The sequence below is a fragment of the Rhizobium sp. BK176 genome, from assembly GCF_024808055.1.
Window position 1 is genome coordinate 336,087 of the sequence record NZ_JANUBV010000004.1, and the last position, 47,008, is coordinate 383,094.

Below are 47,008 nucleotides of genomic sequence, written 5' to 3' on the forward strand. Positions count from 1 at the left end.
TGCAATCGAGGCTCGTCTGCTTTCGCAGAGGGTGACGAGCCTCTGACCATCATCATGATGGCTGCCGATGTTCTATTGAGGGACGTGCCTGAATGGCAATGAACTTCACCACGATCCCAACAGCTGGCGTCGCCGAGGGTTAAATAAAAATAAACTATTGGCCTGTTCCGGCACAGGCTATCGATAATGATGGGCCGGCGACCGCCGGCTGCTGTTGCTCAATTGACCTTCAGCTTGGCTTCTTCTGCCGCCGCTACAAATTCCGCGCGCGCCTCTTCGACCGTCTTACGACCATCGAGGGCTGCCCTGCATGTGCTTCTTGCCTTCAGGTAGCGTAGTCCGCGGGCGTTCGGCCACAGGTCCGCCAAGCACTTCAGCGCGTCCAAGGGCCCGAGGATCGTGCGCGCGCCGGTGCTTTCGAACCCCACGTGGATAGGGTCATTCCATTTCTCTACGGCCATCGGCGTCTTTCCTCCATGCTTAGGCCAAAACGTGCGAATCGGCCTCCGCGTTCCTCTAGAAGGCCTCATGCAGAAGGTATTTTAGCGATATTTTCGACGTCCGCAAACGGGAAAACCGCTGCCCGGGTCTCCCCTCATTCTCCGGCCGCCTATCCGATCTTTTTGCGTCGCGAAGCGTTATTTTCTCGTTGGCGATAGCGGATCTGTTGCTTGCACTTTTAACTGGCTGAATCCGGCACTTTGTGCAACCATCAAAAGCTCAACGTCAGTCGCCCCTTGTCAGCGTTGGAGATCGGTAATGCAGGACCTCAAAAACGTGCTGAATGCGGAATGCCAGAAGTATGTTTCCATGGTGGTATCCATGCGGCGTGGCAAGCAGCGATGGCTCGAAGTCGACGAGGCAACGGGCAGCAACGTGGACGTCACCGACGCCAAGCTTGCGACATTCGAGGAGACGGTCCGAACCCTTAGGCAGATGATCCAGGACCTCGATGCGTCCGATTATCTGTCATCCCGCCCCACGAAGGATTGGCATTTCGACGCCTGATCCTGTCGTCAAATCAGTTTGGATGTTAGGCCAACGACTTTGCGGTGCCTTCAACTCCGAATGGAAGTTGTAGACGGAATCCGGATCGTAGACGCAGGTGTAGTCGAGTAGGCATTGCTTTCCGCTGGCATCTCGCAGGCCGGTCGTGTCGCGCTTTCGGCCGGGCCGGCAGGCTTGTTGATTACGGGATAAATGTCGCCTTGTAGACCGCCACCGCGCCTCCGATCGCGACCACGACCGCAAGTGCCATGGCCACAACAATAATTGCTTTCCCTACCCATCCGGTGTTTGATGGCTGATCGTCGTTGTCATTGCTCATAGGGTCGACTTTCAGTCAGCTTCTTGTCTACACGGGCATGGGATCGCTACGCAGCCTGTGATCAGGTGTCAGTCGCTTTCGAAGCTCCCAATGCCCCTACCGCAGCCCGTCAAGTGTTGATGTCGGCCGCGTGAGGTCGAGTACCATCTCAGAACGCATGACGGCAAGCGTCTGCGGTCGCTGGACGAGAGCTATACGACGTGATCTTCAGGTTCGTGAGTGCTGTTTTGTCGATTTCGCGGGAGAAAACTGGTGCTGCCGAGTGGGATTGAACCACCGACCTCACCCTTACCAAGGGTGTGCTCTACCACTGAGCTACGGCAGCAAGGACCAGACGCGCAACCGAAGCGGCTGCATTGCGTGAACGGGGGGGCTATTGCCACAGCTTCATGATAAGCGCAAGCCGCAATTTCCATCTTTGTGTAGATTGAGGTCGGGCCACTTTTGGATTGGCGCAAATTCGGGTAAGGCTGCGGCATGACCGAGAACACCGAAAAAGGCCAGAAGAGCCGGAAGGCGGCGATCGAACGCCAGGCGGAGTTGCGCCGCGAGCGTGCTGCCGAAAAACTTCGCGAAAATCTGTCCCGCCGCAAACAGCAGACCCGCGCCCGCCGTTCGGGGCAGGCAGATGAGACGGATGGCCTGCCTGCCGCAAAAATGGACGAATCGTAATGTTCCGTTCACGGCGAATTGAAGCCCCCGCTAATTTCGTCTAAACACCCGCATCTTTTTTCAGACAGCCTTTCAGAAAGGCGGGCACCGCCCGTAAGCGCCCATGGATCGTATTAGAATTGTCGGCGGTAATGAGCTTAACGGCATCATTCCGATTTCCGGCGCCAAGAATGCCGCCCTGCCGCTGATGATCGCCTCGCTGCTCACCAGCGATACACTGACGCTCGAAAACGTGCCGCATCTGGCCGATGTCGAGCTTCTGATGCGTATCCTCGGCAATCACGGCGTCGACGTCGCCGTCAACGGCCGCCGCGAACGCCAGGAAGACGCCTACTCGCGCACCATCCACTTCACCTGCCGCACCATCGTCGACACCACCGCTCCCTATGAGCTGGTGTCCAAGATGCGCGCCTCTTTCTGGGTCATCGGCCCGCTGCTGGCGCGCGAAGGCCAGTGCCGCGTCTCGCTGCCGGGCGGATGCGCAATCGGCACGCGTCCCGTCGACCTGTTCCTTGATGGCCTGACGGCGCTCGGTGCGAACCTCGAGATCGACGGCGGCTATATCAATGCGACGGCCCCGCAAGGCGGCCTGATTGGCGCCCGCTATACCTTCCCGAAGGTATCGGTCGGTGCGACCCACGTGATGATGATGGCTGCAACCCTTGCCCGCGGCACGACCGTGATCGGCAACGCCGCCCGGGAGCCCGAAGTCGTCGACCTCGCCAATTGCCTGATCGCCATGGGTGCAAAAATTTCGGGTGCCGGCACGAGCACGATCACCATCGAAGGTGTCACCTCGCTCTCCGGCGCGCGCCACCGCGTGCTGCCAGATCGCATCGAGACCGGCACCTACGCCATGGCCGTCGCCATGGCCGGGGGGGACGTGGTTCTCGAAAACACCGATGTCGCTCTGCTCGACACGGCGCTTGAAACGCTTCGCCGCGCCGGCGCGGAAATTTCGCCGACCAACAACGGCATGCGCATCCGCCGCAATGGCGCCGGCATCAAGCCGGTCGATATCGTCACTGATCCGTTCCCGGGCTTCCCGACCGATCTGCAGGCGCAGTTCATGGCGCTGATGACGCGTTCGACCGGCATCTCGCATGTCACCGAGACGATCTTCGAAAACCGCTTCATGCACGTGCAGGAACTGGCGCGCCTCGGCGCCAAGATCTCGCTGTCGGGCCAGACCGCGAAGATCGAAGGTGTTCCGCGGCTGAAGGGTGCGCCCGTCATGGCAACCGACCTGCGCGCGTCTGTTTCGCTCGTCATTGCCGGCCTTGCCGCCGAAGGCGAGACGATGGTATCCCGCGTTTATCACCTCGATCGCGGCTTCGAACGGCTGGAAGAAAAGCTCACCCGCTGCGGCGCCATTGTCGAGCGCGTCAGCGAGTAACCAAAAGGGCGTCAAATTCGCCCTTAAGCCCGGTTGCGCATCGCGTTGCCGCGCCTTATGTCCGTTGTCTGACGCATCGCCATTCCGGCGATGCATTGGCGATGGGGTAATGCCTGCATGACTGATCTGAGGCTGGTTGCGCTCGATAGCGAAGATCTTGCCGTTGTCTCCACGCATTTGCAGGATAGCGTCTTCAAGGTCGCCGATATCGCCTGGTCGCCGCGCGAGGGGCAGTTCTCGGTCGCGGTCAATCGCTTCGCGTGGGAGGAAGCCGGCAAGAAGCGCAAGGGTTTCGAGCGCCGCCGCGCCGCTGTTGTCTTCAAACGCGTGCTTGCGGTGCGCTCCACCGGCATCGATCGCCAGAACCGCGACGACGTCTTGTCGTTGCTGGCCGTCCGCTTCGAGCAGAAGGGCGAGGGGCCTGACGGCACCGTTGAACTGGCGCTCTCCGGCACGGCGACCATTGCGCTGGATGTCGAATGCATCGAGGTTCAGCTTGCGGATATCGGCGGGGCGTGGGAAACCGCTTCGAAGCCCCGTCATCCTGGCGCTTGAGATCTGGTTAGTCTGTTATCAAGAGGAATATCGCATTGGCAATCTGGCTGGATCAGGCATCGGAAGGCTTCGAGCAACGGTTTGCCGCCTTCCTGACGACCAAGCGCGAAGTTTCCGAGGATGTGAACACGGCGGTCCGCGCCATCATCGATGACGTCAGGGCGCGCGGTGACGAGGCGCTTGCCGAGTATTCGAAGAAATTCGACGGCATCGATTTTGCCGTGACGCCGATGCGCGTGAGCGAGGCGGAGATTGACGCCGCCATCGAAGCGGTTCCGGCGGAAGTCCTCGGCGCGCTGAAGGTTGCGCAGGTGCGCATTGAATCGCACCACCGTCGCCAGCTGCCGAAGGACGATATCTACGAAGACGACATGGGCGTAGGCCTCGGTTCCCGCTGGACCGCGATCGAGGCAGTCGGCCTTTATGTGCCGGGCGGCACTGCGAGCTATCCGAGTTCGGTGCTGATGAATGCGGTGCCGGCGAAGGTCGCAGGCGTCGATCGCATCGTCATTGCCGTTCCCGCAACAGGCGGCGCCGTCAATCCTGCGGTGCTTGCCGCGGCCAAGCTCGCGGGCGTCAGCGAAATTTACCGCGTCGGCGGCGCACAGGCGATTGCCGCGCTGGCTTACGGGACGGCGACCATCGCGCCCGTCGCCAAGATTACCGGTCCCGGCAATGCCTATGTCGCCGCCGCCAAGCGGCATGTCTTCGGCACCGTCGGTATCGACATGATCGCCGGTCCCTCGGAAGTGCTCGTCATCGCCGACAAGGACAACAATCCGGACTGGATCGCCGCCGATCTGCTGGCGCAGGCCGAGCATGATGCGAGCGCGCAGGCAATCTTGGCAACGGATGATGCCGAATTCGCCAGGTCGGTGGAAGCAGCCGTCGAGCGGCAGCTGAAGACGCTGAATCGCGCCGAAACCGCTGCCACCAGCTGGCGCGACTATGGGGCGATCATTCTGGTGAAGTCTCTGCAGGACGCCATTCCGTTGGCAAACCGCATCGCGCCTGAACACCTGGAGCTTGCCGTTGCCGATCCGGACGCGCTGCTGCCGCGTATCCGCAATGCCGGCGCGATCTTCGTTGGCGCCCATACGCCCGAAGTGATCGGCGACTATGTCGGTGGTTCGAACCACGTTCTGCCGACGGCCCGCTCGGCGCGGTTCTCTTCAGGGCTTTCCGTGCTCGATTTCGTCAAGCGCACCTCGATCCTGCGCCTTGGTCCCGAGCAGCTGCGCACGCTGGGCCCGGCCGCCATCGCGCTCGCCGTGTCCGAAGGACTGGACGGGCATGCGCGATCGGTTGCGATCCGCCTCAATCTGGAAGGGTGACAGATGGCGGCGGGCGACTTTCGGCTTTGCGACGTCGTCCTTGACGACACCATCGGCCGAGCGACGCCCGACGTCGAGCACGAGCGCGCCGTCGCCATTTTCGACCTTGTGGAAGAAAACAGCTTCACGCCCGTCGGTCATTCCGGCGGCCCCTATCGCCTGAACATATCCCTGGTCGATTCAAAGCTGGTGTTCGCGATCACGACAGAGAATGGCGGTGCCGTCGCAACCCACATTCTGTCGCTGACGCCGTTTCGCCGCATCGTCAAAGACTATTTCCTGATCTGCGAAAGTTACTATGAGGCAATCCGGTCGGCTTCGCCGAGCCGCATCGAGGCGATCGATATGGGTCGGCGCGGTATTCACAATGAGGGCTCGCAGACGCTGAGGGACCGTCTGAACGGCAAGATCGAGATCGATTTCGATACGGCACGCCGGCTGTTCACGCTGGTCTGCGTGCTCTACTGGCGCGGCTGACGCCAATGGAAACGCCGGTCGGGGCAGGCGAAGGGAAGAGGCCGGGTGCCATCCTGTTCATGTGCGGCATGAACTGTATCCGCTCCCCGATGGCCGAAGTGATTGCCCGCAGCATGCTGCCGGCCAATGTCTACATCAGGTCGGCGGGCGTCCGTGCCGGAGAGCGTGATCCTTTCGTTGACGTTGCGTTGGACGAGATCGGCCTTTCGCTCGGCCGGCATCATCCACACACGCTGGAAGAACTGGAAGATGACTATTTCGACCTCATCATCACGCTCTCGCCGCAGGCGCACCATGCTGCGCTGGAACTGACCCGGTCAAACGCCATCGAAGTGATGTATTGGCCGACCCTGGATCCGACCGTTGTTCAAGGCACGCGGGAGCAGATTCTGGACAGTTACCGCGAAGTCCGCGACCACCTGATGGAACTGATTGAGAGCCGGCTGGTGAGACGAAACTCCACCGCCGCGCAATCGGCGTGAAACAAATGACAGAAACACGATCAATTAGGTTCACAAACCCCCATTGATTGTGTAGTTTCCGCGCAAATTTTTGGGCGGCTGTGGCTGCCATCTCAACCGACAGGAAGAAAACCAATATATGCCTAAAGAAGAAGTCCTCGAATTTCCGGGTATTGTAACTGAGCTTCTGCCGAACGCGACGTTCCGCGTAAAGCTCGAAAACGAACACGAGATCATCGCCCACACGGCCGGCCGCATGCGCAAGAACCGCATTCGCGTTCTGGCAGGCGACAAGGTTCTCGTCGAAATGACCCCCTACGACCTGACCAAGGGCCGCATCACCTACCGCTTCAAGTAGGCCTGGTCTCGAAAGGCCGTTGTCTCCGTCTCCCGGTGGTCGAGGTTCCATGGCGCTGAAATACAAGCTCATTCTGGCTTCCGGCTCGCCCCGCCGCGTCGATCTGCTGAACCAGGCAGGGATCGAGCCCTCGCGTCTGATGCCGATGGACATCGACGAGACGCCGAAGAAGTCGGAGCACCCGCGATCGCTTGCGCGGCGCCTGTCGACGGAAAAAGCCGAGGCGGCCCTTGCTGCCATCAAGGGCGACATGACGTGGAAGGGCAGCTATATCCTCTCTGCCGATACCGTAGTTGCCGTCGGTCGCCGCATCTTGGGGAAGGCTGAGTTCGCGGATGAGGCATCGGCCTCGCTCTATCTCCTGTCTGGCCGCAGCCACTGGGTTTACACCGGCGTCTGCCTGGTCACGCCAGACCGCAAGGTCAGGCAGAAGATCGTTGAGACCAAGGTGCGCTTCAAGCGCCTTTCCGGTTTCGAGATCGAGAACTACCTTGCCTCCGGGCAATGGCGCGGCAAGGCCGGCGCTTATGGCATCCAGGGGCTGGCCGGCACATTCGTGCAGAAGATGGTCGGTTCCTACACCAATGTCGTTGGTCTGCCACTTTATGAAACCATCCTTCTGCTGACCGGCGAAGGCTTTGACGTGCACAGCCGGTGGCCCGAGGGCTGATCCTCGAAGGGACGCTGATGTCTGACGAAAACAAGACCGCCAAAGTCGAGCCGCTGCGTAAGACACGGCCCTGCCCGGAATGCGGCAAGCCGTCGAGCCGCGAACACTATCCGTTTTGCTCGAACCGCTGCCGTGAGCTCGATCTTTCACGCTGGCTCTCCGGCTCCTACGCCATCCCCGTTGCCGACGACGAAGCAAAAGCGAAGCATGAGGACAACGAATAGGCTCGTTTTCCACGGGCGAAGCCATTAAATTCGTTGATGAATCCGGAAAAATCCAAGGCGTCTCAAAAAACTGTCATTTTGACGCTTGCCATGTCCGGACAAGATGCTATAACCCCGCTCGCTTCCGGGGCGAACCAAGGTCCCCGGTTCTTTCTCAGGAAAGAATCTGCATGAAGCGGGTTAGCCCAGATAGCTCAGTTGGTAGAGCAGCGGATTGAAAATCCGCGTGTCGCTGGTTCGATTCCGGCTCTGGGCACCATAAATTTCAAGAACTTAGGCGATTTTCAACGACAATTGTGTTGCGTCTTTGTTGCAATTCGTTTCCTTTGATTTCCAACGGTTTCCACGCACGCTCGGCAAGTCCACGCGACACAAACGCAACACGCGAGGTCGCTCTTTGTGGCGGCTTCAGGGACGGAATCGGCTGGTCCTCATCTGCTGTTCCTAGTGTTCATCGTTGGTCGCCGCAATTTTCGAGCGACGGTCGGTTACAAGCTGATGGTAGCATTGGATGTACCTGATATGCGCCGTATCGTAGACTAGCTGGATATCGAACCTCTGATGGCCTGCAAAAAGTGCTCAGTGATGCCAAAGCCCGGAAGCTGAAACCGAACGACAAGCCTTTGTTAGATGGGACGATCGTCGGCCTCTATCTCGTTCCCGGTAACAAGGCCGGCAGCGGGAAATGGATCTTGCGCTTCGTTTCGCCGACAAGCGGAAAGCGTCGGGAGATGGGGCTGGGCACTTATCCGACCACCACGATCCGAGACGCCAGAACCAAAGCGTTTGCTGCCAGAGGTTTGATCGATAACGGAAGAGATCCACTTGACGCTCGCAGGGAGCGGGAACAAGAGTCTGCCCGGCTGGAGGCAGTCCCGACTTTCCAGAAAGCCGCGCGACTGCATCACGCTGACAAGGCTGAGGGCTTCCGCAACCGGAAGCATATCAATCAGTGGATCAACACGCTGGAGCAATATGTCTTCCCCACAATCGGAAGCAAACTGGTGAACGCACTCGTTGCCGCCGACTTTGCGGCGTGCCTAATACCAATCTGGCTTTTGAAGCCCGAGACTTCCTCACGCATTAAACAGCGCTGCGATGCCGTGATGAACTGGGCTGCTGCCAGCGGATATATCGGTGCAAGTCCCGTGGGCCTTGTCGATAAGCTCCTGCCAAAGCAGCCAGGCAAACGAGAACGTGTCGCGTATCAACCTGCGCTTCCATGGCGGGACCTGCCCGACTTCGTCTCCGAATTCCTTCATGCGGGAATGCCGAACACGACTCGCCACATGCTGGAGCTTCTGATCTTGACCGCCTGCCGGTCAGGCGAACTCCGTCTGATGCGATGGGATGAGATTGATTTTTCAAACGCGTTATGGACCGTACCTGCTGCACGCATGAAAGGGAAAGTCATTCATCGCGTGCCACTTACACCGAGGGGCGTCGAGATCCTTGTGAACCAGTTAGAGAAATCGGAGACCGGCGAAGGGTTAGTGTTCCCCTCACGAAATGGCACCCCGATCAGCGACATGACGCTCACCAAGTTTCTGCGGGACAACGAGGTTATGAGTGATACGCCCGGACGCATTGCCACCGCCCATGGCTTCCGCTCAAGCTTCAGGGACTGGGCATCTGAGAACGGATACCCCCGCGATATTGCGGAGCGTGCGCTCGGCCATATTGTCAAGAATTCGGTCGAGGGTGCCTACCATCGTACCGACCTTGTTGATCAACGGCGGGCCGTGATGTTGGCGTGGGAGGCCTTCTGCCTGAGGAGACTTTGAACCGTGTGGGCGCTTCGTTGGCAGGCATATTGACAGAATCAATGGGCCATCGCCTAGTCCCTGTTAAGTAGAGGGATGAACGTGTTGCAATCAAGAATCTTAGTCCTGGCATTGCGCTGGTGTCGATAGCGAATGAAGCTGCCAGCGCTGGATCAGCCGTGACGGCCGACGTGAAAAAGCCAGACAACATGTGCAGTATTGTAAATCACGCATACGTTCGCACAAGGAATACCGAGCTCTATCGAGAGGTCATGAGTATCGTCACTGCTAGAGGGACTTTTGGAATCGACGAGCTCCGCGTCACAGCGTCCGGCACATACCGAAAGCCATGGAACTCGACAACTTGGAGCGCATATTCAGGAGGCGCAGTGGTGGTAGACTATCCAAGATACACCTCCTGCACCTACGTCGATGGCATTGGCGGACCACACTTCCGTGCCCATTGGCACAACCGCGATCCGTCTCAGAGTGCGATTGCGGATGTTTGGTTAACATTAGATCTTCAACGATTGCATAGGGTGGTACGCCGTTTCCCGGACGACGATCCCTTGAGACCCTCACAGACGCTTATGTCAGTGATGGACTATGACGCCTCGCGAGCGGTGGCTCCCGCAAAAAAAGACGTCTCACCCTATACATCGAACTGACGTAGAAATTCTCAGCCGTGTTGATTGCACGGCTGATCCTTGCGCCTGCCGTCTTCCAGCTCCGGGCATTTTTACATCCGGTCAAACAAGGGAGGTGACTGTTACCGAGGAGGCCGCTACCAGGAACGCGCAGGCAAGCCCGACAAAGGCGGTTATCGCGACAGCGATTGTGTTTGTCTCTAAGAGCCGAACATGGGGACGCGTCGGCCCTCTGCTCGTCTCTACACGCCTCCCAATTGGCTGCCTTCTAGTACCGCCGGCTCAAGATCTTCGATTTGATTTCCTGGAACTCGGCGTCCGATATGACACCTGAGGCAAGCAGGGATTTCGCGCTATTGATCTCGTTTGCGATCATGTCTGTCGGAGATACCTCGGGCGAGCCACCAGCCGATTGGAACATACCGCCCAGATTGATCGCGCCCGCGAACGATCGATTTTCTTCAATGCCACGGATACGGCGCTTCTCTTCCCATGCTTGCTCTTGGGATTGCGCGTACTTGTAGATCTTCGCGGCGTTCTCGGGGTCACCGCCGCCAATTCGGAGGTTGCTTCCTGCGTGCTCCAGGAATGAGAAAGAAAGCGACGTTCCGAAGATCGCGGGAAAGATATTCTCATCCATTTGAGCGTTGCTGAGGTCTTTCCACTGCTTGTCCAGCATGCCGTAGCCGCCCAGGATTTTCCGCCGAACCAGAATCATTCGGCTGGTGGTCACCACAATGGATACACGGCGCCTAAAAAGTGCCATCGCACGGTATTCGATGATGTCGGCCACGACGCTTTCATCGGGCATCAACATTGCCTCGATCTTCGTCTTGACCTTGGCTTCACGCTTCGCCGCACCCATAAAGACCAAGATAAAATAGAGTGGAATGAGGAGGCCCGTGACGAACGAGCTGAAGGCCAGGATGGCCAAGACAAAGAGCATAAGGAATAACAGAAAGATATTCAGAAGACCGCGCATTTCTACTCTCAAAATTTCGAATCAAATCGCACAATCAATTGCGACGGTCCCTTATAGAGCGTAATCCGGCTGCGCTGCCACCAGCGATCTGCTGAACGGTTCAGACAAAACGGAATCTTCCGCTTAGACCTAAGTCCGTTCAACCGTTCGACTTTCGAAAGACGGCGAAGCGCCTGGCGACCTCTTCAAGCAGAGGCGCTATGCGCATGGCCTACCAGCCCGAATACAAATGGCGCCGAACGAAGATCGATAACAACGACGTGCCGACCGGTTCCGACTGGTCTGGGTATGACGGGGAGATCGTGATCGGGAGAATCCAGCTTCAACCTCACGGCCTGAAGAAAGATTTCTGGCTCTGGTCCGGGCATGGCCCTAACGTGGCCAAGCGCCTTCTTCCGCATCAGGGCTACGAAGCCGAAGGCCGGGAGGCTATGCGGAAAGTCGAGGAGTATTATGATCGGCTCCTCGAGAACAATGGAATCACGAAATACCCTGGGCATAGACGACAAGACAATGACAGCTGACAGAACTCCCCAGAATTGACAGAATCATCGAATTGTTGCTCACATCCTTCCAGTGGAGGGATGGGGAATGGTACAACCGAAGATTTTCCTGAGAAAAGTCGGAACTCATGCTGCATTGTTTATGGCCGTACTGCTCACGCCTGTAAGCTACAGTCAGGCCGCGGACACCCCATCAATTTACACCCATTTGATCTCGGTAGCCGGTTCAAGGAAACCGCCAAACTGGCCCGAGTTGATCGATAGTGGCCAAGCGCAGGTCATTGCTTTTTTTATGATCGACGGCTCAGGTAACCTTATACATGGGCCAAGGACTGTCTCCAGTGGACGACCCGACGCGTTACGCAAAGCCCTTGAGACGGCGGTCCGCAAGGATGTCATCAAGGCAGCGCCGTTTACGGGCGCCCCAAACAAGCGGTACTCCGGTCAAGTGCTTACATTTCGCGCCACTACCTGTCGGTTCGGGCAAGAACCCGGATGTTTACTGACCATAAGTGATCGTCCGCCCGCCGATGTCAGTGCATGGGACCGGCGGTCAAAGATACGGCAAGCAAATTGATCGCGACGTTATGTGCATCTCTAACCGCCTTCGTGGGTGCGGCCTTTTTCGCTGCGGTTCTTTTTGCGCAGACAACAATCAGCTTCGCCGCTGATGCACGTCGGCCGGAGGAACCTGAACGGTTGGACCGTAGCTGTCTCACCGTCAATGAAGCAGACGTGAATACACGGAAGGGCTACAATTACCGGGAATTGGTCCACCAAGCGTTTGTAGGCGGGAAAACGAGAGAATACATCGAGATCATTTACACGGCTTCGAACTCGTTCGAGAGATTTTCGGGTAGATCGGCTTGGCAGAAATTCAGCCTTCACGAGGTCGATCCGTATGATCAAAGATTCACATCATGTACGGCGGCCGGCATCGAAAATAACAGCTTTCACTACTATGCCAATTGGAACAAGCCTGGGTACCGTGCCTCGGCCGAAATCTGGCTGACGCCCGATAGAAAGAAGCTCTTGAAGGTCATACGTCGGTATCCGCCCGACAAAAAAGAGTTCCCATTCTCAACCGTCATTTCCACCTTTGACTATAATGCTCAGGCAGCGAAGCGTCCCAACGATGCATCAATCGTCACGCGGGGTGTACGGACAAATGATCCCACATGCGATGCCGTGAACACAGCGTACGTAAAGACCCGCCGAAGCAGGGAATACAGCGAGGTCATTTATGAGGTAGATGAGGACGGCTCTCTGGACGCGCTCCGAGAGATTAGGATTACCAAGACAAAACAGTTTGAAAAACATCCACTCGCAAGCTCGTGGTCAACCTACGACCCTGATAATTGGACTATCGTTGATCGCGATGGACCGAAGTTTTCCGATTGCAGCTTCGGCGAGGAAGCTAAGCTCGGATCGGAGCAAGCAACTCACTACACAGCAAGATGGCATAAATTCCCGTACGTCGCCGACATCGATATTTGGGTCTCCGGCAAAGACGGGCGAACGATGAAGACCCTCCGTCGGTATGATGACCCCAACTGGGAGTTCCGAACTCAAGCGGTGATTGAACTCTACAACTATGATCCAGCGAGCGCGATTACGCCTTCGGATGTCAATGGAGGCTAAATTTTTTGGCGCTTTACCCGTTGAAGGCCAGTGGATTGATCCGGTTGCGCGAAGGCGTTCGGATACAGGTCGTGAACCGCTAAGGACTCGGTGACTGCCCCTGCCCCCGCTTGCTCTTTGCAGCCCGCCTTTCCGGCCGCTGCTGAATATGCTCCTCCTTGACCATCAGCATCTCAGCGGCAATGGCTGCAGCTACGAATGCCGCTCTGGCTTTCTCAGGGTCAAGCGTGCCTTCCATGGCCTCTAGGCACATGGTCTGGGCAACCACCCACTCCTTGCCTCGATGATCCTCCGGCCAGCGGTAAAGCAGGCTATAGGCGAGATCGGCAAGGTTCGAGTGCCGGCGCATGTAGATGCCGTTGCGCTTCTCGCCGCACACCAAGCAGTCTCTAATGGGGAAAGTTTCACCTACGTATTGGGACATGCGTCACCTCCGGCCGAATCAGGTGAGGATTGGAACCGGAGAGTCAAGACTCGCTTTATGAGAAAGTACTAATTTGTATGCTGGATGACAGGAGCAAACGGCCTGCGCAATCAGTTTTGCGCGCAGAAGAGGGAACGCACACTCCCTCTTTCCTTTCCTCGTCACCACCTGCCCCGCCTATCAAGCGGGGCTCTTTTTCATCTCGACCGCCAAAAAATACGACATTTTACGGATATCATTTCGGACCCGCAGAAGTCATCGTGGCTGGGCGTCGAGAACGGGTTGGTTAACCGCGGCGCAGGGTCGAAGGATCCTCGGCCAAGGGCTGCGTTGAATCGGCCCTTGGCCAAATCACACGATTGGTCCAGGGGCGGATGGAGCAGCCAAAGTGGAAGAGGCAAAGAAAGATGCCGGTGGCGGTCAGCCTACCTGAAATAGCGCCTCTCAGGGGGCCACGTCTTGTCATGGAAAGAAACCGGAAGAGAGTAAAGTAATCATATAAATTATACTGCAGATCAGAAGAAGTAGATGAGGTTTCAGCATGCCAACTCCCGAGTTGCTTTAGCAAATTGCTACAGGGGGATTGTGCGCGGCGCAAGTAGTGCATTCATCCGGTGGAAAAAGCGACTGGAACAGCCAATCGCTCAGACCTAAGTCCCATTAATCGTTCGACTTCCGAAAAACGGCGAAGGACCAGCGATGGTGTAGCCTTCAGACGTGCTCATAACCCAGAGGACATAGTGCAGCCCGGATATTGCGGCGGACCCCTCCGCAGTATCCGGGACTTGCTCGTTAGTGAATGAGCGAGCACTGGCGAGGAACAGGAATGAACTGCTTCGACATTCCGGGCATCATCTTGGCCCTGCTTCTTGTCCTCACCGCGATTGCGTTCGTTGGGAGAGGCTTTTGGTTGACCTCGCCTTGGATGTTTGGGGGATGATGGCCGCCAGGCTGATCCAGATAATCGAAGCGCTGGAAAGGTTGAAAGAGACACAGGCGACTGGCTGGGCGATGTCGTCCACTAGAGGCCTATGCTCCGGGCATCACGGACAAGCGAAAGTCCGGCGGGGGATACAGCGATGGTCAATTGACAGAGGCATCAGTATCCAGAATGATTTCCCTCAGAGGTCGAGGGATGCTTTATAATGCAACTACGTTCTATTGCTATTTTTTTAATATTTTCTATCGCGTCTTTGACGGCGGAAAGAGGAATTGCTCACGACATCGACCATGAGAGCAGAGACCGGCCAAGACTGATTGATAACACCTGTGCCGATCTGAATTCGGCATATAGGGCTATGCGCGAACAGTCGCGATATCGAGAAACAATCTACGAGTTGAAACCGGATGGGAAGCTGGTCGAGTACTCAACGGTGATCATATACGACCTGTACGGTTATCAACGATATACCGGCGAAACGGATTGGGACCGGTTTAACAACGAGTCTCCATACTGGCAGAGGTTTACCTCCTGCACGCGTAAGGACATGAAGGATGGCCGCCGCTTTTATGCCACCTATCACCATCAAGGCCATGTTGCCGGAAGTGAAGTTTGGGTGGATTCGGACGAGATGAAAGTGAAAAAGGTAATACGTCGCTTTCCACAAGGGGACGAGCTTTTTCCGTTCGCAACGGCGGTTTCGCTGTTTGACTACGGGCGGAAAGCAGTCCGACCGCCTACAAAATATACGTGTGGGGGAAACCCCTGTAAGCTGTAGGCCGCTCACAGGCCCAACTTCGGCGACCGATGCGGGTGAACCATCTATTGTTCGCCGGTCTAAAGTTTTGGACCGACAGCCACTTTCCGCTCGGACCAAAGTCTTTTCAATCGTACGACCTTCGGGGATGCAAGACCACGAAACCCGGCGTAGGCTTTAGGCTTCCTCATTCGTACGGGATACGATGCACCCGGATACGGAAGGGTTTGCGCGAGAATGGCGGTAGATCTGCATGCCGGCCGCCGCGCGCGGTTTCAAGCGAGAGCAGGACGCACTGAAGGTGCCATGAATTGACAGAATCGCCGACCTATAGATTATCTCCCTCAGGTAGAGGGAAGAGGCATGTTTCAATTTAAAATTATTACTTCAGCGGCGGTATTGTTTTCAGCTTTGAATGCACCTGCAAACGCGGGATCAAAGCTCGCGGGGGAAGTACGCAAGCCTGACCAGGGCTGCGGAATAGTCAATCAAGCCTACAAAAATACCCGACACGCAAATACTTACAGCGAAGTCGTCAACGTGGTGCAGAAGGACAAGCTGCAGCTGCTTCAGGAACGCCGGGTGACCACGTCAGGAGCATTTGAAAGGGTTGCACCGAATCTTAAATGGACAAAATTGGACAAGGCGCCACCCGCTGACACCGAGTACCTGAGGTTCTCTTATTGTACCTACGTCGACGCCAAAGGTGGTCCGCATCTCCGCGCCTATTGGAATAGACCTCCCCAGTATGCAAACTCAGAGGTGTGGCTGACTAGGGACTTTCAGAATTTGCGCAAGGTGCGCCGGGAATTTCCATTCTATGACGAAGAGTTCCCTTCCAAGACGCTCCTTACAACCTTTGATTACGACATCAGGCGTGTGAAGCCGCCCGCGCCCGAAGAGGTTTTGCCATGAGTGCAGAATCGCGCCGTCGGTTTGCTCTGTACTGGGCATTGGGAATGCTCGCGGCCAATCCCTCACATGCCGATTCCGAAATCTCGCTAGACTCGAGAAAACCGGACAACATGTGCCGTATTGTTAACCAAGCATCAATCAATACTCGAAGAACGGCAATCTACAGCGAAGTAGTAAGCTTCGTTGAGCCAAATGGGGTCAGAACAATTGACGAAGCTCGAATAACAACGAACGGATTCTTTAGGAAAGCTGTCGGGCAAAGGACGTGGGTCCGGCACTCGGACCCGATACCCGCAGTAACTGACTACCCTCGTTTTACCTCATGCATTTATGTGGACAGCAATGAAGGACTGCACTTCCGCGCGCACTGGCATAACAGAGATCCATATCAGTCTGCGCTTGCAGATGTTTGGTTATCCTCCGACTTGAATCGGATGATGAGGGTGGTCCGTCGCTTCCCCAAGGACGACTACCGGTTTCCTTCAAAGACTATCCTTTCCATCTTGGACTATGATGTGACGCGTGCGGTGGCGCCCCCGTCTGAAGATATTTTGCCGTGACCGTTCCAAGGCTCAAAAGTCATGCGCAAAAAACGTAAACGAAATATTGGCCTGCCTGACCAGTCAAAGATCCGTCCGGCTATGGTCGGCGCGGCTTTCTTCATTCCTTTGCCGCTCTCTTTGTTTGTCAGCGGTTTGGTGAAACTGCCCCCCGCTATCGGTCCCGTGCCAGTGGTGCTCTGTGCGATTGGGTTGGCTTTGTGCGTCTCGGCGATGTTTTGGGAAAAGGCACGTCGGCTTCGCTTCGCGTTTGGTTTCTATCTTGCAATGACCTTCTGCATTCCGCTGACGTTGTTTCTATATTGGCCGCGAGCGTGGTTCGTGACCGGCGTGTTGGGCGGACAGGTGCTGGGTGGGGTCATTTGGTTCTGCTGCCTGATGCTGTCGTTGGGGAAACTAGATCCATTCGGTAACGTTCGGAATGTTGGCGACGCTGAGCTTCGAAATGCGATATTGAGTATCGCCGCACACTTTCTTCTCTGGAATGTGCTCGTAACGCTTTTCGGTGGCACGCCCTGTACCAGCGGCGGCAGATGCCGGACCGGCGAGGCACTCTTCGGTACTCAAGAAGCTCTGTTTTCCTCGTACTGGATCTGCTGCATCTTGTGTACCGTTTGTGTCGCGGTACTTCCTCGATTGGCGTTTGAGCATGTTTCACGCCTAGCACGTCACCACGGGCGCAAATGAGCAAGTTGAACATCTGTCGAGCGTGTCTGCTCGCAGTACATGCGAGCGTGTCATATACACGGCCGATAGCCGGCATTGTCATTGAATGGTGGATGTGCGGCGCTGGTGGGCCTTTGGGCAATGGGATCAGAACTACCAACAACCAAGGGCCCAATCGCCAATTCTCGTGGGGGCTACCGGCTGCATGCATAGTCCCTAGATGGCTGATCGTTCGCGTGTAGTTTTCCTTGGTTGCTCAACGACGTGTTTCACCATGCTCGCAGCTAGGGGCTGCTATTTCTCACGCCTTTGCTTATATGGCCGTCTTGGGCGCCAGTTAGACCAAGACGGCAAAGCCAAATGTCTGCCGTAAAGGCGGGTTGATTTGAACAGAGAGCAAAGACCGGCGTCCTATACGATCCGGCACCGGAGTGAGATGCGGGTTCTACATTTTTTCAAGACCTATTGGCCCGATACTTTTGGCGGAGTTGAGCGGACAATTCATGCGATCGCTAAAGGGACGACCAAATCCGGGATTCAATCTGACGTACTTTCGTTGAGCAAGGCTCCGGAACGGGAAAGTCGGGAGTTTGACGGTCACATCGCTCACAAGGCCAAGCTCGATTTTGAGCTCGCTTCGACGGGCTTTTCGCGCGAGGTTTTTGCACGGTTTCGCGAGCTCAGCGAAAGGGCAGACATCATACACTATCACTTCCCATGGCCGGTAATGGACATCGTTCACCTGACCTCACGGCTAAAAAAGCCGACAATCGTCACCTACCATTCGGATATCGTGAAGCAGCGAGTTCTCTTGCAGCTTTATAAGCCGGTCATGCATCGATTTTTAGCGAGTGTTGACAGGATTGTGGCTACGTCACCGAACTACGTTGCAACGAGCGAAGTATTGCAGCACTACAGAGCCAAGACGACAGTCATCCCGCTTGGCCTAGATGAGCAGGATTATCCGCGCGCATCCGAGGTTGTGAAGGCATGCTGGCGAGCTAGATATCCCAAGCCGTTTTTTCTCTTTGTTGGTGTTCTGCGTTACTACAAAGGGGTTCATATCCTCTTGGAGGCCGCCAGGCAGACTGAGCTAGATATCTTGCTGGTCGGGGAAGGGCCAATGGAGGCCTCACTAAAGGCTTATGCGAATGACCACCGCCTCGGAAACGTCCATTTTCTTGGCGCACTGTCGGATGCCGATAAGTCGGCTCTCCTCGAACTGAGCACTGGCTTCGTATTTCCATCGCACCTACGCTCCGAGGCGTTTGGCCTTTCACTTGTAGAGGCGGCAATGTTCGGGAAGCCGATGATCTCCTGCGAAATCGGAACCGGGACATCCTTCGTGAATGTCGAGGGCGAGACGGGGTTCGTCGTCCGCCCCGACAACTCGATAGAGTTGGCAGCCGCGATGACACGGCTTTCGCACAGCGACGATCTAGTTCGTTCGATGGGCACTGCCGCGCGGGCGAGGTATCAAAGCTTGCTTACTGCAGAGAGGATGGCAACGTCGTACGCAGATCTCTATGGGACTCTGGCTGGCACTGACGGACCCAATGTCTCCTCCTGAGATAGCGCGTCATACCATGTGCGCGCGCTGTGGCGTCGGACTCCGATTAGCTAACTAGTTTCGGCCACCGAGGGTCTCTTCAAAAACCCGTGACAACGCCAAGGCACTCGTTCGCCAATCGAACCTTCCTGCGTTAGCCCTAGCTGCAGAGCTGAGTTTCGAATACAGAGATACGTCGGTGGCAAGGCGTTCGAGCCCATCTGCTATCGATTGAACGCTCGATGGCTCCACCAGCAGCGCGGCTTCTCCCCCAACTTCTGGCATCGACGAAGTATTGGACGTCAGCGCTGGAATACCCGCCGCGTTTGCCTCGATTATGGGTAGGCCGAATCCCTCGTAGTGAGATGGCATCGCAAGAAACTTGGCGGTCTGATAAAGTGCTCCGAGCTCGGCATCGGAGACAAACCCTGTCAAGCGGACATTTGCGCTCAATTCTAGTCTCGTGATTTCCGCCTCGAGGTCGCCAAGCGCCCAACCTTGCCCTCCGGCAATAACAAGGAGGAGTCCAGCTCGAACGGATTCCGGCAGCGCGGCAAAGGCTTCCAGTAGTCCGATCAAATTTTTCCGCGGTTCAAGAGTTCCAACGAAAAGCACGAATGGACGGTCGATATTTTGACTGTCGAGTATTTCGGCCGACATTCCACTTTTGAGGGGTGTACATCCCGGATAGACAACGTCGATCTTATCCTCTGCCCAAGGGTATAAGGCAGCAACAGCCGACCTTGTTGCGTAGGACACCGATACAATGCGATCCGCTCTTCGTATGGACCGTCCCATGAAAACTCGTTCACCGAGCCAACCGCGAAATCGCATTGTACCCGAGGCATGGTACCAAACGAGGTCATGTATCGTGAGCACTTGAGGTACCGCAATACTGCCCAAAATCGGCAGGCGATGCGCGGGTCCCCAAAGAATGTCTAGCTGATCTTGTCGTGCCAGCTTCGGCAACCGCGTGTTGCCCCATAAAATCCGCGGCAAAGCACCGTTGAACTGTGAAACATTCTGAACGACGCCAGGCGGGATGGATTCTGCATCGGAAGGCGGCTCAGGAAGATACAATAAGACGTCGTGCCCGAGTTCAGCCAGATGCCGGCTTGTCTCGATCACATAACGTCCAATGCCCGACAGCTTTGGAACTAGATTTCGGGCATCGATACCAATTCTCATCTTAGTGATCACTTGACCCGGCGAGCAGGGGCACCCACGTACACCCCTGGTTCATCAATGCTAGTCGTTACCACTGCACCCGCACCGATCACCACATCATCGCATACGGAGACTGAGTCAATTACAACAGCGCCAGCCCCGACAAAAACGCTTCGTCCGATCTTGGCGCGGCCCGCGACCACGGCATTTACAGAAACGTGGGTGTAGTCCCCGATCACTGCTTCGTGTTCAATAATAGATTGAGTGTTCAAGATAACGCCCCTTCCTACAACGGCTCCAGGTCCGATATGCGCGCCGTGGCCTACAAAAGTCGCTTGTCCAACATTGGCCTCCAGGCCAAGCCGTGCGCTGGGTGAGATCAAAGTTGCCCATTTTGCTGACGGACGCTCGATCTGAGCGCGTCGCCGAATATTGTCGCCCGCTGCGGGAAAGAATCGCCAAGTAGGCTCTGGATATGGAAGCTCCCGAACTGTCCGGTAGCTTGAAAAGCGCTCGCCATCTTTGACGTTTGGATCAATGAATACGATGCTGTTCCAGCCCACCGACACAGCTATATCAGCTACGCTGCGTGCGTGTCCCCCAAATCCCAAAATATAAAGACCACCCGGAAGCTTCTGAGCCGAGAGGGAGTCAATTGTCGACACCATTTTGCCCTTTACGTTTCAGATATCGGAGCACCATGCGCCACAGTTCGAGAATGCTATTAATTTCAACATGTCACATTCGATTTGAAAACAAGCTTATGATTTCCCGACCAGCTTCTTGATGGCTTTCGCCATCCGCATGATCTTGGAGTTTTCAAGAGCTTTGATCACCCTCACTAATTCAGCCTCTCGCGCTATGAGCCAATCTCTCTCTCTTCCCAAGGCCTCATACTGGGTTACCAACAGCTGATGGTCCTTTCCCAACGCCTCATACTGTGCCTTCGGAATAGTGTCTTCATGCACGAGGGCGGCGCGCCTAAAAGCAAAAAGCGAAAGCATGTCAGCACGGATAAAGTAGGCATTTGCCCACGAGTGAATGTCGTAGTGATATCCAAGCGAGGCCATTGCAGAGACCAGCACGGTAAGGTCGATATGGCCGAACTCAACGCACATCACGCTGGGGAGTATTGATGTGCCTTTCATCCCTTCGAGGACAGATAGCTCATGGCCCTCCACATCAAGAACGAACAGATCGACATGCCGAATGTTTTCGCGCGCTACAAAATCGCGCCAGGTTAGAGTCTCAACAGTGAACTCTTCGAATGTGCAGTTCCGGTCAATTAGCTCCTGTATATGGGACTCCGAGTGGCTGATAGAGCCATTGCCGAAGTCTTGCCCAAGGCTGGGATGCACCGCATGCCGGAAAGTGGTGCTGCCGCTTTCGCCTGACAACGCAATCTGTAGGTTCTTGCTGTTGGGTCTATTGGCAACGAGTTTCTGAAAGAGATACGGCACCGCCTCGATGTTGTAACCGCTCCAGCCAGCCGCTTCTTCGAAAAATCGACAAGAGCTGTCGATCGCACCATCAAATGCCCCGCATTCCACAAATACGCCTTTGATGTTCACATCAGGGAAATATCGTTCGAACAAGAACCGATCCACCGGGGGATCAAACTGACCATAGAACTTCATCGATCGTCCGTTTCTCAGCCCATTCGCAGGCCCAATTGCAAGCGAATGCGGTCGCATAACCCAATACCGATCTGCACGTTCTGGCAAGAGGCCTGTAGCCAACAAACGGACCAAGCTTCCAACACCCGAATACCTAGGCGTGACTGGTGATCGCAACGGATCGGCCAATTCGAAGAATATGTCGCACAGAGCGGCAGGGACGAGCAGAGAGCCAACCGCACAAGACGAGTAACATCGCGGCATCTTGGTTAACGGCGGTCAGGACCAACGCTCGCCGAAGCAGGCCCTGCCTAATCACGCCTTATGGATCAGATCAGACGTCGAGCATTCTCGCCAATGTGCTTTGACGTGATCAATCATCTCAAAGCGAAGCTAAGATAGCTTTGGCTAGTCCTCATCTCGAGTTGCCATCGCTACCGCCTTCATCGACCACCTCCGTGTTTTACAGCAGATCTGTTCAATGCCCCTATGTATTCGCTGACAACCTCGCGCCATGAGCGGGATGCTAGATGCCGATCGTAGAAACCTCGTTGCACGGCATAAAGGTCATCGATATCCTCCAGAGCGCGCCGGATAGCCCTAGCGATGTCCTTGTAATCGAACCCATCAAAAAATGTGCGGTCCGCGACCGCTTGGTCCACTATGATCTCTCTGGATACCGGGATGTCCGACATTAGGGCAGGGGTCCCGACGGAAACGCTTTCAGTAAAGGTGAAAGGCATGCCGCCTTCAGCGAGAGAGGGGTTGACCGCCAGTGTCGCCAGTCTGTAACAAGCAGCAAGTTCCTTTTCGCTCAGACCGCGAACAAACAGCACATCATCGTGCAGCCGGTTCTCGTTCATGAAGTGCGCGACATCCGAAGATTCCCGCCAATCGCCTGTCATCAGAAGCTTGTAGGGCAGGTTCTGCGTTCGACGCAGGTAGTGGTACGCCCGAAGAAGGCTCATCACGTTCTTGTTGGGCCTTATTTGACTGGCATAAAAAAGGAAGCCAAGGTCTTTCGACGCGTACCATCTCGCGTTCGCATTATTTATTGTCTTAGCCAGGGCACCCCATAGATGCTGTGCGCTCAGTGTATCGGTCGCCTCATCGTCATTGACGAAGCCGGTAATATTAACCAGATGGTCCAAGCGGTTAGCGCCATGAGGAATAACCTCGACACGGGCCGGATCGATATGGAACCGATCGGCCAGAGTTCCGTCGCGGATCTCCTTGCTGTACGTGATGAAGCGGTCCCCGCCTTCAATCGCCGCCTCGATCCGTCTGAAGTCATGCATCCGGCGATCGCCATTGGGCTCTTCTGTAGCAAAGGCGACGGAGTAGTGCACAGGGACAACATCAGGGACGCATAACAATCGAGGGCGATGAATCTTGTTGAACTCTGGCCAAAAGGCGGTCGGAGAATACCAAGCTACTACGTCGCGAAGTCCGTTCGCCACATCCGCCACCGCAGTTGCCTCTGCATCGCACATAAGTCGATACGCGTTGTGACTGATCCTGGTAAGGCGACCGCCGCTATTCAAACGCCGTTTTGCTCGCGTGAGGCGCGACCCAATTCGCAGCTTCGCTGTCGTTCTGACTACCAATGCGACGACAGGGCTCAGAGCAGCGCCTAGCAAGACCAATGGTGCAAAGATAAACGCCACTAGCAAGGCCGCAATGGCGACCAATGGACTTCTCGATCTAGCGATTGAGAAGGTCAGAAACCGAAACTTAGCGTAGAGAAATTGCTTGGCCTTCCGCAGACGCCCCTTTCCCAGCTTTCGGCGAACCTGTTTCTTCCGTTCCGAAATTGCTGTCGCGGCTCCATACAGCAAGCTCAGCAGCGACGGTCTCTTTGGAGAGAAAATTTCAAAATCGTAAACATCTAGATCGAAGTTTTCCAACAGCTCCCGTAGAGGTGCGTCGAGCCACCGTGGTGCGGCGATAACAAATTTCGCGTCATCGAAATTCCTCGTGGCCTTGAGGAACTCGGCCAGGTGGCGACCCAAACCTTCGGTCCGCAAATCTACACGAGGCCCATAGGCTAGATAAATTCCGTACTTCGTCACAGGCATTCCATTACCACTTCAAAGAGTGAAGCCCCCTTAGAGCTTTCATCGATAACATGCATGATTGTCGGGTCTACCCCTTCCATCGACGCAATGTGGGATCGAGTCGCTTCGCTGCGGATAACCACAGCATCCGCGCGAGGCACCAACCCCATCCTCGCAAGGTGGACATCATTCTTTTTGGGCTTCGAGTAGCTTGTCACGTCTTCAGTGATAAAAGCCAGAATTGGCTTGAGCGGCAGCACTGGTTTGTCCATGCGCCCGCCCACGATCAGCCACAAATCACAATCTTGGAAAAAATTGATTTGATCGTCCGGCACCATCATGGCCCCGCCATCCAAGGCGGCCTCGGCCCCGGCGTATGCTAATGACCGTTCGGCCTGCGCTAGCGAAATCTCCCTCCAATTGAAAATCCGTACTGCCAGATCTTCAATCTCATCCACGGTCTGCTCCAGTTCGGCAGGCTTAACCTTCTTGGTGACTTTCCCCTTTTTTCCGCGCAGAACCTTCGGTTTCTCAACCCCCAAGACAACCCTCAAAGGTTCGTTCGCTTCCTTAGATTGCCGATCGATATCGCGTGCGGTTTGCAGACCTTGATCCAGATTTTCGTAACTGGTGAGAACGGCAACGCGGCGCTGTCTCGTTGTCTCAGTCGTCTGTCTCTTGGCAGCAAAATCCCTCACAGTATGAAGGCCGACCTCCCAATGATGGATAAGGTTCTTCTCCTTCATCTCTTCGAGAAGTATCCTCTGCGTGCGACGAACATCCTGGATGAATTTTTCATCGCCATCCAGCAGCCGCTTTACTTTGCTGCGAGCCTCCTCCCAAGTCCGCGCACGACCGGGCAGCGAAGTTCCACCCATCCTGTCGAGCATTCCACCCGCCATAAAAATCAGGGGCATCCCCATCCGAACTGCCTCGAACGGGTGGTAGTGGATGTGGCGCGGCTCCCGACTATGATAGAACATGAGCTGCAGATGCCTCATGTTCTTTTGATGCTCTTCAAAGGGCAAGTAGCCGAGGACATTTGGATCATCGACAACGATCGATTGGGTTCCCCCAATGGCATAGGGGAAGCCTTTGAATTGCTTTTTGAATTCGTTGTAAATCTCAGCGTATGGCGGGTTAAAACCAATATCTGGACACACGAAGAATATTCTCTTGTCGCCTCCAGACCATACGGTAGGATCGGCGACATCCTCGGCCCCTGACATTCCCAGCGGAAGGTAAACGGTCTTCGATTGGAGCCACGGCTCTTCCACCTCGTGAAGATTCGAATAGCCTTCAGCGAACCAAAATCTTGACCCGAGTTTCTTGAATGCGGCTTTGGCACTGATGAAAGTTGGATGCGAAGTCAGGACTCGGCTGTATGTATTATCGCCGGCGAGGCCATAGGTTCTCCACAGCAACTCTCCGCTGAATCGACGGCACATCTTTTCGATGCCACGAACATTGAAGAGTATAAAGAACGCCATGTCGAAGTAGGCATTCGCTACTTCCCATGCCTTGCGATCAGGGCCCTCGTACCAGTCTGCTTTATTGAGGATTTCCAGAGCCTCGGGCGGAATGGTGAGATTGGCGTCCTCCCGATAATCTACAGAAGCGCTACGGAAATTGGCGTCATTGGGATAAATCTTAGGCGTGAACACCTCATAGCCAAGTTTTCTCAGCATCGGCACCTCAAACTTCCTGGCGGACGAGTGGTTCAACAGCCACATCACGCGTGGCGTGTTATCAACCCGGGCACTAATTTTCCGATGCATGCAACTCTCTTTGGCAGGTGACCGTTTGTGCGAACATCAACTAGTTGCACGGTGGCCTGTAGGTCAAGGAGATTCCAGCCGTTGACAGTTCCTCGCGCTGGATTGAATCTTCATTCAAACACTCCATCTGGATTCAATCCTCTGTACCAGCCGCGCATTTTGCCTGTTTCTGACAACCTCATCGTGATCACTCGGAACGTCGGGCCGGAAACGAGCCAAACAATCAGTATGGCCGGCAATAGGTTCGCTGGCGACAAGGGCGAACACAAGCTTTTCACATCGAATTGGCTTACTGAAATCCAACGATGTCAGACATGGTTCACTTTTTTGTAATGCGTGACCGCCTCTTCAATTGGGCCGTCGAAGACAATCTGACCATGATGGAACACCAGTCCGCGCTTGCAAATAGATTGCAGGGTTTGAAAATCATGTGAAGCCAACAAAAGTATCTCGGCCTTCTCCACAAGGTCTCCAATACGCTTGCGTGCCTTGATCATGAAGTTTGCGTCACCAGCTCCAATAACTTCATCCAGCAGCAGGATATCTCCACCGACCGCGGTTGAGATCGCAAAGGCAAGGCGCACTTGCATGCCAGCCGAATAGGTCTTGATTGGGTAATCGATGAACTCGCCTATATCAGCGAACTCAACGATCTCTCTTTCGAGCGATCGCATGAATTTTGGAGTGAGCCCCAGAAGCAGCCCACGGTAGAGGATGTTTTCCCGGCCAGTGGCATCGGGTTCGAACCCGAGGCTTATGTCGAAGAGAGATCTGACCGTACCCTCAACGGTCCTTTTACCCGACGAAATGGGATACAGCCCCGCTACCATCTTGAGGAACGTGCTTTTTCCAGCACCGTTATGCCCAAGCAGCCCCACTCGCTCCCCCGGAACAATGCTCAAGCTTACATCCTTTAATGCATGGATGTCCGCGATTGTCTTCCGCGCTCCAGGGCCCTTTACCATGGATGCGAGCATTGTCTTCAGGGAGCGTTCTTTGAAAGCGACGGAGGCATAGTGAAGATTCACGTCGCTCAATACGATCTTGTTTGTCATAGGTAAAAGATCACCCGCTTTTCTGCACGTCTGCCAACAACGATTGCGACGCCCGCCAAAATGAATGCAGCACCGAGGCACCACAAATAGTTGGCGGCGGTCGGCCATTCGCCGTGAAGTAAGGGAGCGCGAACGATTTGGAGCAAATGATAGATTGGATTGTAGTCGAGCAGCACGTGAAGGTTGCCGTTGCGAAATACTGAGGGCTCGAAATAAACCGGCGATACAAACCAGATCGCTTGAAGAATGAGGCCAAGCGCGTGCGGCAGGTCGCGAAACCTGGCCGAAAAGTAGGCCATGATTGTCGCCCACGGCCATACGACCATTCCGATAAGCGGGAAAACGGAAAGTGCAGCAAGCCAACACCATCCGAAGTTTTGCGGCATGACCACTAGCACCCAGCCGATTAGACTTACACCCGCGAGGGCGAGAATTATCATTCCGGACAGGACGTTTCGCAGCGTGTAGATCGCCAGCGGATGCCGAGTCTGCTTTATGTACGCGTCCGCTTGGACAAACGCCAAAGCACCGCCTGTCACGTTGAAAACGATATATTCCCAGATAATTACGCCGGAGAGAATGTATGGCGCGTACTCTGCGATCGAGGATTTGAAAATTCGGCTGAAAACGATCGAGATCAGGATGGTCAAACCGAGCGGCTGTAGCATCGACCAGAATATGCCAAAGAACGACCTTCTCCAACGTGCTCGAAGATCAGACATCATTAGATGGACCCAGAAATACCGGGCCATCCAAATTCCCTTTGCGTAATCAAGCAACGATTTGCTCCGCCCGTTCAAGCTGCGGTATGATCAAAGAACTCGCATACCGATCCACAGATGTGATCAAGTTGCTCGTCAGTGAGACCCGGGTAACTAGGCAAGTTTATGCCCCGAGCGCTCAGGTTCTCACCGATCGGCAGCACTTGATCTGTCTGGCAATGCGGCATGCCGTGCGCCATAGGGAAGAATGGTCGGGTCTCGATGTTCCGTTCACTTAAGTGGGAACGCAACGAATCTCTCACCTCAGCTTGATCCACGATGAGCGAACACATCCAGTAAGAATGCGTGACATCGCCGACGGGAACATGAGTACGTGCGGGCAAGCCGCTAAACCGCAACGCGTAGTACTGAGCGATCTTGGATTTTCGCTGCAGAAAATCCTCCGCGAGTTCGAGCTGGGCCAAGCCGATCGCCGCTTGTATGTTCGTCATGCGATAGTTGAATGCCAGCATATCGTGCCAGTACTCGCGCGTGGGTGAAACACCCTGGCTCTTTAGTCGCCGGCACTTCTCCATGACGCCGTGATCGCGAGCCAAGACCATGCCGCCTTCACCAGTCGTTATTGTCTTGTTTCCGAAGAAGCTGAACGTTGCGGCATCACCGAAGGTGCCGACATGCTGTCCCTTCCATCGCGTGCCGAAGGCTTCGGCACAATCTTCGACCAGTAGAAGACCGCGGCGATGACATATTTCAACGATGGCATCCATATCACAGGGATGGCCATACAGATGGACAACCATTATCGCTTTGGTTCGCGGGGTAATTGCGGCTTCGACCAAGACCGGATCGACTTGAAGCGTGGCATCGAGCGAATCCACAAAAACAGGCCTCGCGCCCGTCTGAAGTATTGTGTTGACTGAAGCAATGTACGTGAAGCTGGGAACGATGACTTCGTCTCCCGGCCCTATGCCCAGCGCCTCGAGAGCGAGGTGAATAGCGACAGTGCCATTTGACACTGTTGTCGCAGCTTCCGCACCGACATAGCGCGCGAATGCGTCTTCAAATTTCGAAATGAACTGGCCCCGGGACGAGATCCAACCCGTCGAGAGACATTCGTTCACGTAGGCGGATACGTTTCCGCCGAGTTGGGGCTCATATACGGGAATACGGGACATAACTACTCTTTGCGAAGAAACGATTCGTAGCCACTCTCGGCCAGGAACTTTTCGCGCTGCGCGCTCTTCAGGTCCTCGGCAGCCATTTCCTTAACAAGCTCGATAAAGCTTGTCTTGGGAGACCATCCGAGCTTCTCTTTTGCCTTGGACGGATCGCCCAGCAAAGTCTCCACCTCTGCAGGCCTGAAATAGCGGGGATCGACAGCAACGATGCAGGCGCCTGTCTCTGCGTCGTAGCCTTTCTCCTCGACTCCTTCACCCTCCCAGCGGATAGAAAGACCGACTTCCTGGCCGGCGAGTTCTACGAACTCCCGCACTGAATGCTGTTCGCCGGTGGCAATGACATAATCCTCGGCTGTCTGCTGTTGAAGCATGAGCCACTGCATCTCGACATAGTCCCTTGCATGTCCCCAATCGCGGAGCGCATCGAGATTTCCAAGGAATAGCGTCTTCTGGGATCCGAGTTTAATGCGGGCGAGAGCGCGCGTAATTTTGCGCGTCACGAACGTTTCGCCGCGATTAGGAGACTCATGGTTAAAGAGAATCCCGTTGCAGGCATAAATTCCGTAAGCTTCCCGGTAGTTCACCGTAATCCAATACGCATAGAGCTTCGCAACCGCGTAAGGCGATCTCGGATAGAAGGGGGTTGTCTCTTTCTGAGGAACTTCCTGCACCAAGCCGTAAAGCTCTGATGTAGACGCCTGGTAGAAGCGAGTCTTCTTTTCCAAACCGAGAATCCTGATCGCTTCGAGGATTCTCAGGGCGCCAATGGCGTCCGAATTGGCCGTGTATTCAGGCTCTTCAAAGGAAACAGCAACGTGGCTCTGCGCAGCAAGATTGTAAATCTCGTCTGGCTGAACGAGCTGAATGATCCGCGTGAGGCTCGATGAATCCGTCAAGTCGCCATGATGCAGCGTCAGATCGACCCCGACATCATGTGGGTCGTGGTAAAGGTGGTCGATTCGATCTGTATTAAACAAGGACGTTCGGCGCCGAATGCCGTGAACCGAGTATCCTTTGTTAAGCAGGAACTCCGCAAGATAAGCTCCATCCTGCCCGGTAATGCCGGTGATGAGGGCGACCTTCTTTGTCATTTCTTCTCCGCAGTAGGGGGCGATTTGGATTCGACGCTCCCTTTGCTAAGAAAGCAGGACAGCCATCGCCAGCCGCAATTCGGGTGCTCTATAGCGGCTGATACCGGTAAAGTCGAATCTGAATTGGCCGACGGCAGGGCTGGGAACCTTATTGGTGTTGTGAACGCGGTGGATAAAGGCTTGTTCAAACATAAGCCATAGTGGGGCCGCTGTCCCTTCTTAAGGGCCTAAGGCATCAATGCGTCGATATTGGTCGTTGTCCGCCCTGCCGCGATATGCCTCGAGCGTTTGAGTCAACCAATCGGCAGACCGGGTCTAGGTACCGCTTACTCTTCACATCATGCGGGGGTTCGATGACGAGCCGCCATGATGGGAGTAGCTCGCGCAATTTGCGCGCAGAGATCGAATCGGTTCTGTCTATTGTGTCGAATGCGGGAAGTTTCTTGTGGTCAGGACGTGGACTTTGGATCTTCGGCCGGATCGCGCGTGACGATCTTATCTTGGACCGCGCACGCAAACATCAGGCACAGACACACCAAAAGAACAAGGACGAAGCCGATCAAGCCGATCATGATACCCGTGGCGATCAACCGCATTTCGGCATCCCGCTTAACCGCGAGCATAAATCGCGCGAGTGCTTGCATATTGGTGGCCACCACCCTGTTTGTCGGTGCATCCTCGATATCGATAAAGCGAGTCGAAGTAAACGACCACAACCAATCCACATAGTTTGCCCGAGTTGCCTGGCAAACGACGCTCGGCCAACGAGGTTAATTGGATGCGTCGTGGTTTCGGAAAGCGTGTGTGGAAGCGCTCCGAATGATTGAGTTGGGTTTGAGAGCAGGGCAGGGCGGGGTGCGCCTCGCATCGGAAGAGCCGCGACTGACCTTTAGCGCTAGCAAGTGAACGGGCGCAAAACCAAATCGAATTGAGAGTCTTCGCTTTTTAGGAATCTATGCAGACGAGCCCAGTGGCGGGGCGGCGACCACCGAACTATCGCGCATTCTACTCCAGTGCCTGTCTATGGTCCCGCAATTCAAAGCAGATGGAGAGGCTTAGATTTCGCCTACCAAGCTTTTATGCACCGGCCTGCGCCGCCATTGGCCAGTGCAATGGCGGCGCACCGCGCCTATTCCCGCCCGAACTCGTCGGAAACACGGATGATATCGTCCTCGCCGAGATAGGAGCCGGTCTGCACCTCGATCATCTCCAGCATGATCCGGCCGGGATTATAGAGGCGGTGCAGCTCGCCCTGGGGGATATAGACGGACTCGTTTTCGCGCACGAAAGTCACTTTATCGCCGACCGTCACCTCTGCAGTGCCTTTCACGCAGACCCAGTGTTCAGAACGGTGGAAATGCTTCTGCAGTGACAGTTTCTTGCCCGGCAAGACGAACAGGCGCTTCACCTGGAAACGATCGCCGTTGAATAGCGAGGTATATCCACCCCAAGGGCGATAGGACGTCGGGTGGGTTTCCGTCAGGCTCGACGTCGCGTTTGCATTAGCGAGATATTTCACAAGCTTACCGACTTCTTGAGCTTGGTCGAGTCGACCAACATAGACCGCGTCCTCGCTGGCGATTACGGCTACGTCCTTCAATCCTTGAACGGCGAGATGGGAGGCCCGCGAGAGGACCAACGAATTTTCGGTATTCATGACGGTGGCATGGCCGATGACGACGTTGCCTTTCTCGTCCTTTTCGCCGAGTTTCCAGACGGCATCCCAACTACCAAGATCCGACCATGCAAAGGCTGAGGTGATTACCGCGGCATTGGTTGTTTTCTCCATCACCGCATAGTCGATTGAAATATCGGGGCTTGCCTGAAAACTTGCTTCATCAAGACGAACGAAATCGAGATCGATTGCGGCTTGGGCAACCGCAGCCTCCGCTGCTACGTGCACCGTCGGTGCATAGGTTGATAGCTCGTTCAAGAGCAAGTCGGCCCGGCACATGAAAATGCCGGAGTTCCAGAAAAAGTTGCCAGCGGCCAGCATCTCTTCTGCGGCGGCAAATTGTGGCTTCTCAACGAAGCGCTTGACCTTATGCGCGCCTGTCGAAAGCGGTTCGCCCCGTTCGATATAACCATATCCGGTGGCGGGCTCGGTCGGCTTGATGCCGAATGTGACGATCTTGCCCGCCGCGGCGGTCTGGCGCGCTGATGCGATCGCCTCGTACCAATGCTCATTGGCATCGATTTCATGATCGGAAGCCAGAAGGTGAAGGATGGCATCCTCGCCGAACATCTGCTTCAAATAGAAAGCAGCGGCAGCGATGGCGGCAGCCGTATTGCGAGCCACCGGTTCGAGGATGATGGCCGACAGATCGACACCGACCTCGCGGGCCTGTTCGGCTACCGTGAATCGAAAATCCTGATTGGTGATGACGACAGGCGCCTCGTAGACCGTATCGTCCCTCACACGCTCAAGTGTTTCCTGGAACAAGGTCTTTTCATCAACGACTTTGATGAACTGTTTTGGCGCGCTCGATCGCGACAATGGCCAGAGGCGGGTGCCCTTACCACCGGCCATGATGACGGGAATGATCTTCTGAGTCATAAAAAATCTCCGGGTACGGACGGACCGTGTTTGTAGGGGCTCAACCGTTTACAGGCAATCGGGTCACTGAGCTTTCGCCCAGTCGCGAACAAGGGAAAGGCTTTTGTCTAGCAGCGACGAAGCAGCCGTCTCATCTTTGGCCTCGACATAGCAGCGCATTTCCGGCGCGTTGCCGGAAGGGCGAAGGTGAACGATGGAGCAGTCGGCGAGCGTAACGCGCAGGCCATCGATATCGCTGATCGAGCTAACAACTCCCAGCGGCTTGAGGAAAGCTGCAAGGTTTTCAGGAGTGGCACGCAGGTGTGCCATTAGCGCCGTACTTGTCTCCACAGCAAAGTCCTCGAGCCGGTCAGCAGCTGCCACAGGTAGGCGAAAATCGGCAGTGATGGCTGAAAGCGGTTTGCCCTGCTGTTTGACGAGAAACAATGTTGCAAGAATCGGCAGAAAGCTGTCGCGTGTTGGAAGGGAGCCCAGCGTTCCATTGGATAGGGCGAAAGCCGACTGAGTGAGCACACCACCATTTGCCTCGAAGCCCATTACCGCCATATCGCCCGCCGCGACTGCCTTGTTCATGCCTTCGATAACAAAGGGAGATCCGACTTTGGTTCGAGTAACGCGATAGCTACCAGCGGCCTCGATGCCGGAATTGGAGGTCACCGGTGTGACTACGACCTTCGCTCGAAGGAAACGCGCGACGATGAGCCCGAGCAGGTCACCACGAAGGGGCGTTCCCCCTTCATCTGCGACCAGCGGTCGGTCTCCATCGCCATCGGCGGAAACGATGGCATCGAGTGCATGCTCCGCCGCCCAACCACGCAAGAATTCAATCGTCTGCGCCGATACGGCTTCTGTATCGACCGGAATGAAATGGTCGGATCGTCCGAGTGCCACGACTTCCGCGCCATAGCCGGCGATCACGTCGTGCAGGCTGTCGCGGGCAACCGTGCTATGCTGGTAGACGCCGATTTTCAGGCCGGAAAGGGCGCCAGCCGGCAGAAGCGCGCTGTTGCGCGACAAGAAAAGAGCAACGGCGTGGTGCTTTTCGTTCGGCGCCTCTCCAGGCGTTAAATCTGTAATCGTGTCTCCGATATCGGCAGCGATGCGGGTGATTGCGAGTTCGTCGGTCTTGTCGATCTCGCCATCCGGGCGATAGAATTTGATACCGTTCCGATCTGCCGGGATATGCGAGCCTGTGACCATCAGCGACGCGCATTCTTTCGACATCGCATAGTATGCCAACGCCGGCGTGGGGATTGCGCCGCAGTCGACAGGCTGCAGGCCGGCGCGGGCGAGGGCCCCGATGCAGGTGGCGACAATGTCCGGGCTTGAGGGACGATAATCGCCAGCGACAAAGATGCGGTCTCCCGCCTTTGCCAATCCGGTATGCAGCAGATGTCTTGCAAATGCCGTTGAGTAGAGAGCCGATGCGTGGCCCTGAAGATCAGTGACAAGGCCGCGAAGACCGCTGGTGCCGAATTTCATGAAGTTCCCTAACGTCCACTGGCTTATGGACTGTGTCGGTAAGCCGTCATGCGCGAGTGTCAAGAGATTAGCGTCGGATATCGATAGTTTTCAAACAGGCGATAGCAAATCAGGCTTTGTCTCGCGGTCTTTCGTCAGTCGACATAATCGATTCTCTGCAAACGTCGGTGCAGAGAGTAGCGATGTCGCGAAGGCCAAGGAGCCGCCGGTGATGGAAACCAGGACCGTCGGCTCCTCGTCTCGCTCCTTCGATCGCCCGACGCGCTTCAGAGTTCGAAGGTATATTTGGTCTTTGCGAGCTTTGCCAAGTACTGGCCATAAGCGCTCTTGCCGAGCTCATCAGCGAGCTTCTGTAGGTGATTCTCATCAATATATCCCATGCGGTACGCCACCTCTTCCGGGCAGGCGATCTTGAAGCCCTGACGTCTTTCCAGGGTTCCAACGAAATCGGCAGCGTCCAGCAGGCTGTCCGGCGTGCCGGTATCGAGCCAGGCGTAACCGCGGCCCATTAGTTCAACTGTTAGCTGGCCACGCTCAAGATATGCGCGGTTGACGTCGGTAATCTCCAATTCCCCGCGCTGCGACGGTTTCAGGTTTGCGGCAATGTCGATAACCTGCTTGTCGTAGAAATAAAGGCCGGTAACAGCCCAATTACTCTTTGGCTTTGCCGGCTTTTCCTCGATCGAAAGCGCCTTCATGCTATCGTCAAACTCGACAACGCCGTAACGCTCCGGATCAGTGACGTGATAAGCGAAAACGCACGCGCCCGCGACCGTGGAAGCACCGGAGCGCAGAATCTGCGGCAGGCCGTGCCCGTAATAGATATTGTCGCCGAGAATCAGCGCCGACGGGTTTTCCCCGACGAAACCGGCACCGATGATGAAGGCCTGCGCGAGCCCGTCCGGGCTCGGCTGCACCGCGTATTCGATGGAGATACCCCACTGGCTGCCGTCGCCGAGCAACCGCTTGAAGGCGTCGTTGTCGTACGGCGTGGTGATGATCAAAATCTCCTTGATCCCCGCCATCATCAGTGTGGTTAGCGGATAGTAGATCATCGGCTTGTCGTAGACCGGCATGAGCTGTTTGGAGACAGCCTTGGTGATAGGATAAAGGCGAGAGCCGGAGCCGCCAGCGAGAATGATACCTTTCATGCTTGTTCCTTCCATTCGTGAAGCCCGAAGGCGCCTCCCTAGATCAAACGGTCCAGGACGACCTTTGCGGACACCCTCCAATCGGGCAGGACGATTCCGTAGGACTGTTTCAATTTCTCGTTCGAAAGCAGGGAGTTGGCCGGGCGCCTTGCAGGTGTCGGATACTCAGCCGTCGTGATCCGGCCAACTGACACGGCCTTGCCACTCTTCGTCAGCATGGCAGCGAAGATTGCCTCGGCGAAATCCGCCCATGTCGCCTCGCCGCTTCCGGTCAGGTGAAAGACGCCGCGCAGTTTCGGGTCCGGATCGACAGAAAGGCGCTTGACGATGGTTATCACAGCATCGGCGATATCAAGCGCGCTGGTTGGCGTGCCGTGCTGGTCGGCGACCACGTTCAACCTATCGCGGGTCTCGGCCAGCCGCAGCATGGTCTTTAGGAAGTTGGCGCCAAAGGGTGAGTAGACCCAGGAGGTGCGCAAAATGACGTGGTCCGAATTTGCAGCGGCGACGCCAAACTCACCCGCCAGTTTCGAGCGACCATAGGCCGATATCGGCCCGGCAGCGTCCGTCTCGAGATAAACACCCTGCTTGTCGCCGGGAAACACATAGTCTGTCGATAGGTGCACGACCGGAACGCCGAGTTCGCTTGCCGATTCCGCTATCGCCGTCGCTCCTTCTGCATTGATGGCGAAGGCCAGGGCTTCTTCGCTTTCAGCCTTGTCGACCGCCGTATACGCAGCGGCGGAAACGATAGCATCCGGCCTGATTTGTGAAAGGACGGTACGAATCGCGTTCCGATCGACGAGATCGAGCTCCGGACGGCCAACGGCGACGATATCTACACCGGCCGCCGGACCGCGTTCTAAAAGAGCCGAGACAACCTGGCCCTGTTTTCCTGTCACCGCAATGCGCATGGCTCAGCCCTTTTTCAGAACGCCCAGGCGTTCACCGGAATAGACCCTCTGCCGCAGCGGCTGCCACCACCATTCATTCTCCAGATACCAGCGCACCGTCCGCGCGATGCCACTGTCGAAGTTTTCTTGCGCCTCCCAACCCAGCTCCGTCTCCAGCTTGGTGGCATCGATGGCATAGCGCGCGTCGTGGCCCGGCCGGTCCGTGACGAAGGTGATAAGGTCGGAATGCGGCTTTGCCCTCGGGCGCAATTCGTCCATCAGAGCGCAGATGCGATGCACGACGTCGATATTGCGCCGCTCGTTACGGCCCCCGACATTGTACTTCTCACCGAGGCGACCGCGCGACGCAATCAGGTCGAGGGCGCGGGCGTGATCTTCGACGTAGAGCCAGTCGCGAATGTTGACGCCCTGGCCATAGACCGGCAGCGGCTTTCCGTCCATGGCGTTAAGAATAATCAGCGGGATCAGCTTTTCCGGAAAGTGGTAAGGCCCGTAGTTGTTCGAGCAGTTCGACACCACGACAGGGAGACCGTAAGTGCGGTGCCACGCAATCGCCAGATGATCGCTCGCCGCCTTCGAAGCAGAGTAGGGCGACGACGGATCGTAAGCCGTGGCCTCCTCGAACAGCCCCTGGTCGCCGAGCGATCCGTACACTTCGTCGGTCGATACATGCAGAAAGCGGAATGTCTCCTTGCGATCAGCGGGCAGCTCGTTCCAATAATGCCGTGCTGCTTCCAGCAGGCTGAACGTGCCCATCACATTGGTCTGCACGAAGTCGCCCGCACCACTGATCGAGCGATCGACATGGCTTTCGGCGGCCAGATGCATGACCCGGTCAGGCTGGAAGCTCTTCGTCGCCTCCGACATTTTTGCAAGATCGCAAATGTCGGCCCTCAGAAAACGATAGTTTGAAGCACCTTCGATCTCCTTGAGTGAAGCAAGATTGCCGGCATAGGTAAGCTTGTCGACATTGAGCACGTCCGCGCCGACGTTTTTCACGAGATGCCTGACGAGTGCCGAACCGATAAAGCCCGCTCCGCCGGTTACGAGAATACGCATCAGTTATCTCCGTTCGTCGTCCTTTTTTGACGGTCAATATTTGAAAGGGGGTAGATCCGCCAGTTTAGGCTGTATCCTATCCTTGTCCGACAAGACCACATTGTCGAGCGGCACAGGCCATTCGATACCGATCTCCGGATCGTTCCAAGAGACACCGCGGTCGCTGACGGCGCTATAAGGGGCCGTCACTTTGTAGGAAATCACGCAGTCCGGAACCAGTGTCGCAAAACCGTGTGCGAAGCCTGTCGGAATCCACAGTTGTTCGCCGTTCTGCATCGAAAGTTCGCAACCATACCACTGGCCATAGGTTGGCGAATTGACGCGGATGTCGACGGCTACGTCGAAAATCGTGCCAGCAATGCATCGCACCAGCTTCCCTTGAGCGAACGGGTCGAGTTGGAAATGCAGGCCACGTACCGTACCAGCGGCCGCAGAAAGAGATTCGTTCTCCTGCACAAACGCAACGTCGGCGACGTTTTCGCGGAACCAGCCGTCCTTAAACACTTCTGAAAAATATCCGCGATGATCACCCAGTCTTGTTGGAGTGATCTTGGTCAAACCTGCCAGAGGCAGAATCTCAATATTCATTACGCGCCTGTCCGTCTTCAGGTTTGACATCCCTGTCGTAGCAAATGCTACTCTGATCGCTGGTGAACAGTCACGTCATCAAAATTGGTAGTATGCCGGACCCTGACAGGGACGCCCTAGAGAAGCCTCGAACGACGTACGGTACAGAGAATAACGAACAAACCTTGGCGAGCCAAATTCGCGTTTCGCCAAAAGAGCGCTCGCTGTGCTTGTAGATAGCGGGCTTCCGCAGTGGCTTCATGTTCCGCTATAGGGCGGCAACCCGATCGGAAGATTTTCGAAGGCCTGTCGCAGATCCGCTCTTAAGGCAGTCCTAGGTCTGTCGTGCCGACATGCCCCGCAACTCCTTCGGAACTACAAGGTGTGCGAAAAAGTGACTTGCGCGCTTGAGGAGGCAAGGCGTCTTCCCTCCCATTCCAAAGCCCATTTTGGAACGTCGTTTTTAACGTCAAAATGTATGAATAGCCCTGTAAAGATAGTGCTTTTATGATTTCAAAGGGATGAATGGTGGGCGATGAGAGACTCGAACTCCCGACATCCTCGGTGTAAACGAGGCGCTCTACCAACTGAGCTAATCGCCCTTGCGAGGTCGGTCCGGTTGGGTCCGCCGCATCGGTGGCCGTGATCTATGCGGATCGGAGGCAAACCGCAAGAGTGTTTGCGAAGTTTTTTTGTTTTTATTTGACGAAAGGCAAAACGGACCAAAGGCCGAGCCGTGCATCCCGTCATACACGCCGCAGCATGCCCTTCGCCTACGACAAGGTCCGATACCGTCAGCGCCACAAGGTCGAAAATCCATTGGCCGCGCTCAAGGACTGGCGGCGCCTTAGGATCTGCTACGACCAACGTGCTCACACCCTTTGCACTTCAATCTGTGTCGCAGCCGTAGGGATCTGCTGGTTTCGATCGATGAGTCCTGGCCCTAGTAACGAAATAAATAGGCTTTAGGCTGTCTCTTCGCCCCCCACTCGTGAGAATGCGGCTGGTGTTTAGAAAGTTGGAACCAGAAGCGGAACGAGTTCAACTTTCTCTGACTTCGAGAGTGGAAACTTCAAGATTCCCCTGGAATTCGTGGGTTATGGTTTGAATGGCTGAGTTGCTGCTGGTCTATCTGAAAACGAAGCAACCCGGATCTTGCACCGTCCACAAGGTGTCGGGGACTATTGTAATGCTTTAGGTTCTCTCAGGCTCAAGAAGACTATCGATGGCGTTTAGGTCTTGTCGAATGTCTCATAGGCCTTGGTTGCCGATCCATCTCCGCTGATGTCTTTCGCATCAGTTCCCTCTCTGTCTCCGGTAGCGAATCCTATGATGTCCGAAGCGAACCAGGAGGGAGAACTAACGGGTGCTGGTAATGGGCGATCCAAGGGAGGTCAGTCCAATTAGGTCTCTCCCGCATAGTAATCCCAGCAGGCGCCGAAGCGCCCGTTCAGTGAACCAGTGAAAAGAGGTGGGGGCATGTGTGATCGGCGGAATGGATGATACCGGGGGGGTGTTTCAGATGCGGGGCGGTGTGGCTCCTCCATACTGGACCCAGACTTAGCTATGAAAAATCGCTGAACCCGATCCGTTAATCAACGCTCATCGATCCGACGTGTTCAGTGGTGAAAGACAAGCAACGCAAGCTGATGGAACCAGTGCAAATGCAACCATATCTAATTAGGCGCCCATATTCCTAAAAATCTCGCTGTATAATCATCATAATGATTATCTTAATAATATTATTTTGATTCTTTCTTTCGCCGAACCAGGAAGATGGAACCAAGACGGGAAATGCGAACCAGACGAGCCGAAGCATCCCGAGCGAGCGCAGCGAGCGAAGGGTAATGCGAGAGGCGAGTACTGGTGAGCCATGGTATGAAAATGCTCATACCCAAATATATTTAATCTATAAAATATTATCTGAAAATCATCATTTTAGTATGAGCTAATATTAATTATTACTACCATTATCGAGATAATGATCCTTCAATGCGAACCAGATGAGCCGAAGCATCCCGAGCGAGCGCAGCGAGCGAAGGGTAGTGCGGAAGGGTGAATGCTGGTGAGCCATGGTATGGAAAATACCTATGCCCAAAATTGTGCAGTTAATGATATTTTCTATATAATATTAAACTGAAAATCATCGATTTAATCGGAAGTAATATTAACTATTACCATTATCTAGATAATGAATGCGAACCAGACGAGCCGAAGCATCCCGAGCGAGCGCAGCGAGCGAAGGGAATGCGGGAGGTGAGTATTGGCGAGCATGCTGGAACCATACATAAAGAAGCGATTATCAATCATAATAAAAACAAAAAATAACGCTGTTAACGAAGTAAACCAACAAACTAAATATAATGGAGATTATGAAGATAATGATTCTTGGATGGATATAATATTATATCGGATATTTTCTATGATGATTTTCAAATAATCGTTGTATCGATTATCTTAATAATATTATCTTTTAGGAGGTTTCTCAAACTCTTTATGGTATAATCTTCTCTGGATTATACAACATCTCCCTCTCTCTCATTCTCTCTTATAGATAAGAGAGAAAGAAAGTGTAGGCCTCTCGGCGTTAGGGATGAATATCCCTACATCACGAATGGGGGGTCCGGCAAGCCCCCACCACACAAAAAAGAGTCGTGCCTCGATCCTGAGAATATTCGCGAAGTTCGCCTCGACAGGACGCCATCATCACCATCCCGCGGGAGATGGTCCAAAGTCATAGCCGTTATTCTACGAGACTAAAAATGCGCCGCCATGGTTTCCCTATCCCTGGTCCGTGTTCAACTGGGCGCTTCTGCGCCTCTATGGTCGCCACGCACCTACCTGACGCTGCATGCTGTGCACCAATGGGGCATAGGGCAGATCCAGCAGGGAGGCCCCTGGCGGCGGGAATGCGTCTCAACACGTGGGCCCTTAGCTTCAGGGACAGAGCTATACGAGGCTCCATGGTTGGGTGCGTTCCGGTTATTATCAAGATAATCGCCATTCGATTATCCTCTCTGATTTTCAAGGTAATCGACGCGGCACACAACTAGGCTGTTCCCTCACCATGCTCCCGGCTCGCTATCCCAGCTGGTTCAGCAGGTCATGCGCCGATGCTCGAAGCGCTATCTCATGCCGTCGATGATCAAAGTGCCGACGGCTAGCCAGCTATTCTCCGCCGACCTTCCGTTAGAAGGGTTTTTATCAATGGATCGCGGAGCTATTATTACGAAAATCCGCTTTCGATTTTCTGCTGCAATTATTGAGATAATAGTGTTGACTGGTCGAACGTAAGTGAGACCGCCATCAAATGGCCTCGGGCGTTATCGGCCGATGTCACATTAGTCCGAGCGATCGTGCGAACCGGTGTCCCGTCCCTGTAGCCTGGCTAATGGATCGCGCAGCTATTAACACGAAAATCCATTTCTCATTATCTCCGGCAATTATCGAGATAATGATGTCAGTGGGTAGGACGTTAGTGGAACCTGCGCCCGATGGCCTCGGATGTGTTATTCGGCGATGCACCCCAACAATGGTTCGGGCAATTATCGCGATAACCCCTTCTCGATTAATATCTCGGATTTTCTAGATAATGGGCTTTTCCTACAAGTGGCGGGATTGCGTTGGGGCTGGATCCGTCGGCATGTGTTTTGTGGAGTGGATCGTGCAGCGATTATCTCAAAAATCCATTTTTTGATTATCTCCAATAATCATCGAGATAACAACTTCACGTGGTCGGACGTTACGCGGAACATGCGTCCATAACCTCGGAAGAGTGGCACGGCCATGCACCCGAACAAAATCCGAGCGATTATCGTAAAAAATCCGGTTTCGTTTATATCTGGGATTTTCTAGATAATCGCTATCCAGATTTCTCCGAGCCGACGTCTCCCTCACTGCGGCCCTAGGCTATGGATCGCGCAGCTATCAAGACCCAAATCCGGTTTCGGTTATCTCAGGTGATTATCGAGATAACAATGTCAGTTGGTCGGGCGCTAGCGAGAACCCGCATCCTCACGGCTATGCACTTGAGCAAAAATACAAGCGATTATTGTAAAAATCCGTTTTCGATTAATATCTCGGATTTTCTAGATAATGGCCATCCAGCTCAAGGGATTACGGCGAGTGGTCGTCTCGACACCCATTAGCCGGCCACGGCCGTGCCGGAAGCCTAAAACCGCGTATTTGCCTGATAAGCAACTTGAGCCACCACCTTGGTCGCGTCTCCACGCGCGCCGTACCTTCCAATGAAATGACCCTTTTCGTCTGCGGACGGGCTTTCCACCTGATAAAGGTCCCATCGCTTGTCAGCAGTTGGCGTGAGGCGGTATGTTCGCCCGTTACTGCGGCAATACCAATTCGGAGTTTTCCCAAGCTGGGTCCATTTGCAGTCGGCTCCAGAGAGCAGCCTCTGCTCCGCAGCTATCCTTTCTTGCATCCTCAACGATTTCCGCCGCACCTGGCGCTCAAGTTGGAGTCGCTCGCGCTCCTGCTCGACGTGCTCTGAAAGCAGTCCGATGATTGCCGGCAGTTCAGTTCCTTCCGCTTTCTCCTTAGCGAACACCGCAAGACATCCATCCTTCAAGTCATCATCGGGGGAGAGGGTAAATGGTTCTTCTTCAAAGGCCCTGAGCCGCTGCGCAACATCCGTCATCGTCAGGGAGGGGCCTGGCATTCGATTAAGGTATCCTCGCAAATCCTCAACAGGAATCCAGCATCCGACAGCTGACCTGAGGAGCGCTTCTCTCTCACCCTCCCATTTTTGCCAGATGCCGTTCTCCCGATCTAAACGTTTGACGATAGCCTCCGCCACCTTCAACAAGGAGTTCGGATCACGAAGATGACGGAGGGATGGGCTTTGCATGTAGTCGTCCAGTATATGTTTCACAGTCCGCGCGCGATCGTCTTCCATCACCCACTCGATGTCCCAATTTGAATTGACGGTATTCAGAGTAATAGAACAGCTCGCGAGCTGCAAAACGACGATGACAACAAATCCGCATGCCGCCAAAGAATGTTGGAATCACCCGACATTGTTACTCGTTCGCGCGAGACAACACGGTGACCACCAACGGCGATGGCCACGCTCTGCGAGATGTGCGGATACCAAAAGGGCCGGTCGCGAATGCTCAACAGAGCCTCTGAAGCGAATGTAATGCGCCAATAATCGCCGCTGAGATCGAGATAATATTATTGGAATAATGAAGATAGCATTATTTTAAAAATGCTCTTTGCAGGGACACGATGGGAGGTCGTGGTTGACTGTCGACAGTATTATCTCGGAGAATGAATGTGATATTTTCAATAATGAAGTTCGTCTGGATAAGATAATATCGGTTGGAAAATGGAGATAATGTTATCTGCATAAATGCTCGTTGGGAGGATGTAGATCCCGTCGAAAATCCAACAGTATTATCTCGGAAATGCGCCCAGGAGAGCATGAGATAATGGCTCTAAAAACCGGGAAACGGTTTTCAAGAAAAGGTGGCAGGCGCATTCGACCGTAATGAGGATTCAGTCGGTTGACGGAATGTGCGAGCACCGCTCACGTCAACTAATGAAGTCAGCGTCAGGGTGAGCTGATGTCGAACCGGGCGACCTAGCGACAGAATGCATTGCTTAAGAGATCCGGGATAGCGCTCTCGAACGGAGAGTGCGTTTCACAGGCAACTATTCGCTCGACTTTGCCATGCATCTCCAGATCTCCTCGCAGAAAGCGCATTCATAGCTGCCGGGACTGGCGTCTTCATTGACTTTATGGTTCGGACTTCGCCAACCTTTTGGACCGCCGACCTTTCCGTCGCTGCGCAGCACGGGATAGCGGGTTCTGGGCCGGTACCGTTGTGCTCGGGGATCGCGCCCTCCGTTTGAGAGCGGGTACCTTCTTATCGCTAACCTTTTGTTTTCGCCGGCTTGGGTCGGAATTATTTCGAATAACCTCGTCCATAAAGTCACTGAATGATCCCCTCCCTAACGTGCCGATACCGGCTGGCAGGTTGGTTGAGGTCAAGGGACGTTCGATCATTCTGTCGGCTAGCAGATCGAGCTGCTCCTGGTTCAATTTGACAGTGCGGCCGTGGCGTATGAAGGGAATGTCATGTCTGCGGATCAATTCCCGAACATATCGCACCGGATTCACAACATCATCGGTGGTAATCCCCAAGGCGATAGCCGCCTCGGGCAGTAGGTAAAGGCTCTGCACCGTGGTCTATTCCTCCGCTGGCTCGGTTCCCCGCATGAGCTGAATGATGATGAGAGTCTATGTCGATTCAAGCGCGGTGGGCTGGAGATGAAAGCAACATTGAGGATAGATTTGCAACTGTTGAACAGTGACGTCTTCGCTTAAGAAGAAGATTATTATCGTTAATAATAGAAGTGTATTATCTCCAATATATTCGTTGGATTCGAAATTAATTTACGCATGACCGCGCCTGCCGATGGACGCAGACCTGCTGCGCTAACCGCGTAGGAGTGGCCCTCCACAATTTTGTTTTATGCTGCTTCGCCAAGGATGGCCGTAAGTAGCTTTCGTCGAGTGCTGACGTACCGATCGCCGATTTTGTTCGCCGGTAGCTTTCCATTGGCGACGAGGTGATAGGTCGCTCTCTGGGTTCTGTTGATGATTTTTGCGAAGTTTTCGATTCCCCAGATGGGAGCGTCGAGATCTGCGCTGTCTGTTTGCAATTCCATTTTATGGCTCCAAGAAATATGTGCATCACGGTGATATAAATTACCGTGATGTACTTGTATGTCAAGCGGTGAGAAATTACGGTGATGTCGCGATAATAAGGGACGAGACGGAATGGCGAGGGCGGGGCGTGGGTCGGATCAATTTCCGCTAAGGTTGCCGGACGGCATGCGCGATCGAATTAAAGAGAGTGCAGAAGCGGCCGGCCGTTCAATGAACGCTGAGATCGTTTTGAGGCTTGAAAGTTCGTTTCGATCCGACAAGGCGGATCCGAGGCGCCTAGACGTTCGTGAGCGGGGGAGCGAGGTGAACGCGGAAGTACTGGAACACCTCGGCCGACTGGTCCAACTACTGACTCCCAAGGAGGACTGAAATGTCTGTTCGCAAGCGGGCATGGGCGACAAGCAAGGGCGAGCAGAAGACTGCATGGGTCGTGGACTATGTCGATGCCAAGGGCGTCCGGCGGCAGAAGACCTTCAAGCTGAAGAAACAGGCAGATGCTTTCGCCGCCACAGCCTCGGTTGAGGTTAGGGAGGGCGTGCATGTTGCAGACAGCGATAGTGTGACGGTGAATGCTGCCGGCAAATTCTGGCTTGCCTCCAGCATATCGCGCGGGCTCGAGCGCTCTACTGTTGATCAATACCGACAGCATCTCGACCTGCATATTGCACCGCTGATTGGCGAGATTCTGCTTTCAAAAATGACCGTCCCGGCCGTCCGCGCCTTCGAGGATCGACTGCGCGAGACGAACCGATCGCCTACTATGGTACGCAAGGTGCTGGTTAGCCTCGGATCGCTTCTAGCTGATGCCCAGGAACGAGGACTCGTCGTCCGGAATGCCGTCAGGGAGAAGAGCCGCGCCCGGACCAAAGGGACTGAGCGGCGCCAGGAGCGTCGCCACAAAGGAAAGCTTAAGGTGGGGGTTGATATCCCGTCGCCGGCCGAGATGAAGGCCGTCATAGGCGCGCTCGAGGGCCATTGGCGTCCACTCCTATTGACAGCGATCTTTACCGGCATGCGCGCCTCAGAACTGCGAGGTTTGCGTTGGAGCGACGTCAACTTAGATAGGCGTGAACTCCGGGTTCATCGACGTGCAGATCGTTACAACGAAATTGGAAAGCCAAAGTCGGAAGCCGGAGAGCGCACCATTCCCGCGCCGCCGATAGTCATCAATACACTGCGCGAATGGAAGCTGTCATATCCTCGCCCCTACAGCAATGAGATGGACACCAACGGCAACCGCCAGCGCGAGAAGCCAGATGACGCTCACCTTGTCTTTCCCAACGGAAGTGGAAAGATCGAGTCGCTTGCGAACATCATCAACCGAGGTCTCATCCCGGTGCAAATTGCGGCCGGTGTCGTCGACGCGACGGGGGAGATGGATGATCAGGGAAAGCCGCTTTTTCGGGCGCGCTATACAGGCATGCATGCACTGCGGCATTTCTACGCGTCCTGGTGTATTAATCGCCCAGCGGATGGCGGCCTGGGCTTACCCCCGAAGGTCGTGCAGGAGAGGCTTGGTCATTCGACTATCGTAATGACGATGGACGTGTATGGTCATCTCTTCCCGCGTGGTGATGACGCAGACGAATTAGCCGCTGCCGAACGTTCCCTTCTTGGCGACTGAACGCGACACAAATGCGACGTGGAGCTCTAAAATCCTTGTAGGCCAGTGCTTCTGGTCGGATTGAAAATCCGCGTGTCGCTGGTTCGATTCCGGCTCTGGGCACCACTCCAAAACTTGCTTCCAAATGTTTCCGAACGAAACGCTCAGAATTAGATCCCGTTCTTTCCGAGCGGGCTGATTGACCCTTCGGGTGTCGAACAACCTACTTTGATGTTCGGCTCAGCGCTTCGGCACGATACCCAGGCTGAGGACCCACATTTCGCGGTAGCAGAAGTCGGGGTCGGAAATCAGGCGGTCCGGCTCTTCGCCAATCGCCTTCCATTGGTCATGATCCGCTTCCGGCAGGTCACAGGTTCGAGCGAGCCTGGATAAGAATTCGAGGTTGTTGCGGATATACTCGTGCTCCACGGGCTTTAGCGGCTGACGTCGCTCTGCGAGTGTCGTGATGGCAGAGACGCGCTCAAGGCCCGCCGCTCGAAACCAGGCTGGCAAGCGCGTTCCCCGCATGGCGCCGGAGATCTGCGTATCGCCGGATAGCGCATCGAGCAGCCGCCACATGAGTTTGGGATCTTGCGTAAGCGCGAATTTCTGCGCACCTTCTGAAGCGAAGTGCTCTCAGGCATGAAGTGTCCACCAAAATAGGTGGACACCAAATCATGGAAGAAGATGAGCAAAGACTGCGGGTGCGGCTTGTGGGTAGTGACGGACGACGTCGATATGACCCAGCTTCGGTAGATCGTCTTGTTGCAGCCTGTCTTGAACCGGGTGTCTCGGTATCGCGGCTTGCGCTTGAACACGGCGTTAATGTCAATCTCCTGCGGAAATGGATACAGAGGGCCAAGCGGCTTGGTCATCCTGTGCCTGCGGGTCCGGCGTTCGTTCCGGTTCAGGTCGGTCCCGATCGGAGCCTGCCAGTGCAGCGCAGCAGCTTGGATAAAAGCATCAAGAGGCTGTCTTGTGCGGCCAAGCTGAGCGCTTCACTGCCGAACGGGGTGAGCGTGACGGTGGAATGCAGTGATGTCGATGGGTTGGCAGCAATAATAGGAGCGCTGGGTCATGTTCAGACTTGGCGCTGATCTCCAGGTTTACCTGCATCGTGAGCCGATCGACTTTCGGGCCGGCATCAACAGCCTCGCGGTCCTGGTCCAGGAGACGATGGCGCTGGATCCCTTTGCTCCTGCGGTTTTTGCCTTTTGTAATCGCCGTCGCGACCGGGTGAAGCTCCTGTTCTTTGATCGGTCCGGTTTTGTGATGGTCCTGAAGAAATTGACGGAAGACAGGTTCCGATGGCCCCGCCGAGAGACTGCGGTGGTGACGCTGACGACAGAGCAGCTGCATTGGATTCTCGATGGCATCGATATCGATGCGATGATCCGCCATCCGGTGCGGCAATATCAGATCGCCGGCTGAGGATGGCGAATTGAGCTGTTGACGCAAAGGGGCGGTTCAGATTCAAGAATCTGATGACTCGAACCGGC

The 47,008-nt window shown here is 55.0% G+C and carries 44 protein-coding genes and 3 tRNA genes; 22 read left to right on the forward strand and 25 right to left on the reverse strand.

The window, feature by feature from the left end:
* Nucleotides 1–218 precede the first annotated feature (218 nt).
* A complete protein-coding gene (locus tag FHT76_RS17040; RefSeq protein ID WP_183752760.1) occupies nt 219–461 on the reverse strand; it encodes a DUF982 domain-containing protein in 243 nt (80 codons plus the stop codon).
* Nucleotides 462–759: 298 nt separating this feature from the next.
* Between FHT76_RS17040 and FHT76_RS17045 the strand changes: the two genes are divergently transcribed.
* Complete coding sequence (locus tag FHT76_RS17045) at nt 760–1,008, forward strand: hypothetical protein (protein ID WP_016552701.1); 249 nt, start codon at nt 760–762, stop codon at nt 1,006–1,008.
* A 181-nt stretch (nt 1,009–1,189) separates the two neighbouring features.
* Here the strand turns inward: FHT76_RS17045 and FHT76_RS17050 are convergent, their stop codons facing one another.
* Together FHT76_RS17050 and FHT76_RS17055 are read right to left on the reverse strand one after the other, a co-directional pair.
* A complete protein-coding gene (locus FHT76_RS17050; RefSeq protein ID WP_183860270.1) occupies nt 1,190–1,327 on the reverse strand; it encodes a hypothetical protein in 138 nt (45 codons plus the stop codon).
* A 250-nt stretch (nt 1,328–1,577) separates the two neighbouring features.
* Nucleotides 1,578–1,652: transfer RNA gene (locus FHT76_RS17055), tRNA-Thr, on the reverse strand.
* 152 nt (nt 1,653–1,804) lie between these two features.
* Between FHT76_RS17055 and FHT76_RS17060 the strand changes: the two genes are divergently transcribed.
* From FHT76_RS17060 to FHT76_RS17110, 11 genes are all read left to right on the forward strand, one after another.
* A complete protein-coding gene (locus FHT76_RS17060; RefSeq protein WP_016552704.1) occupies nt 1,805–1,999 on the forward strand; it encodes a hypothetical protein in 195 nt (64 codons plus the stop codon).
* Between the two features lie 103 nt (nt 2,000–2,102).
* Nucleotides 2,103–3,395, forward strand: a complete 1,293-nt coding sequence (gene murA / locus FHT76_RS17065; protein ID WP_016552705.1) for a UDP-N-acetylglucosamine 1-carboxyvinyltransferase — start codon at nt 2,103–2,105, stop codon at nt 3,393–3,395.
* Between the two features lie 117 nt (nt 3,396–3,512).
* Complete coding sequence (locus tag FHT76_RS17070) at nt 3,513–3,950, forward strand: DUF2948 family protein (RefSeq protein WP_183752756.1); 438 nt, start codon at nt 3,513–3,515, stop codon at nt 3,948–3,950.
* Nucleotides 3,951–3,985: 35 nt separating this feature from the next.
* A complete protein-coding gene (gene hisD, locus FHT76_RS17075; RefSeq protein WP_183860268.1) occupies nt 3,986–5,284 on the forward strand; it encodes a histidinol dehydrogenase in 1,299 nt (432 codons plus the stop codon).
* A 3-nt stretch (nt 5,285–5,287) separates the two neighbouring features.
* Complete coding sequence (locus FHT76_RS17080) at nt 5,288–5,761, forward strand: UPF0262 family protein (RefSeq protein ID WP_183860266.1); 474 nt, start codon at nt 5,288–5,290, stop codon at nt 5,759–5,761.
* A 5-nt stretch (nt 5,762–5,766) separates the two neighbouring features.
* A complete protein-coding gene (locus FHT76_RS17085) occupies nt 5,767–6,243 on the forward strand; it encodes a low molecular weight phosphatase family protein (protein ID WP_183860265.1) in 477 nt (158 codons plus the stop codon).
* A gap of 118 nt (nt 6,244–6,361) precedes the next feature.
* Nucleotides 6,362–6,580: a translation initiation factor IF-1 gene (gene infA / locus FHT76_RS17090; RefSeq protein WP_003545338.1), complete on the forward strand. Its 219-nt coding sequence runs from the start codon at nt 6,362–6,364 to the stop codon at nt 6,578–6,580.
* A 49-nt stretch (nt 6,581–6,629) separates the two neighbouring features.
* The gene (locus FHT76_RS17095; RefSeq protein ID WP_016552710.1) at nt 6,630–7,250 is read left to right on the forward strand and encodes a Maf-like protein; all 621 of its coding nucleotides are present in this window, start codon (nt 6,630–6,632) and stop codon (nt 7,248–7,250) included.
* Between the two features lie 17 nt (nt 7,251–7,267).
* Nucleotides 7,268–7,474: a DNA gyrase inhibitor YacG gene (gene yacG, locus FHT76_RS17100; protein WP_259126491.1), complete on the forward strand. Its 207-nt coding sequence runs from the start codon at nt 7,268–7,270 to the stop codon at nt 7,472–7,474.
* Nucleotides 7,475–7,657: 183 nt separating this feature from the next.
* A tRNA-Phe gene (locus FHT76_RS17105) sits at nt 7,658–7,733 on the forward strand.
* A 316-nt stretch (nt 7,734–8,049) separates the two neighbouring features.
* On the forward strand, nt 8,050–9,258 hold the full coding sequence (locus FHT76_RS17110) for a site-specific integrase (RefSeq protein ID WP_259185703.1): 1,209 nt from the start codon (nt 8,050–8,052) through the stop codon (nt 9,256–9,258).
* Nucleotides 9,259–10,152: 894 nt separating this feature from the next.
* On the opposite strand, the gene FHT76_RS17115 is transcribed toward FHT76_RS17110, so the two are convergent.
* On the reverse strand, nt 10,153–10,866 hold the full coding sequence (locus tag FHT76_RS17115; RefSeq protein ID WP_259185704.1) for an SHOCT domain-containing protein: 714 nt from the start codon (nt 10,864–10,866) through the stop codon (nt 10,153–10,155).
* Nucleotides 10,867–11,072: 206 nt separating this feature from the next.
* Here FHT76_RS17115 and FHT76_RS17120 point away from each other — a divergent pair, with 206 nt between their 5' ends.
* A complete protein-coding gene (locus FHT76_RS17120; RefSeq protein ID WP_259185706.1) occupies nt 11,073–11,390 on the forward strand; it encodes a hypothetical protein in 318 nt (105 codons plus the stop codon).
* 519 nt (nt 11,391–11,909) lie between these two features.
* Entirely contained in the window at nt 11,910–13,010 is a 1,101-nt protein-coding gene (locus FHT76_RS17125; protein WP_259185708.1) for a hypothetical protein, read from the forward strand.
* Nucleotides 13,011–13,089: 79 nt separating this feature from the next.
* Here the strand turns inward: FHT76_RS17125 and FHT76_RS17130 are convergent, their stop codons facing one another.
* Nucleotides 13,090–13,434 carry a DUF982 domain-containing protein gene (locus FHT76_RS17130; protein ID WP_259185709.1) on the reverse strand — a complete coding sequence of 115 codons (345 nt, stop codon included), beginning with the start codon at nt 13,432–13,434 and terminating at the stop codon, nt 13,090–13,092.
* A 1,145-nt stretch (nt 13,435–14,579) separates the two neighbouring features.
* Here FHT76_RS17130 and FHT76_RS17135 point away from each other — a divergent pair.
* The 4 genes from FHT76_RS17135 to FHT76_RS17150 all read left to right on the forward strand — a co-directional run bounded on the left by FHT76_RS17135 (nt 14,580) and on the right by FHT76_RS17150 (nt 18,842).
* Nucleotides 14,580–15,152, forward strand: coding sequence for a hypothetical protein (locus FHT76_RS17135; RefSeq protein WP_259185711.1), 573 nt, complete (start codon nt 14,580–14,582; stop codon nt 15,150–15,152).
* Between the two features lie 342 nt (nt 15,153–15,494).
* A complete protein-coding gene (locus tag FHT76_RS17140; RefSeq protein WP_259185713.1) occupies nt 15,495–16,046 on the forward strand; it encodes a hypothetical protein in 552 nt (183 codons plus the stop codon).
* 581 nt (nt 16,047–16,627) lie between these two features.
* Nucleotides 16,628–17,293 (forward strand): hypothetical protein, encoded by a 666-nt coding sequence (locus FHT76_RS17145; protein WP_259185714.1) that lies wholly within the window; start codon nt 16,628–16,630, stop codon nt 17,291–17,293.
* A gap of 415 nt (nt 17,294–17,708) precedes the next feature.
* The gene (locus tag FHT76_RS17150; protein ID WP_259185737.1) at nt 17,709–18,842 is read left to right on the forward strand and encodes a glycosyltransferase family 4 protein; all 1,134 of its coding nucleotides are present in this window, start codon (nt 17,709–17,711) and stop codon (nt 18,840–18,842) included.
* Between the two features lie 54 nt (nt 18,843–18,896).
* Here the strand turns inward: FHT76_RS17150 and FHT76_RS17155 are convergent, their stop codons facing one another.
* The 19 genes from FHT76_RS17155 to FHT76_RS17245 all read right to left on the reverse strand — a co-directional run bounded on the left by FHT76_RS17155 (nt 18,897) and on the right by FHT76_RS17245 (nt 43,905).
* A complete protein-coding gene (locus FHT76_RS17155; protein WP_259185715.1) occupies nt 18,897–20,009 on the reverse strand; it encodes a glycosyltransferase family 1 protein in 1,113 nt (370 codons plus the stop codon).
* Nucleotides 20,010–20,017: 8 nt separating this feature from the next.
* Nucleotides 20,018–20,656, reverse strand: coding sequence for a NeuD/PglB/VioB family sugar acetyltransferase (locus FHT76_RS17160; protein ID WP_259185716.1), 639 nt, complete (start codon nt 20,654–20,656; stop codon nt 20,018–20,020).
* Between the two features lie 93 nt (nt 20,657–20,749).
* Entirely contained in the window at nt 20,750–21,625 is an 876-nt protein-coding gene (locus FHT76_RS17165; protein WP_259185717.1) for an FkbM family methyltransferase, read from the reverse strand.
* 422 nt (nt 21,626–22,047) lie between these two features.
* Nucleotides 22,048–23,682 (reverse strand): glycosyltransferase, encoded by a 1,635-nt coding sequence (locus FHT76_RS17170; protein ID WP_259185718.1) that lies wholly within the window; start codon nt 23,680–23,682, stop codon nt 22,048–22,050.
* On the reverse strand, nt 23,673–25,439 hold the full coding sequence (locus FHT76_RS17175) for a hypothetical protein (protein WP_259185719.1): 1,767 nt from the start codon (nt 25,437–25,439) through the stop codon (nt 23,673–23,675). Before FHT76_RS17175 ends, FHT76_RS17170 begins: the two co-directional genes overlap by 10 nt.
* Before the next feature lie 308 nt (nt 25,440–25,747).
* Entirely contained in the window at nt 25,748–26,494 is a 747-nt protein-coding gene (locus tag FHT76_RS17180; protein WP_259185720.1) for an ABC transporter ATP-binding protein, read from the reverse strand.
* Entirely contained in the window at nt 26,491–27,273 is a 783-nt protein-coding gene (locus tag FHT76_RS17185; RefSeq protein ID WP_405049505.1) for an ABC transporter permease, read from the reverse strand. The genes FHT76_RS17180 and FHT76_RS17185 overlap by 4 nt, the downstream gene beginning before the upstream one ends.
* A gap of 17 nt (nt 27,274–27,290) precedes the next feature.
* Nucleotides 27,291–28,391, reverse strand: a complete 1,101-nt coding sequence (locus FHT76_RS17190) for a DegT/DnrJ/EryC1/StrS aminotransferase family protein (protein WP_259185721.1) — start codon at nt 28,389–28,391, stop codon at nt 27,291–27,293.
* Nucleotides 28,392–28,393: 2 nt separating this feature from the next.
* Nucleotides 28,394–29,485 (reverse strand): GDP-mannose 4,6-dehydratase, encoded by a 1,092-nt coding sequence (gmd, locus tag FHT76_RS17195; RefSeq protein ID WP_259185722.1) that lies wholly within the window; start codon nt 29,483–29,485, stop codon nt 28,394–28,396.
* A gap of 449 nt (nt 29,486–29,934) precedes the next feature.
* Nucleotides 29,935–30,210 (reverse strand): hypothetical protein, encoded by a 276-nt coding sequence (locus tag FHT76_RS17200; protein ID WP_259185723.1) that lies wholly within the window; start codon nt 30,208–30,210, stop codon nt 29,935–29,937.
* Between the two features lie 404 nt (nt 30,211–30,614).
* The gene (locus FHT76_RS17205) at nt 30,615–32,042 is read right to left on the reverse strand and encodes a mannose-1-phosphate guanylyltransferase/mannose-6-phosphate isomerase (RefSeq protein ID WP_259185724.1); all 1,428 of its coding nucleotides are present in this window, start codon (nt 32,040–32,042) and stop codon (nt 30,615–30,617) included.
* 63 nt (nt 32,043–32,105) lie between these two features.
* Nucleotides 32,106–33,524: a phosphomannomutase gene (locus FHT76_RS17210; RefSeq protein WP_259185725.1), complete on the reverse strand. Its 1,419-nt coding sequence runs from the start codon at nt 33,522–33,524 to the stop codon at nt 32,106–32,108.
* Nucleotides 33,525–33,790: 266 nt separating this feature from the next.
* A complete protein-coding gene (rfbA, locus tag FHT76_RS17215; RefSeq protein ID WP_259185726.1) occupies nt 33,791–34,675 on the reverse strand; it encodes a glucose-1-phosphate thymidylyltransferase RfbA in 885 nt (294 codons plus the stop codon).
* 38 nt (nt 34,676–34,713) lie between these two features.
* Nucleotides 34,714–35,589, reverse strand: coding sequence for a dTDP-4-dehydrorhamnose reductase (gene rfbD / locus FHT76_RS17220; RefSeq protein WP_259185727.1), 876 nt, complete (start codon nt 35,587–35,589; stop codon nt 34,714–34,716).
* A 3-nt stretch (nt 35,590–35,592) separates the two neighbouring features.
* Nucleotides 35,593–36,648: a dTDP-glucose 4,6-dehydratase gene (gene rfbB, locus FHT76_RS17225; protein ID WP_259185728.1), complete on the reverse strand. Its 1,056-nt coding sequence runs from the start codon at nt 36,646–36,648 to the stop codon at nt 35,593–35,595.
* Between the two features lie 33 nt (nt 36,649–36,681).
* On the reverse strand, nt 36,682–37,236 hold the full coding sequence (gene rfbC, locus FHT76_RS17230; RefSeq protein ID WP_259185739.1) for a dTDP-4-dehydrorhamnose 3,5-epimerase: 555 nt from the start codon (nt 37,234–37,236) through the stop codon (nt 36,682–36,684).
* Nucleotides 37,237–37,741: 505 nt separating this feature from the next.
* Nucleotides 37,742–37,817, reverse strand: a tRNA-Val gene (locus FHT76_RS17235).
* Nucleotides 37,818–41,386: 3,569 nt separating this feature from the next.
* Nucleotides 41,387–42,127, reverse strand: coding sequence for a hypothetical protein (locus FHT76_RS17240; RefSeq protein WP_259185729.1), 741 nt, complete (start codon nt 42,125–42,127; stop codon nt 41,387–41,389).
* A 1,580-nt stretch (nt 42,128–43,707) separates the two neighbouring features.
* Nucleotides 43,708–43,905 (reverse strand): DNA-binding protein, encoded by a 198-nt coding sequence (locus FHT76_RS17245; RefSeq protein ID WP_259185730.1) that lies wholly within the window; start codon nt 43,903–43,905, stop codon nt 43,708–43,710.
* 112 nt (nt 43,906–44,017) lie between these two features.
* Between FHT76_RS17245 and FHT76_RS17250 the strand changes: the two genes are divergently transcribed.
* Complete coding sequence (locus FHT76_RS17250) at nt 44,018–44,275, forward strand: Arc family DNA-binding protein (RefSeq protein ID WP_259185732.1); 258 nt, start codon at nt 44,018–44,020, stop codon at nt 44,273–44,275.
* A 1-nt stretch (nt 44,276) separates the two neighbouring features.
* On the forward strand, nt 44,277–45,530 hold the full coding sequence (locus FHT76_RS17255) for a site-specific integrase (RefSeq protein ID WP_259185733.1): 1,254 nt from the start codon (nt 44,277–44,279) through the stop codon (nt 45,528–45,530).
* A 219-nt stretch (nt 45,531–45,749) separates the two neighbouring features.
* Here FHT76_RS17255 and FHT76_RS17260 read toward each other — a convergent pair whose 3' ends face one another.
* Nucleotides 45,750–46,088, reverse strand: a complete 339-nt coding sequence (locus FHT76_RS17260; protein WP_259185734.1) for a hypothetical protein — start codon at nt 46,086–46,088, stop codon at nt 45,750–45,752.
* Between the two features lie 98 nt (nt 46,089–46,186).
* Here FHT76_RS17260 and tnpA point away from each other — a divergent pair, with 98 nt between their 5' ends.
* Nucleotides 46,187–46,606 carry an IS66-like element accessory protein TnpA gene (gene tnpA, locus FHT76_RS17265; protein ID WP_113451387.1) on the forward strand — a complete coding sequence of 140 codons (420 nt, stop codon included), beginning with the start codon at nt 46,187–46,189 and terminating at the stop codon, nt 46,604–46,606.
* Nucleotides 46,587–46,940, forward strand: coding sequence for an IS66 family insertion sequence element accessory protein TnpB (tnpB, locus tag FHT76_RS17270; protein WP_113451388.1), 354 nt, complete (start codon nt 46,587–46,589; stop codon nt 46,938–46,940). The genes tnpA and tnpB overlap by 20 nt, the downstream gene beginning before the upstream one ends.
* Nucleotides 46,941–47,008: the final 68 nt, after the last annotated feature.

Excerpts from the sequence above, each read along its gene's own strand:
- FHT76_RS17040 (WP_183752760.1), bottom strand. The coding sequence starts at position 461 with ATGGCCGTAGAGAAATGGAATGACCCTATCCACGTGGGGTTCGAAAGC.
- FHT76_RS17045 (WP_016552701.1), top strand. The coding sequence starts at position 760 with ATGCAGGACCTCAAAAACGTGCTGAATGCGGAATGCCAGAAGTATGTT.
- FHT76_RS17050 (WP_183860270.1), bottom strand. The coding sequence starts at position 1,327 with ATGAGCAATGACAACGACGATCAGCCATCAAACACCGGATGGGTAGGG.
- FHT76_RS17060 (WP_016552704.1), top strand. The coding sequence starts at position 1,805 with ATGACCGAGAACACCGAAAAAGGCCAGAAGAGCCGGAAGGCGGCGATC.
- murA (WP_016552705.1), top strand. The coding sequence starts at position 2,103 with ATGGATCGTATTAGAATTGTCGGCGGTAATGAGCTTAACGGCATCATT.
- FHT76_RS17070 (WP_183752756.1), top strand. The coding sequence starts at position 3,513 with ATGACTGATCTGAGGCTGGTTGCGCTCGATAGCGAAGATCTTGCCGTT.
- FHT76_RS17080 (WP_183860266.1), top strand. The coding sequence starts at position 5,288 with ATGGCGGCGGGCGACTTTCGGCTTTGCGACGTCGTCCTTGACGACACC.
- FHT76_RS17085 (WP_183860265.1), top strand. The coding sequence starts at position 5,767 with ATGGAAACGCCGGTCGGGGCAGGCGAAGGGAAGAGGCCGGGTGCCATC.
- infA (WP_003545338.1), top strand. The coding sequence starts at position 6,362 with ATGCCTAAAGAAGAAGTCCTCGAATTTCCGGGTATTGTAACTGAGCTT.
- FHT76_RS17095 (WP_016552710.1), top strand. The coding sequence starts at position 6,630 with ATGGCGCTGAAATACAAGCTCATTCTGGCTTCCGGCTCGCCCCGCCGC.
- yacG (WP_259126491.1), top strand. The coding sequence starts at position 7,268 with ATGTCTGACGAAAACAAGACCGCCAAAGTCGAGCCGCTGCGTAAGACA.
- FHT76_RS17115 (WP_259185704.1), bottom strand. The coding sequence starts at position 10,866 with ATGCGCGGTCTTCTGAATATCTTTCTGTTATTCCTTATGCTCTTTGTC.
- FHT76_RS17120 (WP_259185706.1), top strand. The coding sequence starts at position 11,073 with ATGGCCTACCAGCCCGAATACAAATGGCGCCGAACGAAGATCGATAAC.
- FHT76_RS17125 (WP_259185708.1), top strand. The coding sequence starts at position 11,910 with ATGGGACCGGCGGTCAAAGATACGGCAAGCAAATTGATCGCGACGTTA.
- FHT76_RS17130 (WP_259185709.1), bottom strand. The coding sequence starts at position 13,434 with ATGTCCCAATACGTAGGTGAAACTTTCCCCATTAGAGACTGCTTGGTG.
- FHT76_RS17135 (WP_259185711.1), top strand. The coding sequence starts at position 14,580 with ATGCAACTACGTTCTATTGCTATTTTTTTAATATTTTCTATCGCGTCT.
- FHT76_RS17140 (WP_259185713.1), top strand. The coding sequence starts at position 15,495 with ATGTTTCAATTTAAAATTATTACTTCAGCGGCGGTATTGTTTTCAGCT.
- FHT76_RS17145 (WP_259185714.1), top strand. The coding sequence starts at position 16,628 with ATGCGCAAAAAACGTAAACGAAATATTGGCCTGCCTGACCAGTCAAAG.
- FHT76_RS17150 (WP_259185737.1), top strand. The coding sequence starts at position 17,709 with ATGCGGGTTCTACATTTTTTCAAGACCTATTGGCCCGATACTTTTGGC.
- FHT76_RS17155 (WP_259185715.1), bottom strand. The coding sequence starts at position 20,009 with ATGAGAATTGGTATCGATGCCCGAAATCTAGTTCCAAAGCTGTCGGGC.
- FHT76_RS17160 (WP_259185716.1), bottom strand. The coding sequence starts at position 20,656 with ATGGTGTCGACAATTGACTCCCTCTCGGCTCAGAAGCTTCCGGGTGGT.
- FHT76_RS17165 (WP_259185717.1), bottom strand. The coding sequence starts at position 21,625 with ATGAAGTTCTATGGTCAGTTTGATCCCCCGGTGGATCGGTTCTTGTTC.
- FHT76_RS17170 (WP_259185718.1), bottom strand. The coding sequence starts at position 23,682 with ATGCCTGTGACGAAGTACGGAATTTATCTAGCCTATGGGCCTCGTGTA.
- FHT76_RS17175 (WP_259185719.1), bottom strand. The coding sequence starts at position 25,439 with ATGCATCGGAAAATTAGTGCCCGGGTTGATAACACGCCACGCGTGATG.
- FHT76_RS17180 (WP_259185720.1), bottom strand. The coding sequence starts at position 26,494 with ATGACAAACAAGATCGTATTGAGCGACGTGAATCTTCACTATGCCTCC.
- FHT76_RS17190 (WP_259185721.1), bottom strand. The coding sequence starts at position 28,391 with ATGTCCCGTATTCCCGTATATGAGCCCCAACTCGGCGGAAACGTATCC.
- gmd (WP_259185722.1), bottom strand. The coding sequence starts at position 29,485 with ATGACAAAGAAGGTCGCCCTCATCACCGGCATTACCGGGCAGGATGGA.
- FHT76_RS17205 (WP_259185724.1), bottom strand. The coding sequence starts at position 32,042 with ATGACTCAGAAGATCATTCCCGTCATCATGGCCGGTGGTAAGGGCACC.
- FHT76_RS17210 (WP_259185725.1), bottom strand. The coding sequence starts at position 33,524 with ATGAAATTCGGCACCAGCGGTCTTCGCGGCCTTGTCACTGATCTTCAG.
- rfbA (WP_259185726.1), bottom strand. The coding sequence starts at position 34,675 with ATGAAAGGTATCATTCTCGCTGGCGGCTCCGGCTCTCGCCTTTATCCT.
- rfbD (WP_259185727.1), bottom strand. The coding sequence starts at position 35,589 with ATGCGCATTGCGGTGACAGGAAAACAGGGCCAGGTTGTCTCGGCTCTT.
- rfbB (WP_259185728.1), bottom strand. The coding sequence starts at position 36,648 with ATGCGTATTCTCGTAACCGGCGGAGCGGGCTTTATCGGTTCGGCACTC.
- rfbC (WP_259185739.1), bottom strand. The coding sequence starts at position 37,236 with ATGAATATTGAGATTCTGCCTCTGGCAGGTTTGACCAAGATCACTCCA.
- FHT76_RS17240 (WP_259185729.1), bottom strand. The coding sequence starts at position 42,127 with ATGGAAGACGATCGCGCGCGGACTGTGAAACATATACTGGACGACTAC.
- FHT76_RS17245 (WP_259185730.1), bottom strand. The coding sequence starts at position 43,905 with ATGGAATTGCAAACAGACAGCGCAGATCTCGACGCTCCCATCTGGGGA.
- FHT76_RS17250 (WP_259185732.1), top strand. The coding sequence starts at position 44,018 with ATGGCGAGGGCGGGGCGTGGGTCGGATCAATTTCCGCTAAGGTTGCCG.
- FHT76_RS17255 (WP_259185733.1), top strand. The coding sequence starts at position 44,277 with ATGTCTGTTCGCAAGCGGGCATGGGCGACAAGCAAGGGCGAGCAGAAG.
- FHT76_RS17260 (WP_259185734.1), bottom strand. The coding sequence starts at position 46,088 with ATGTGGCGGCTGCTCGATGCGCTATCCGGCGATACGCAGATCTCCGGC.
- tnpA (WP_113451387.1), top strand. The coding sequence starts at position 46,187 with ATGGAAGAAGATGAGCAAAGACTGCGGGTGCGGCTTGTGGGTAGTGAC.
- tnpB (WP_113451388.1), top strand. The coding sequence starts at position 46,587 with ATGTTCAGACTTGGCGCTGATCTCCAGGTTTACCTGCATCGTGAGCCG.